The 56,833-nt window shown below is 66.8% G+C and carries 49 protein-coding genes (2 of these 49 only partly in view); 17 read left to right on the top strand and 32 right to left on the bottom strand.

Annotated features, from left to right (window positions below):
* Positions 1-1,735, bottom strand: partial view of a hypothetical protein gene (locus tag KBW98_RS00500; protein ID WP_211518113.1) — the 5' portion only. Its footprint begins 230 nt before the window's first position; 1,735 of the gene's 1,965 nt are visible here — the first part of the coding sequence; the start codon lies at positions 1,733-1,735; the stop codon falls past the left edge of the window.
* Between the two features lie 246 nt (positions 1,736-1,981).
* Between KBW98_RS00500 and KBW98_RS00495 the strand changes: the two genes are divergently transcribed.
* Positions 1,982-3,559, top strand: a complete 1,578-nt coding sequence (locus tag KBW98_RS00495; protein ID WP_211518112.1) for an aldehyde dehydrogenase (NADP(+)) — start codon at positions 1,982-1,984, stop codon at positions 3,557-3,559.
* A gap of 164 nt (positions 3,560-3,723) precedes the next feature.
* On the opposite strand, the gene KBW98_RS00490 is transcribed toward KBW98_RS00495, so the two are convergent.
* The 8 genes from KBW98_RS00490 to KBW98_RS00455 all read right to left on the bottom strand — a co-directional run bounded on the left by KBW98_RS00490 (position 3,724) and on the right by KBW98_RS00455 (position 14,184).
* The gene (locus KBW98_RS00490) at positions 3,724-4,920 is read right to left on the bottom strand and encodes a sugar ABC transporter permease (RefSeq protein WP_229428889.1); all 1,197 of its coding nucleotides are present in this window, start codon (positions 4,918-4,920) and stop codon (positions 3,724-3,726) included.
* A gap of 19 nt (positions 4,921-4,939) precedes the next feature.
* Positions 4,940-6,481, bottom strand: a complete 1,542-nt coding sequence (xylG, locus tag KBW98_RS00485; protein ID WP_211518111.1) for a D-xylose ABC transporter ATP-binding protein — start codon at positions 6,479-6,481, stop codon at positions 4,940-4,942.
* A gap of 117 nt (positions 6,482-6,598) precedes the next feature.
* Positions 6,599-7,603: a D-xylose ABC transporter substrate-binding protein gene (gene xylF, locus KBW98_RS00480; protein ID WP_211518110.1), complete on the bottom strand. Its 1,005-nt coding sequence runs from the start codon at positions 7,601-7,603 to the stop codon at positions 6,599-6,601.
* Between the two features lie 274 nt (positions 7,604-7,877).
* The gene (locus KBW98_RS00475) at positions 7,878-9,671 is read right to left on the bottom strand and encodes an IlvD/Edd family dehydratase (protein ID WP_211518109.1); all 1,794 of its coding nucleotides are present in this window, start codon (positions 9,669-9,671) and stop codon (positions 7,878-7,880) included.
* A gap of 7 nt (positions 9,672-9,678) precedes the next feature.
* A complete protein-coding gene (locus KBW98_RS00470; RefSeq protein ID WP_229428888.1) occupies positions 9,679-10,575 on the bottom strand; it encodes an SMP-30/gluconolactonase/LRE family protein in 897 nt (298 codons plus the stop codon).
* On the bottom strand, positions 10,572-11,366 hold the full coding sequence (locus KBW98_RS00465) for an SDR family NAD(P)-dependent oxidoreductase (RefSeq protein ID WP_211518108.1): 795 nt from the start codon (positions 11,364-11,366) through the stop codon (positions 10,572-10,574). Before KBW98_RS00465 ends, KBW98_RS00470 begins: the two co-directional genes overlap by 4 nt.
* A 32-nt stretch (positions 11,367-11,398) precedes the next feature.
* Positions 11,399-12,598 (bottom strand): fumarylacetoacetate hydrolase family protein, encoded by a 1,200-nt coding sequence (locus KBW98_RS00460; protein ID WP_211518107.1) that lies wholly within the window; start codon positions 12,596-12,598, stop codon positions 11,399-11,401.
* Between the two features lie 470 nt (positions 12,599-13,068).
* Positions 13,069-14,184 (bottom strand): LacI family DNA-binding transcriptional regulator, encoded by a 1,116-nt coding sequence (locus tag KBW98_RS00455; protein ID WP_211518106.1) that lies wholly within the window; start codon positions 14,182-14,184, stop codon positions 13,069-13,071.
* A gap of 373 nt (positions 14,185-14,557) precedes the next feature.
* On the opposite strand from KBW98_RS00455, the gene KBW98_RS00450 reads away from it, so the two are divergent.
* Together KBW98_RS00450 and KBW98_RS00445 are read left to right on the top strand one after the other, a co-directional pair.
* The gene (locus KBW98_RS00450; RefSeq protein ID WP_211518105.1) at positions 14,558-17,380 is read left to right on the top strand and encodes a winged helix-turn-helix domain-containing protein; all 2,823 of its coding nucleotides are present in this window, start codon (positions 14,558-14,560) and stop codon (positions 17,378-17,380) included.
* Between the two features lie 66 nt (positions 17,381-17,446).
* Positions 17,447-19,417, top strand: a complete 1,971-nt coding sequence (locus KBW98_RS00445; protein ID WP_211518104.1) for a U32 family peptidase — start codon at positions 17,447-17,449, stop codon at positions 19,415-19,417.
* A gap of 109 nt (positions 19,418-19,526) precedes the next feature.
* Here KBW98_RS00445 and KBW98_RS00440 read toward each other — a convergent pair whose 3' ends face one another.
* From KBW98_RS00440 to mltG, 15 genes are all read right to left on the bottom strand, one after another.
* A complete protein-coding gene (locus KBW98_RS00440; protein WP_211518103.1) occupies positions 19,527-20,225 on the bottom strand; it encodes a glutathione binding-like protein in 699 nt (232 codons plus the stop codon).
* A 92-nt stretch (positions 20,226-20,317) separates the two neighbouring features.
* Positions 20,318-20,917 carry an NAD(P)H:quinone oxidoreductase gene (gene wrbA / locus KBW98_RS00435; protein ID WP_211518102.1) on the bottom strand — a complete coding sequence of 200 codons (600 nt, stop codon included), beginning with the start codon at positions 20,915-20,917 and terminating at the stop codon, positions 20,318-20,320.
* Between the two features lie 123 nt (positions 20,918-21,040).
* Positions 21,041-21,178: a hypothetical protein gene (locus KBW98_RS00430; RefSeq protein WP_211518101.1), complete on the bottom strand. Its 138-nt coding sequence runs from the start codon at positions 21,176-21,178 to the stop codon at positions 21,041-21,043.
* 312 nt (positions 21,179-21,490) lie between these two features.
* Entirely contained in the window at positions 21,491-25,819 is a 4,329-nt protein-coding gene (locus KBW98_RS00425; RefSeq protein WP_211518100.1) for a calcium-binding protein, read from the bottom strand.
* Positions 25,820-26,082: 263 nt separating this feature from the next.
* Positions 26,083-26,982: a lipid A hydroxylase LpxO gene (gene lpxO / locus KBW98_RS00420; RefSeq protein WP_211518099.1), complete on the bottom strand. Its 900-nt coding sequence runs from the start codon at positions 26,980-26,982 to the stop codon at positions 26,083-26,085.
* 187 nt (positions 26,983-27,169) lie between these two features.
* Positions 27,170-27,397, bottom strand: a complete 228-nt coding sequence (locus KBW98_RS00415) for a DUF6139 family protein (RefSeq protein WP_211518098.1) — start codon at positions 27,395-27,397, stop codon at positions 27,170-27,172.
* A gap of 110 nt (positions 27,398-27,507) precedes the next feature.
* Complete coding sequence (locus KBW98_RS00410; RefSeq protein ID WP_211518097.1) at positions 27,508-27,708, bottom strand: hypothetical protein; 201 nt, start codon at positions 27,706-27,708, stop codon at positions 27,508-27,510.
* A 305-nt stretch (positions 27,709-28,013) separates the two neighbouring features.
* The gene (locus KBW98_RS00405; RefSeq protein ID WP_211518096.1) at positions 28,014-28,928 is read right to left on the bottom strand and encodes a methyltransferase domain-containing protein; all 915 of its coding nucleotides are present in this window, start codon (positions 28,926-28,928) and stop codon (positions 28,014-28,016) included.
* A gap of 129 nt (positions 28,929-29,057) precedes the next feature.
* Positions 29,058-29,726: an ankyrin repeat domain-containing protein gene (locus KBW98_RS00400; RefSeq protein ID WP_211518095.1), complete on the bottom strand. Its 669-nt coding sequence runs from the start codon at positions 29,724-29,726 to the stop codon at positions 29,058-29,060.
* Positions 29,727-29,729: 3 nt separating this feature from the next.
* Entirely contained in the window at positions 29,730-30,512 is a 783-nt protein-coding gene (locus KBW98_RS00395) for a TatD family hydrolase (RefSeq protein WP_211518094.1), read from the bottom strand.
* Positions 30,513-30,573: 61 nt separating this feature from the next.
* Positions 30,574-31,092, bottom strand: a complete 519-nt coding sequence (locus tag KBW98_RS00390) for a GNAT family N-acetyltransferase (RefSeq protein WP_211518093.1) — start codon at positions 31,090-31,092, stop codon at positions 30,574-30,576.
* Between the two features lie 34 nt (positions 31,093-31,126).
* Positions 31,127-31,504 carry a PilZ domain-containing protein gene (locus KBW98_RS00385; RefSeq protein WP_211518092.1) on the bottom strand — a complete coding sequence of 126 codons (378 nt, stop codon included), beginning with the start codon at positions 31,502-31,504 and terminating at the stop codon, positions 31,127-31,129.
* A 22-nt stretch (positions 31,505-31,526) separates the two neighbouring features.
* Entirely contained in the window at positions 31,527-32,540 is a 1,014-nt protein-coding gene (locus tag KBW98_RS00380; RefSeq protein ID WP_229428896.1) for a DNA polymerase III subunit delta', read from the bottom strand.
* A 2-nt stretch (positions 32,541-32,542) separates the two neighbouring features.
* Positions 32,543-33,169, bottom strand: coding sequence for a dTMP kinase (gene tmk, locus KBW98_RS00375; RefSeq protein ID WP_211518091.1), 627 nt, complete (start codon positions 33,167-33,169; stop codon positions 32,543-32,545).
* Entirely contained in the window at positions 33,166-34,164 is a 999-nt protein-coding gene (mltG, locus tag KBW98_RS00370) for an endolytic transglycosylase MltG (RefSeq protein WP_211518090.1), read from the bottom strand. Before mltG ends, tmk begins: the two co-directional genes overlap by 4 nt.
* 101 nt (positions 34,165-34,265) lie before the next feature.
* Between mltG and KBW98_RS00365 the strand changes: the two genes are divergently transcribed.
* The 3 genes from KBW98_RS00365 to KBW98_RS00355 are packed head-to-tail and all read left to right on the top strand — an operon-like array spanning position 34,266 to position 36,372.
* Positions 34,266-35,336 (top strand): folate-binding protein YgfZ, encoded by a 1,071-nt coding sequence (locus KBW98_RS00365; protein ID WP_211518089.1) that lies wholly within the window; start codon positions 34,266-34,268, stop codon positions 35,334-35,336.
* Positions 35,337-35,338: 2 nt separating this feature from the next.
* Complete coding sequence (locus tag KBW98_RS00360; protein WP_211518088.1) at positions 35,339-35,629, top strand: DUF4936 family protein; 291 nt, start codon at positions 35,339-35,341, stop codon at positions 35,627-35,629.
* Positions 35,620-36,372 (top strand): NRDE family protein, encoded by a 753-nt coding sequence (locus KBW98_RS00355; protein WP_211518087.1) that lies wholly within the window; start codon positions 35,620-35,622, stop codon positions 36,370-36,372. The genes KBW98_RS00360 and KBW98_RS00355 overlap by 10 nt, the downstream gene beginning before the upstream one ends.
* A 7-nt stretch (positions 36,373-36,379) precedes the next feature.
* Here KBW98_RS00355 and KBW98_RS00350 read toward each other — a convergent pair whose 3' ends face one another.
* Complete coding sequence (locus KBW98_RS00350) at positions 36,380-37,417, bottom strand: serine hydrolase (RefSeq protein WP_211518086.1); 1,038 nt, start codon at positions 37,415-37,417, stop codon at positions 36,380-36,382.
* Between the two features lie 300 nt (positions 37,418-37,717).
* Between KBW98_RS00350 and KBW98_RS00345 the strand changes: the two genes are divergently transcribed.
* The 5 genes from KBW98_RS00345 (at position 37,718) to KBW98_RS00325 (ending at position 42,091) form a co-directional block, all read left to right on the top strand.
* Complete coding sequence (locus KBW98_RS00345; RefSeq protein WP_211518085.1) at positions 37,718-39,568, top strand: cellulose binding domain-containing protein; 1,851 nt, start codon at positions 37,718-37,720, stop codon at positions 39,566-39,568.
* Between the two features lie 90 nt (positions 39,569-39,658).
* Positions 39,659-40,555 (top strand): TonB family protein, encoded by an 897-nt coding sequence (locus KBW98_RS00340; protein ID WP_211518084.1) that lies wholly within the window; start codon positions 39,659-39,661, stop codon positions 40,553-40,555.
* Positions 40,556-40,661: 106 nt separating this feature from the next.
* The gene (locus KBW98_RS00335) at positions 40,662-40,928 is read left to right on the top strand and encodes a hypothetical protein (protein WP_211518083.1); all 267 of its coding nucleotides are present in this window, start codon (positions 40,662-40,664) and stop codon (positions 40,926-40,928) included.
* Between the two features lie 22 nt (positions 40,929-40,950).
* Entirely contained in the window at positions 40,951-41,715 is a 765-nt protein-coding gene (locus tag KBW98_RS00330) for an alpha/beta family hydrolase (RefSeq protein WP_211518082.1), read from the top strand.
* 28 nt (positions 41,716-41,743) lie between these two features.
* Positions 41,744-42,091, top strand: coding sequence for a GFA family protein (locus KBW98_RS00325; protein WP_211518081.1), 348 nt, complete (start codon positions 41,744-41,746; stop codon positions 42,089-42,091).
* Here the strand turns inward: KBW98_RS00325 and KBW98_RS00320 are convergent.
* The 4 genes from KBW98_RS00320 to KBW98_RS00305 all read right to left on the bottom strand — a co-directional run bounded on the left by KBW98_RS00320 (position 42,088) and on the right by KBW98_RS00305 (position 45,419).
* Positions 42,088-42,996: an SDR family oxidoreductase gene (locus tag KBW98_RS00320; protein ID WP_211518080.1), complete on the bottom strand. Its 909-nt coding sequence runs from the start codon at positions 42,994-42,996 to the stop codon at positions 42,088-42,090. The genes KBW98_RS00325 and KBW98_RS00320 overlap by 4 nt on opposite strands.
* Before the next feature lie 22 nt (positions 42,997-43,018).
* Positions 43,019-43,801 (bottom strand): SDR family oxidoreductase, encoded by a 783-nt coding sequence (locus tag KBW98_RS00315; protein ID WP_211518079.1) that lies wholly within the window; start codon positions 43,799-43,801, stop codon positions 43,019-43,021.
* A 117-nt stretch (positions 43,802-43,918) separates the two neighbouring features.
* Positions 43,919-44,221: a Dabb family protein gene (locus tag KBW98_RS00310; protein WP_211518078.1), complete on the bottom strand. Its 303-nt coding sequence runs from the start codon at positions 44,219-44,221 to the stop codon at positions 43,919-43,921.
* A gap of 19 nt (positions 44,222-44,240) precedes the next feature.
* The gene (locus KBW98_RS00305; protein ID WP_211518077.1) at positions 44,241-45,419 is read right to left on the bottom strand and encodes an acetyl-CoA C-acyltransferase; all 1,179 of its coding nucleotides are present in this window, start codon (positions 45,417-45,419) and stop codon (positions 44,241-44,243) included.
* A 344-nt stretch (positions 45,420-45,763) separates the two neighbouring features.
* Here KBW98_RS00305 and KBW98_RS00300 point away from each other — a divergent pair, with 344 nt between their 5' ends.
* Complete coding sequence (locus KBW98_RS00300; RefSeq protein WP_229428887.1) at positions 45,764-47,464, top strand: MFS transporter; 1,701 nt, start codon at positions 45,764-45,766, stop codon at positions 47,462-47,464.
* 238 nt (positions 47,465-47,702) lie between these two features.
* Here KBW98_RS00300 and KBW98_RS00295 read toward each other — a convergent pair whose 3' ends face one another.
* A complete protein-coding gene (locus KBW98_RS00295; protein ID WP_211518076.1) occupies positions 47,703-49,793 on the bottom strand; it encodes a 3-hydroxyacyl-CoA dehydrogenase NAD-binding domain-containing protein in 2,091 nt (696 codons plus the stop codon).
* 276 nt (positions 49,794-50,069) lie between these two features.
* Between KBW98_RS00295 and KBW98_RS00290 the strand changes: the two genes are divergently transcribed.
* Both KBW98_RS00290 and KBW98_RS00285 read left to right on the top strand, forming a co-directional pair.
* Positions 50,070-50,651 carry a hypothetical protein gene (locus KBW98_RS00290; protein ID WP_211518075.1) on the top strand — a complete coding sequence of 194 codons (582 nt, stop codon included), beginning with the start codon at positions 50,070-50,072 and terminating at the stop codon, positions 50,649-50,651.
* Positions 50,652-50,689: 38 nt separating this feature from the next.
* Positions 50,690-51,193 carry a hypothetical protein gene (locus KBW98_RS00285; RefSeq protein ID WP_211518074.1) on the top strand — a complete coding sequence of 168 codons (504 nt, stop codon included), beginning with the start codon at positions 50,690-50,692 and terminating at the stop codon, positions 51,191-51,193.
* Between the two features lie 4 nt (positions 51,194-51,197).
* Here KBW98_RS00285 and KBW98_RS00280 read toward each other — a convergent pair whose 3' ends face one another.
* Together KBW98_RS00280 and KBW98_RS00275 are read right to left on the bottom strand one after the other, a co-directional pair.
* Positions 51,198-52,340, bottom strand: coding sequence for a DUF3616 domain-containing protein (locus tag KBW98_RS00280; RefSeq protein ID WP_211518073.1), 1,143 nt, complete (start codon positions 52,338-52,340; stop codon positions 51,198-51,200).
* A 69-nt stretch (positions 52,341-52,409) separates the two neighbouring features.
* Positions 52,410-54,062 carry a 3-(methylthio)propionyl-CoA ligase gene (locus tag KBW98_RS00275; protein WP_307727564.1) on the bottom strand — a complete coding sequence of 551 codons (1,653 nt, stop codon included), beginning with the start codon at positions 54,060-54,062 and terminating at the stop codon, positions 52,410-52,412.
* A gap of 407 nt (positions 54,063-54,469) precedes the next feature.
* Between KBW98_RS00275 and KBW98_RS00270 the strand changes: the two genes are divergently transcribed.
* The 3 genes in view from KBW98_RS00270 to KBW98_RS00260 are tightly spaced (at most 23 nt apart) and all read left to right on the top strand, a layout consistent with a single transcriptional unit that may run on beyond the window.
* Positions 54,470-55,912 (top strand): YdiU family protein, encoded by a 1,443-nt coding sequence (locus tag KBW98_RS00270; protein WP_267876122.1) that lies wholly within the window; start codon positions 54,470-54,472, stop codon positions 55,910-55,912.
* Between the two features lie 17 nt (positions 55,913-55,929).
* Positions 55,930-56,325: a peptide-methionine (R)-S-oxide reductase MsrB gene (gene msrB / locus KBW98_RS00265; protein ID WP_211518072.1), complete on the top strand. Its 396-nt coding sequence runs from the start codon at positions 55,930-55,932 to the stop codon at positions 56,323-56,325.
* 23 nt (positions 56,326-56,348) lie between these two features.
* Positions 56,349-56,833 carry the 5' portion of a septation protein A gene (locus KBW98_RS00260; protein ID WP_211518071.1) on the top strand. Its footprint extends 145 nt past the window's final position, so only the first 485 of its 630 coding nucleotides appear in the window; the start codon lies at positions 56,349-56,351; its stop codon lies off the right edge, out of view.

Here is a 56,833-nt window from a genome sequence, read left to right as displayed (position 1 = left end):
GGTCGGCCATCATGTACTTGCTCACGTTGTGCATTACGCCCGGCGGCATGCTGTACAGGTCACCGATATTGCTCGGGATGGTCAGCACGTAGAGCAGGCCCTTCGAATAGCGGTTCATCAAGAGGATTGGGAAGCCGCGCGCGCCCGACACGCCGCGGATGATCGGCCAGGCGTCGTTGGTGTAGTAATGCAGCTCCGGGAAGATCACGTCCTTTGGCGCCGCCTTCGGGTCCTCGCGCAGCGATTCGCCGTTGCCGGCCCCATAGCCGTTGTAGTAGTCGTTCAGCGCAACCTGGCTGCCGGTGGCGTAGACCTCGAGCAGGTCCTGGAAGCCGCCGTCCTTGCGTTTGCTGCCCTGGGTGGCTTTCACGAAGCCGGAGGTGACGAACACTGTCTTCCCAGCCTGCAGCTGGCCCTTGATCTTGCCGATGATCCCAGGGTCGGTGGCGGCCGCCTCGGTCAGCAGGATGGTGCTGGCGCCGGTCGGGAATTTGGCCGTCATGGCGATCGGGATACCGACGTTGCCGAGGTAGTTGTGCAGGAAGTCCTCGCCCGAGGAGTGCGGCGGCTTGTAGCTCGGCACCCCGGTCGGTTCGCCCAGCTGGCCCAGTACTGCGTCGACCTGGCGCAGCGCCGCCCCGGCGGCCAGGCCCCAGCCCGGCGGCGCCTTGGCTTCCGGATTGGCGGTTTTCCACTCGGCGGCGATCTTGTTCCAGTTGAAGCTGGTGTCCTGGTCGGCCCAGGGGCGCTCACCCGCCACGGCCGCCATGTCCTGGGCCATCGGGTGCCAGTTGAACAGGGTGATCTCTGGCGTCTTGGCCAGCATGGTGTCCCACAGCTGCTCGGCGAAGCGGTCGAGGTAGCGGATCGAATAGGTGTCGACCCAGCCGCCGCCGTTCTTGCCGTCCTTGCGCAGGGTGCTGTAGTAGCGGATCACGCTATAGGATTCGTACTGCTGCAGCAGCTGGTCGGTGATGACCGGATCGCGCGTCTCGGTACCGGCGTAGATCCCGTCGAACATCTCGGGCTGCTTCTCGAGGTCGAAGCCCAGGCCCTGGAAGTGCTCGTACCAGTTCGGGTACTTAACGATCACCTTGACGTTCGGGTTGGCCGCCTTGGCCGGCCCGATCACCAGGTCTTTCGATACCTTGCGCATGGTGTCGAGGCGGTACCGGGTCCAGGAACGCTTGCCCTTGGCCTTGATATCGGCGTCCGACTTGGAGGTATAGAAGAAGAAGTCGTCCAGGATCACCGTGTCGAAGTGGCGCGCCGCCTGCTCCATGGCCTGCTTCGCCATCTTGCGGTGCTCCGGCAGCTCGTAGTCGAATGTCATGAACTGGCCATTGAAGCCGCCCGCCGCCAGGGTAACGCCGCCGGCCACTTCCACGCCCTTGGCCTGGAACTGGCGCTTCACGCTGTCGATCTCGGCGTCGCTGGCGAAATGCAGGTCGCGGTAGGTCTCGATATAGACCTTGTCGAAGGGGACCTGGCTCATGGCGCGCGCATACTGGTGCTCGAACACCTTCGGGTCCGCCAGCTCCTTCGTGACGTTCACCGGAATATAGATGGCGGCCTTGAAATGCTTGTAGTGGCCGGCCTTGGGCGCCGGCGCCGCGGCCTGCGCGGCCGCGTGGGCGGGATGAACGGTCAAGGAAGCAAGGCTGGCTACGGTGACTGCGGCAACGGTGGCCGCAACCGCGCCCGCACCGGCGAGGCGGGTGATCGAGGTGCGCATATGTCTCCTGGTTTTTCGTTGTTATTTGGCTTACTGAAATCAATCCTAAACCAATCCCAAACCAGCATGCAAGGAAAATGTTCGCGCTAACAGAAGATTTACGGACGCATCGCCGCATGCGCGGCGGATTTTACCTTTCCAGCCGGCGTGGCTGAAGCGGTCCCAGCGAGCTTGGCCTCGGTTTGATATGATAGCGTATAACAATCAACGAACATTTCGACCCACCCGATCACATCAGGAGCACCCATGACGATTAACGGAGACATGATCCTCGGCCGCCGCACGGAGCGCGGCGGCGCCGGCGAAGTACGCAGTGCCGACCCTGCGCGCGGCGCCGCGCTGGAACCCGGCTTCGGCACGGCCACTCCGGAGCAGCTGGCCGCCGCCTGCGAATTGGCCGAGCAAGCCTTCGACGCCTACCGCGCCGTGAGCCTCGAACCGCGCGCCCGCTTCCTCGAAGCCATCGCCGACCGCATCCTCGACATCGGCCCGGCCCTGATCGAGCGCGCCAGCCAGGAAAGCGGCCTGCCATTGGCTCGCCTCGAGGGAGAACGTGGGCGCACCATGAACCAGCTGCGCCTGTTCGCGAAGGTGGTCCGCGACGGCCACTTCCTCGAAGCGACCCTGGATTCCGCCCTGCCCCAGCGCACGCCGCCGCGTCCTGACCTGCGCATGCGCAAGATCCCGCTCGGCCCGGTGGCCGTGTTCGGGGCCAGCAACTTCCCGCTCGCTTTCTCGGTGGCGGGCGGCGACACGGCTTCCGCCCTGGCCGCCGGTTGCCCGGTGGTGGTGAAGGCGCACAACGCCCACCTCGGCACGTCCGAACTGGTGGCGAAGGCGGTGCAGCAGGCCGCGATCGAATGCGGCATGCCGGATGGCGTGTTCTCGATGGTGATCGGCGAAGGCAACCAGATCGGCCAGGACCTGGTCGGCCATCCGGCCATCCAGGCGGTCGGCTTCACCGGCTCGCGCCAGGGCGGCCTGGCCCTGGTGCGCATCGCGAACAGCCGTCCGATCCCGATCCCGGTGTATGCGGAGATGAGCAGCATCAATCCGGTATTCCTGCTGCCCGGCGCGCTCGCCGCGGGCGGCGCCAAGCTGGCGTCCGGCTTCATCGATTCGCTCACCCTGGGCGTGGGCCAGTTCTGCACCAATCCCGGCCTCGTGGTCGCGCTGGCCGGCCCGCAGCTGAACGCCTTCCGCGCCGCCGCCGTGGATGCCCTGCAAGCCAAGACGGCGGGCACCATGCTGACCGCCGGCATCCACCAAGCCTATGTGCACGCCATCGGGCGCCGTTCCGGCCTGGAGGGCGTCGAGCTGGTGGCGCAGGGCAGCGCCGAGGGCGCCGGCTGCGCCGCGCGGGCCGCCCTGTACCAGTGCGACGCGGCCACCTACCTGGCCGATCCGGCGCTGGAAGAAGAGATCTTCGGGCCGACCTCGGTGATCATCGCCTGCCGCGACGAGGCCGAGATGCTGGCCGTGACGCGCCACCTGGAAGGCCAGCTGACCGCCACCGTGCATGCGACCGACGCCGACCACGGTACCGCCGCCTCCCTGTTGCCGCTGCTGGAGCGCAAAGTCGGCCGCATCCTGTTCAACGGCTTCCCGACCGGGGTCGAGGTGGCGCACGCCATGGTGCATGGCGGCCCCTTCCCGGCCACCTCGGACAGCCGCTCGACCTCGGTCGGCGCCACCGCGATCGAGCGCTTCCTGCGGCCGGTGTGCTACCAGGACGTGCCGGCCGGGCTGCTGCCGGAGGCGCTGCGTGATGGGAATCCGCTGGGTCTGGCGCGTGTGGTGGATGGAACGCTGACCGTCCGATAGCCCGTAGGGTGGACGGGTCTCCCGTCCACGCGTTCAACCAGCCTTGAATCGGCCGCGCAAGCGTGCGTTGAACGCGTGGACGGCGGAGCCGTCCACCCTACAGCCAGCGCATCGATAAAAAAAGCCGGCCACTGGCCGGCTTCCTCGATGGAGCAGTCCGAATACTAGCGCCGCCCGCTGCGCGTCACCACATCCATCCACACAGCCAAGGTCAGGATCAGCCCCTTGACGATCATCTGCCAGTAGGTGTCGACGTCGAGCATCGACATCCCGTTGTCCAGGCTCGCCATTACCAGCGCGCCCACCAGCGCGCCATGCACGGTGCCGGCGCCGCCGCGCATCGAGGTGCCGCCGATGAAGCAGGCCGCGATCACGTCCAGTTCGCCCGACACCCCGGCCGAAGGGGAGCCTGCCGCCAGACGCGCCGTGTTGATCAGGCCCGCCAGCGCGCACATCAGGCCCATCAGGCCGAAGATCCACAGCTTGACGGCCTTGACGTTGATGCCCGACAGCCGGGTGGCTTCCATATTGCTGCCCACCGCATAGATACGGCGGCCGAACACGGTCTGCCTGGCGATGTAGCTGAACACGCCCAGCAGCACCAGCAGGATCAGCACCGGCAGCGGAATGCCTTCATAGCTGTTGAAGGTCGAGATCAATCCCGCCAGGACCAGGCCGACCAGGGCCACGCGGAACACCGAGCGCCACAGCGCGATCACCGGCAGGTTGTGCCTGGCCTGGCTGGCGCGCTGGCGCCATGCAAGCACGCCGGCCAGTACAAACAGGCCCACGCCCAGGGCGATGCCGAGGCTGGGCGGCAGGTAGGCCTGGCCCAGCTGCTCCATCTGCGGCGACACCGGCGCCACCGTGGCGCCGTCGGTCAGGCCCAGCACCACGCCGCGGTAGGCCAGCATCCCTCCCAGGCCGACAATGAAGGACGGTATGCCCGCATAGGCCGTGAGGAAGCCGTTCAGGAAGCCCAGCATCAGGCCGGCGCCGAGCACCACGGCGATCGACAGCGGCAAGGGCATGCCATGGGTGACGTCGAGCACGGCCGCGAGCCCGCCGAGCAGCCCTAGCAGCGAGCCGACCGACAGATCGATCTCGCCCGCGATGATGACGAACACCATGCCGCAGGCCAGGATGCCGGTGATCGACATCTGGCGCATCAGGTTCGACAGGTTGCGCGCGGAGGTGAATCCGCCGTCGGTCTTCCAGCTGAAGAAGGCCCAGATCAGGGCGATGGCGACCAGCAGGGCCAGGATCTTGTACTGGGTGAAGATCTGCTTGAAGCTGATGCCCGGCGCTGCGGCGGACTGCCGGGGCGCCTGGACGGGCGCGGGGATGGAATCGATTTTCATGATCGTTCGATAAAAAAGGTTAAACGAGGGCGGCCGGTGCGGACTGGCCAAGCGCGGCGGCAAGCACCATTTCCTGGGTCAGTCCCTGGTTGACGAAGTCGCCGCGCAGCTTGCCTTCGCCCATGACCAGCACGCGGTCCGAGACACCCAGCACTTCAGCCAGCTCGGACGAGACCATGATAATGGCGATGCCCTGCGCGGCCAGCTCCAGCATCAGCTTGTAGATCTCGAACTTGGCGCCGACGTCGACGCCACGGGTCGGTTCGTCCAGGATCAGCACCTTGGGATTGGTCAGCAGCATCTTGGCCAGCACGGCCTTCTGCTGGTTGCCGCCGGAGAGCGCCGTGATCGGCAGGGCCGGGCTGGCCGTCTTGAGCGCCAGGCGGCGGATCTGGTCGGCGATCTCGCGCGATTCCAGGTTGTCGTCGATGCGGCTCAGCTGCGAATAGCGCCCCAGGACCGAGAGCGTGATGTTCTCGCCCACCGACAGGTCGCGTACGATGCCATGGTGCTTGCGGTCTTCAGGCACCAGGGCGAAACCGGCGCGTATCGCCTTCAAGGGCTCGGACGTGTCCACGCGCTCGCCTTCGAGCCAGACCTCGCCCGCGTACTCGCCCGGGTAGGAACCGAACAGGGCGGTCACCAGCTCCGTGCGCCCTGCCCCGACGATGCCCGCAATGCCCAGGATCTCGCCACGGCGCAGCTGGAAGGAAACGTTGTCGACCTTCTTGCGCTGCGGCTGGTCCGGGTCCCAGCAGGTGATGTGGCGGGCTTCCATGACCACCTCGCCGACGGGGTGCGGCAGCGAGGGGTAGAGCTGGTTCAGCTCGCGGCCGCACATCTGGGCGATGATGCGGTCGACGCTCATCTCGGGCATCGGGGTGGTGGCGATGTGCTTGCCGTCGCGGATGACCACGATGGTGTCGCAGATCGCGGCCACTTCCTCGAGCTTGTGCGAGATGTAGACGCAGGCCACGCCCTTGGCCTTGAGGTCGCGGATGATCTCGAGCAGCACTTCGATTTCGCTGGCCGTCAGGGAAGCCGAAGGCTCGTCCAGGATCAGCAGGCGGGCGTTCTTGTTCAGAGCCTTGCCGATCTCGATCAGCTGCTGGTGGCCGCCGCCGTAGTTCTTCACCGGCAGCACCACATTGACGTCGGGAAGCTTCAGCTCGCGCAGGATCTCCTCGGCGCGCCGGTTCATGGCCGGATAGTTCAGGCGCCCGCCAGGCAGGGTCGGTTCGTTCCCCAGGAAGATGTTCTCGGCCACCGACAGCTCGGGCACGAGCATCAGCTCCTGGTGGATGATGATGATGCCGGCGTCCTCGGTCTCGCGCACCGAGCGCGCACGCAGCGGCTGGCCGTCGAACAGGATCTCGCCGTCCCAGCTGCCGTGCGGGTAGACCGCCGACAGCACCTTCATCAGGGTGGATTTGCCGGCGCCGTTCTCGCCGCACAGGCCGATGCATTCGCCCGGGCGAATCGCCAGGTCGATCCCGTCGAGCGCGGGCACACCGTCGAATCGCTTGGCGATTCCCTTCATTTCAAGCAGATAGGCGGACATTCGGGCACTTTTGTTCGCTACGTTGGAATTGTCGGGCGCGGCAAGGGCCGGACAGTGGCTGTGGGCCCCCGCCTGGCACTCGCCCGCCCCACGCCCGCCCGGAGGCAGGCCGCATGCTTACTTCCCGGCCAGCTGAGACTGGGTGTAGAAGCCGTCCTTGACCAAGAGGTCGACGTTGGCCTTGTTCAGCAGGACCGGCTTGAGCAGGATGGTGTCGACCTGCTTGACGCCGTTGGCCAGCTTGGCGTTGTAGGCCGGCTTCTCGTTGCGCGCCAGCTGCACCGACAAGCGCGCGGCTTGCGAGGCGATCTCCTTGAGCGGCTTGTAGACGGTCATCGACTGGGTGCCCGCCATCACGCGGCGCACCGCGGCCAGGTCCGCGTCCTGGCCGGAGACGGCCACCTTGCCGGCCAGCTTCTGCGAAGCCAGCGCCTGGATCGCGCCGCCGGCGGTGGCGTCGTTGGAGGCGACCACGGCGTCGATCTTGTTGCCGTTGGCGGTCAGCGCGTTCTCGACGATGGCCATGGCCTCGGACGGGCTCCAGTCCTTGACCCACTGCTGGCCGACCACCTTGATGTCGCCCTTGTCGATCAGGGGTTTCAGGACCTTGAGCTGGCCCTCGCGCAGCATCTTGGCGTTGTTGTCGGTCGGCGCGCCGCCCAGCAGGTAGTAGTTGCCCTTCGGCTTGAGCTGGACCAGCGACTGGGCCTGGAGCTCGCCCACGGTCTTGTTGTCGAACGAGATGTAGGCGTCGATATCGGCGTTCAGGATCAGGCGGTCATAGGACAGCACCTTGATCTTGGCCTTCTTGGCTTCGCGAATGGCGTTGTTCAGCACCGTCGCGTTGTAGGGAACGATCACCAGCACGTCGACGCCGCGCGAGATCAGGTTCTCGATCTGGGCGATCTGGCGCTGCTCGCTGGCGTCGGCGGATTGTACGTACACCTTGGCGCCGAGCTTTTCGGCGGCCTGGGTGAAGTAGTCGCGGTCGCGCGTCCAGCGCTCCAGCCGCAGGTCGTCGATCGAGAAGCCGATTTTCGGGTTCTTGGCGTCCGCGTGGGCGGCGCCGGCGGAAAACAGCATCGCGCAGGCGAGGCCGACGGCCGTGATCATTTTGTTCATTTACGTCTCCTGTTGGTTCTCGTTGTCGCCGCGGCGGTCCAGCCTCGCCGCAGCCTTGCTATTCTGCTCAAAAAACCGTGATAACGCTACCTCAACGAGGTTTTGCCCATTGAGGAAGCACTGATTTATTCTGGCGTGCAGGAATCGGTCACGAAAAATGTGCCCGGCAAGGCGCAAACCGGAGCGATACCCCGTGGTATCGCGAGGATTTGCAACGCCGCTGGGCGCATTTTCTCGTGGCCGAGGCCGCCGCCATGAATAAATCAGTGCTTCCTTAATGGTTATGGCGCGGCATGTCGTGGCCAACGCCGCGGTACTCCAGGGCCAGTTCCATGCAGGCGCCGGTGTGCAGCTGGCCCACCGTGGCCCGGTAGATCTGCTGCCAGGGCGTCTGGTTGGGCGGAATCGGGGGCGGCGCGTCCTGGCGGCGGCGCGCCAGCTCCTCGTCCGCCAGCAGCACGTCGCAGCGCCCAAGGTTCAGGTCGACCCGCACCACGTCGCCGGTACGCAACAGCGCCAAGTTGCCGCCCGCTGCGCTCTCGGGCGAGGCATTCAGGATCGAGGGGCTGTCCGAGGTGCCCGACTGCCGCCCGTCCCCCAGGGTCGGCAGCGCCTTGATGCCCTTCTTGATCAGCGCGTCGGGCGGCTGCATGTTGACCACCTCGGCCGAGCCGGGCCAGCCGACCGGGCCGGAACCACGTATCACCAGCATGGTACGCTCGTCGATCTCCAGGGCCGGATCGTTGATGCGGTGGTGGTAGTCGTCCGAACCGTCGAACACGACGACACGGCATTCGAAGGCGTTTTCGCTGCCCGGCTCCGACAGGTAGCGTGCGCGGAAGGCTTCCGAGATCACGCTGGTCTTCATGATGGCGAAATCGAACAGGTTCCCCTTCAGGACCATGAAGCCGGCGTTGTGCTTGAGCGGCGCGGCGAAAGGCTTGATCATCTCGCGGTCCGCGCTTTCGCGCCCCTCGAGGTTGGCCTTCATGCTGGCGCCGGTCACGGTGGGACGGCTGGAGCGCAGCAGGCCCGCCCCCTCCAGCTCCCACATCACGGCCGGCACGCCGCCCGCGCGCTGGAAACGTTCGCCCAGGTACTGGCCCGCAGGCTGCATGTTGAGCAGCAGCGGGACCTCGTAGCCGTAGCGCATCCAGTCCTCCGGCGTGATCTCGACCCCGGCGTGGCGCGCCATCGCCACGATGTGCGGCTGGGCGTTGCTGGAGCCGCCGATGGCGGCGTTGACCACGATCGCATCCAGGAAGGCGTCGCGGGTCAGGATAGCCGAGGGACGCAGGTCCTCATGGGCCATGCCGACGATGCGCCGGCCGGTCTCGTAGGCCATCTGCCCGCGTTCGCGGTAAGGCGCCGGAATCGCCGAGCAACCGGTGAGCGACATGCCGAGCGCCTCGGCGACCGCGTTCATGGTCGAGGCGGTGCCCATGGTGTTGCAATGGCCGGCGGACGGCGCGGAAGCGGTGGCGATTTTCAGGAACTTGTCCTCGTCGATCTCGCCCGCGGCCAGTAGCCGGCGGCCCTTCCAGATCGCCGCGCCCGAACCCACCAGTTCGCCCTCGAACCAGCCGTCCAGCATCGGTCCGCCGGACAGCACGATGGCCGGGATGTCGACGGTGGCGGCGGCCATCAGCTGGGCCGGGGTGGTCTTGTCGCAGCCGGTGGTCAGGACCACTGCGTCGATCGGGTAGCCGTGCAGGATTTCGACCAGGCCGAGGTAGGCCAGGTTGCGGTCCAGGGCCGCGGTCGGGCGGCGGCAGTTCTCGAAGATCGGATGCAGCGGGAACTCCATCGGGATGCCGCCGGCGTCGCGGATGCCGTCGCGCACCCGCTTGGCCAGCTCCAGGTGGATGCGGTTGCAGGGCGAGATGTCGCTGCCGCTCTGGGCGATGCCGATGATCGGTTTGCCCGAGCGCAGCTCCTCGGGCGTGATCCCGTAGTTCATGAAGCGCTCGAGATAGAGCGCGGTCATGTCGATGCGTTCCGGGTTGTCGAACCAGTCCTGGGACCGGAAGCGGCGCTTGTCGTTGGTCGAAGCGTTGATCGAATTCATGATGTCCTTACTCCTGCAGGCGCAGCGTATGCTGCGGCAGTCCCGGCGCGTCGGCGCGGAAGGTGAACAGGCTGCCCGCCAGCGGCTGGGCCGCCAGCTCCGCGGGCGACAGGCCCTTGCGCGCGCTGGTGGCGTACACGGTGCGCAGGTCCTCGCCGCCGAAGGCCAGCTTGGTGATGTTCGCGCAGGGGAAGCGTACTTCGCCCAGCTTGCGCCCTTGCGGGTCGTAGCGCTCGATGCGCCAGCCGCCGAAAGTGGCGATCCAGACGGCGCCCTCGCTGTCGACCGCCATGCCATCCGGGTAGCCGCCGCCCGCCAGCTCGACGAAGACGCGCTTGCGCGCCAGGCCGCCGTCCTCCAGCACGTCGAAGGCGTAAACCCGCTTGTCCAGGGTGTCCGTGTGGTACAAGGTGCGTCCGTCCGGGCTCAAGGCCGGGCCGTTGGTGATGACATAGCCCTCGTCCATGGCGGAGACCTGGGCGCCGTCGAAGCGGTACAGCGCGCCGGTCGGCGCTTCCTCGGCGTCGTCCATCGACCCGAACCACAAACGGCCTGCGGCGTCGACGTGGCCGTCGTTGAAGCGGTTGCCGGGGACGTCGGCTTCGACGCTCACCAGCGGCGCGAAAGCGCCGGTTTCCTCGATGAAGAGATACAGGCCGTCCTCGAGCGAACAGACCATCGCGCCATCCTCGGCCGGCACGATGAAGCTGACCTGGCCGGGCGCATCCCAGCTGCGGCGATCGCCGCCATCGGCGTCGCAGCGGTGGATGCGGCGCCCCTTGATGTCGACGAACCAGACCAGGCCGCGCGCGGCATCCCACAGCACGCCTTCGCCCAGCACGGCCCCGGCTTCCCACAGGCAGCGCGGGCTGGCGTCCAGTACCGCGTTCATCGTGAGATTCATGCGCCGTACCAGCCCGCGTCGACGAAGTATTCGCGGCCGCTGCAGCGGCGCGCGTTGTTCGAGGCCAGGAACAGCGACAGCGCCGCCACGTCCTGCATCTCGACCCGCTCGCGCAGGCACTGGCCGGCCAGGATGCGCGCTTCTTCTTCCGGCGTATGCCACAGCGCCTGCTGGCGCGGCGTCCGAACCGCGCCCGGGATGACCGAGTTGACGCGAATGTCGTCGCCGCCCAGGTCGCGCGCCATGCCGCGGCTCAAGCCTTCGATGGCCGCCTTGGCGGTCATGTAGAGCGAGAGCTGCGAGGAGGCCAGGTGCCAGGAGATCGAGCCGAAGTTCAGGATCACGCCGCCCTTGCCGTTCTTGCGCATCATGCGTACCGCCGACTGGGCGCAGAAGAACTGGTGGCGCAGGTTGACCGCCATCCGGTTTTCCCAATACTCCGGGGTCACGTCGTCGATCTCGTGGCGATCGTCGTTGGCCGCATTATTGAGCAGGATATCGACCCCGCCGGCCTCGCTTTCGATGCCGGCGAAGGCCGCGGCCAGCGCGCCCAGGTCGGTCAGGTCGCAGTGGACGAAGCGCGGCGGGTGAATGGCGCCCGCCAGCGACTCGGCCAGCGCGCGCGAGGCCTCGGCGGCGATGTCGAGGAACCAGACCCGCGCGCCCTGCCCGGCAAACGCGGTCACGAGCTCGCTGCCGATGCCGGTGCCGCCGCCGGTGATGACGACGCGCTTGCCGGCCAGATCAGGGTAGCTCGCGTAGACGAAGGGTTCTTGTTGTGTGTGAGGCATGTTGGACTCGCTAGTCTTGATGGTTTGCGCGATCAGGCGCCAAGGCCGGCGGCCGAAAGGCCGCGCCGCGCCAGGTTGCGGTACAGGGCGCGCACGCCGAAGGTCCAGGGCGCGATCTCGTCGCTGCGGCCCACGGTGTTCACCAGTGCGCCGAGCGAGGGGGTGGAAATGCTGACGCGGTCGCCCGCGTGATGGGTGAAGCCGCCGCCCTCCGCATCGCGGTCCTTGATCGGCGAGAACATCGTGCCCAGGAAGAGCATGAAGCCGTCCGGATACTGGTGGTGGGCGCCGCAGGTCTGGGCGACCAGGTCGAGCGGATCGCGGCTGATCTCGCGCATGCGGCTGCGCCCTTCGAGCTCGAAGCCGTCGTCGGCGCCCTCGATCAGCATGCGCACCTCGAGCTCGCGCACCGTGTCGATGCCGAAATCGCCGTCGAACAGGCGGATGAAGGGGCCGATCGCGCAGGAGGCATTGTTGTCCTTGGCCTTGCCCAGCAGGAGCGCGCTGCGGCCCTCGATGTCGCGCAGGTTGACGTCGTTGCCGAGGGTCGCGCCGAGCGCTTCGGCACGGCTGTTCACGGCCAGCACGATTTCCGGCTCGGGATTGTTCCAGCGCGAGCTTGGATGCAGGCCGACCTGGGCGCCATGGCCGACCGCCGACATCGGCTGCGACTTGGTGAAGACTTCGGCGTCCGGGCCGATGCCCACTTCCATGTACTGCGACCACAGGCCGCGCCCGGCCAGCTCGGCCTTCAGGCGCATCGCGGCCTCGGAGCCGGGAACGATCTCCGACAGGTCGGTGCCGATGGCGTCGCGCAGCTGCTGGCGCAGCGCGCCGGCGCGGCCCGGATCGCCCTTGGCCTGCTCTTCGATCACGCGTTCGAGCAGGCTGACGGCGAAGGTCACGCCGCAGGCCTTGATCGCCTGCAGGTCGCAGGGTGCGAGCAGGCGCAGTCCGCCCGGACCGGCCTCGCCGCGCATGGCGGCCTCGAGCAGGTCCTGGGCCGGGCCCAGGTCCTCGCCCTCGGCGCTGCGCACCAGGGCCAGCAGGCCGGAGCGGCCCAGCTCGAACAAGTCGGCCACCGTCGCCGCGTGGGTCGTGATGTCGATCAGGCGGCCGCCGCGCACGGCGACCACGGCCGGGCCGTCGACCGGCGCCGGGCGCCACACGCGGCCGACCAGCAGCGCACGCTCGGCGTCATCGGGCAACAGGTTGGCTTGGAAAGCTGTCATGGGTTCTCTCGTTGTGGGTTGCCGCCAGGACGGCCCAAGGCGGGGCCGGCCTGCCTGGACGATGGCTTTATTCGGGAATGAAGACCTGCATCACCGGCGCAGGCCGATCAGGGCGGGCGCGCGAGCGCGGGCGGCCGTGGTGAAGCATGCTTGTCTCCTTCGTTATTCGTTATGCGTTGCGACCGAAACATTCGATTAACCTAAAATGTTACCGCAACCATTGCAGTCTACATACCGGGTGCGAGGATTGTCAATCGATTATTCGAGGCTAGCTGTCACGCGGGGGCGACGCGGTGGAAATCCGGCTTGCGCGGGAGTGGGGATGACGGCGTGAGCAATCCATGGTCGGCACCGCTGGTGTGCCACGAACTTGGACACCGGCCTTCGCCGGCGCGGCGGTTCTTAGTTAGAGGTGCCGAGTCAGCCGGAGCAAGGCAGGCTGCCGCCCTTGGCGGCGGGACCTTGGGTCTTCAGCTGGCGTAGCTGCGCTTGGAAGCCGACTGCGGCAGACGCGCAGGCGGACGGGTGCGCGGGGCGGCGTCGGACTGGCGGCGCACCAGCTCCGAATCCATGGTGATCTGTTCGGGCGCGGCGTCCTCGCCCTCGCGCAGGGCGCGCACGCGCCGCACCAGCGACTGCACCGCTTCGCGCGCCATGCCCGCGATGGGCTGGCGCACGGTGGTCAGTTCGGGCCAGATGGTGGTGGCCAGCGCGGTATCGTCGAAACCGGTCACGGTCAGGTCGCCCGGCACGTCCAGGCCCAGGCGGTGCGCCACGGCGACGGTGGCCGCGGCCATGTCGTCGTTGCTGGCGAAGATCGCGGTCGGGCGCTCGGCCAGGGACAGCAGGGTTTCGGCCGCGTCCAGCCCGGAGCGGTAGGTGAACATGCCCGGCACTACCAGCTCCTCGCCCGCGTCGGCGCCCTTCTCCGCGATGGCCGCGCGGTAGCCGGCCAGGCGGCGCGCGCTGGCGGTCTGGTTCGGGTGGCCCAGGATGAAGCCGATGCGCTGGTGGCCCAGGGTGATCAGGTGGCGCGTCATGCGGTAGGCGGCGTCGTAGTCGTCGATGCTGACCGCGCCCACCTGCGCGTCCGGAAGGCCGCAGGCCACCACCACGGCCGGAATGCCGGCGTCGTTAATGCAGCGCAGGACCGAAACGCTGTCGCACAGGGGCGGCGGCAGGATGATGCCGTCCAGGCCATTCTCGATCAGGCGCTGGGTCTGCTCGGCTTCCTGGGCCCCGGCCTCGCATTTTTCCACGAACAGCTGGACGTTGTTCAGGCCCGACTGGGTCAGCAAGCCGACCAGGAACTCGCTCAGGTAGGCGGCGCTCGGGTTGCTGTACAAGAAACCGACGCGAATAGGCTTGGACCCGGCCAGGTTGCGCGCTTCCTGGTTGGGCGTGTAGTTCAGCGCCGCGACAGCCTCGGCGACCTTGCGGCGCGTGCTTTCGCGCACCAGGCCCTTGCCGTTCATGACCCGCGATACCGTCATCGCCGACACCCCAGCCAGCTTGGCGACGTCGACCATGGTCGGTTTGCCGCCTTCCATGGCTTCCCGGATGGCTTCGAGTTTGGATTTGGTCATGGCTGGCGGATTTCCCTGGTCTTGGTGTTTGCGGTATGTTAGCACAGTTGCAGCCTGCCAAACACTCGTGACCACTCGGCCGGCCGCTGCACGGGCGTGCGCTGAGAAATCGATTTCTTGAGGCTGAGGTTTGCGCTAACATAGTGAGGTCAACAGCTTTGCCCGGCTGTTTTCATGCGTGGCGGATGAAAATTGTTGAGGCTTGAAAGGTTCGTGAAAGAATTTTCAATAACAATGCGTGCAAGATCCCGTATTGACGTTGTATGAAATGCACAGCAAGCACCCGCGCTTGCGCTAAACTGTTGCAAGTTCATAAAGGCCATGACACGAAAGCCCTGCCCGTGCCCACCCAGCCCTGCATGACAGACACCGCATGAACCCCGCCCCTTCCGCGTTCACGTTCGGGCCGTTCGAGCTGCATCCGGTACGCCGGCTGCTGCTGAGGAATGGCGAGCCGGTCCAGATCGGCAGCCGGGCGTTCGACGTCCTGACCCTGCTGCTCGAGCGCGCCGGCGCCATCGTCGGCAAGGAAGAACTGATGGCGCGCGCCTGGCCGCGCACCTGCGTCGAGGAGTCGAACCTGCGGGTCCATATCAGTGCGCTGCGCAAGGTCCTGGAGAAGGACGGCGACGGCGTGCGCTACATCGACAATGTTGCCGGACGCGGCTACAGCTTCGTCGGCCCCGTCGCCACCGGCGGCGCGGCACCTGCGCGCGTCACTCCTCTTTCCGCGCCCGCCCGGCTCGAATCCCGCCTGGGTTCGCGCCTGGTCGGCCGTGAAGACGCTCTGGCGGCGGTGTGCGCCGGACTGGCCGAAGTCCGCCTGCTGAGCGTCGTCGGCCCGGGCGGCGTGGGCAAGACGGCGCTTGCAGTCGCCGCCGCGCGCCAGTTGGCGCCGCACTTCCCGGATGGCGCCTGCCTGGTCGAACTAGGGGCCGTCACCAGTCCCGCGCTCGTCGCCGACGCCCTGGCGGCGGCCCTGCAATTGCCGGCCCAGCCCCCTTATGACGCCATCCTGGCCCAGCTGCGCGGACGCCGCCTGCTGCTGATCCTCGACAGCTGCGAACACCTGGGCGTCGCGCCGGCGCGCCTGGCCGAAGGCTTGTGCGCGGCGGCGCCCGGCCTGAAGATCCTCGTCACCAGCCGCGAAGCCCTCGGCGTGGCGGGCGAACGGGTGCACTCGCTGGGGCCGCTCGCGCTGCCGGCGCCGGATGCGCCGCTCGGGCCCGATGCTCTCCAGGCCTATGGCGCGCTCGCGCTGTTCGCCCAGTGCGCGGCCGGCGCCCTCGATCCTGCCCGCCTCGGCGGCCAGGAACTGAGCCTGATGGCCGAGATCTGCCGCCGCCTGGACGGCCTGCCGCTGGCGATCGAACTGGCAGCGGCGCGGGTGCCGATGCTGGGCCTGCACGGCGTCGCCTCCGGATTGGGCGATTCGCTCGCCCTGCTGTCGCGCAGCCGACCCGGCGGCGAAGCGCGCCACCAGTCGATGCGCGAGGTGCTGGACTGGAGCTGGGCCCTGCTGGCGCCGCCGGACCAGCGCCTCTTGCGCCGCCTGTCGGTCTATCGCGGCGCCTTCACGGCCGACTGCGCGCGCGCCCTGTGGCAGGATGCCGACGGCGCCTTCGAGCCGGCCATCCTGTACAACCTGGCCGCGCGTTCGCTGCTGGTGTGCGACTACGACGGCGCCGATGTCGGCTACCGCATGCTCGAGACCACCCGCCTGCATGCCGCCGGGCTGCTGGCCCGCGAGTCCGAATTGTCCAGCGTCAAGCAAGCCCATGCGGCGCGCTGCCTGGCGCTGATGACCGAAGCGCGCGTGGCGCGCCAGACACTCGACGCGGCGCGCTGGCTGGCGCGCTACGGCGGCCGCCTGGCCGATGTGCGGGCGGCGCTCGACTGGTGCTTCGGCCCTGGCGGCGACAGCGGCCTGGGCGTGCGCCTGGCCGCCGCCGCGACCCTGCTGTGGAGCGAGTCCTCGATGCTGGACGAGCAGCGCGTCCAGATCCTGCGCGCCCTTCCGCACGCCCGCGACCCGGCCACCGAGCTGGCGCTCCAGGCCAGCCTGGGCGGCGCCCTGGTCCATCTCGACCGCCCATCCGAGCAGGTGGCCGCCGCGTTCTCGCGCGCCTACGTCCTGGCGCGCGAACACGGCGACAGCGGTCAGCGCGCCCGCACTTTCAGCGGCCTGTGCCTGAATCACCTGCTGCAGGGCGAGTATCCGCAGGCGATCGCCCTCGGCCACGCCTTCGCCCCCTACCGCAAGCGCGAGCAGGATCCCGAGGCCCACTACATCCACGACCGCATCATGGCGGCCACCCTGCACTTCCACGGCGACCAGCGCCAGGCGCGCTTCCATGCCGAACGCGTCTACCGCCTGCCGCGCGTGCCCCAGCAGGGCCCCAGCGGCAGCGCGATCCAGTTCGACGGCCAGGCCGCCGCCAGCGCCATCCTGGCGCGCATCCGCTGGCTGGCCGGCCATTCTGAGGAAGCGGCCGCGCTGGCCTCGGAAGCCGTCGATCGCGCCCAGGAAATCGACCATCCGGCCTCGATCTGCATGGCCCTCGCCGTGGCGGCCGTGCCGATTGCCTTCTGGAATGGGGATGCGAGGGCTGCCGCCTACTTCACCGGCGTGCTGTGTGAGCGCTCGCAACTGCATGGCTTGAAGCATTGGCAATCCTGGGCCGCGCATTACCGTGCACTCAGCGCCGGCCAATGTCCCAGCGGCAGCACCGGTATCCTGCAGCCCGGCCCGCAGGCGGAAACCATCTTTACCATCCTGCCCGGCCTGGCCGGCCCACCGGATTTCGCCCGCGTCGGCCAGGGACTGGCCGGCTGGGCCGCAGCCGAACTGTCGCGCCAGAAGGCGGTGTGGATGCGCACCGCCGGCCGTCCCGCAGCCCAGGCCGAGGCCGCACTGCTGCAGGCGGCGGCGATCGCCGAATCGCAGGGCGCCCTGGCCTGGCTGCTGCGCGTGGCCCTGACCCGGGCCCAGTGGGCCCTCGGCACGCCCCAGACGGGCCCGGCGCTGGCCCAGCTGGGCGCCATCCTGCGCCGCTTCCCCCAGGGCTTCCCCAGCCGCGACCAGCGCGAGGCCCAGGGCCTGCTCGACGGCACCAGCTGGGGCGACAATCCTTTCCTGACGGACACCCGCAACCGGCTGCGCGCCGGGGAACGGCTACAGGCGACAACACGCTGACACCCCGGGCATGACGGCGGGCGGCGATCCGACTATAATTTCGGCCTTCGCCCCACAGGAATTTTCATGTCCCTCCTCGACCACCAGCTCGAACTGCTCTCGCCCGCCAAGACCGCCGAGATCGGCCGCGAAGCCATCCTCCACGGCGCCGACGCGGTCTACATCGGCGGCCCGGCGTTCGGCGCCCGCCACAACGCCAGCAATCCGCTCGAGGACATCGCGGCACTGGTCGAGTTCGCGCACCGCTACCGTTCGCGCATCTTCGTGACCATGAACACCATCATGCACGACGCGGAGCTGGAACTGGCGCGCAAGCAGATCTGGCAGCTGTACGAGGCCGGCGTGGACGCCCTGATCATCCAGGACATGGGCCTGCTCGAACTCGACCTGCCGCCGATCCAGCTGCACGCCAGCACCCAGTGCGACATCCGCACCGTGGAAAAGGCAAAATTCCTGGGCGACGTGGGCTTCTCGCAGCTGGTGCTGGCGCGCGAGCTCACGGTCGAACAGATCCGCAAGATCCGCGCCGAAGTCGACACCCCGCTCGAATACTTCATCCACGGCGCCCTGTGCGTGGCCTTCTCGGGACAGTGCTACATCTCGCATGCCGACACCGGCCGCAGCGCCAACCGCGGCGACTGCTCGCAGGCTTGCCGCCTGCCCTATACGCTGTCCGACGGCCAGGGCCGCGTGGTGGCCTATGAAAAACACCTGCTGTCGATGAAGGACAACGACCAAAGCGCCAACCTGGAAGCCCTGGTCGACGCCGGCATCCGCTCGTTCAAGATCGAAGGCCGCTACAAGGACATGGGCTATGTGAAGAACATCACCGCCCACTACCGCTTGCTGCTGGACCAGCTGCTCGAGCGCCGCACCGAGTTCACGCGCGCCTCCAGCGGCCAGACCCGGGTGATGTTCACGCCCGACGTCGACAAGAACTTCCACCGCGGCCACACCGACTACTTCGCCCAAGGCCGCCAGGACGACATCGGCGCCTTCGACTCGCCCAAGTACGTGGGCGTGCAGCTGGGCACGGTGACCCGCATCGGCGCCGACCATTTCGACCTGCTGACCGACGCGCCGATGGCGAACGGCGACGGCCTGAACTACATGCACAAGCGCGAGACCGCCGGCATCCAGGCCAACCGCGCCGAAAAGCTGGGCGAGGACGCGGAAGGCCAGCGCTGGCGCGTGTTCCCGAACGAGCTCATGGCGACCCTGGCGGGCCTGAAGGTCGGCACGGTGATCCACCGTAACCGCGACCACCAGTGGGAAGCAGCGCTGAACAAGAAATCCTCGGAGCGCAAGGTGCGCGTCGACCTGGCCTTGTCGGAAGTTCCGGGCGGCCTGCGCCTGGCAATCACCGACGAGGACGGCATCGCCAGCGAAGCCGTGGCGTCGATCGGGCTCGAGCCGGCCCAGCAGGCGGCCCAGGCCGAGGCCGGCCTGCGCACCAGCCTGGCCAAGCTCGGCAATACGATGTTCGAAGCCGGCCAGGTGGACCTGCAGCTGAGCCAGCCGTGGTTCGTGCCCTCGAGCGCGATCAACGCGCTGCGCCGCGACGCCGTCGCCGCCCACGAGGCCGCCCGCCTGGCGGCCTGGGATCGCCCGCCGCGCAAGGCCCCGCTCGAACCGCGCGCCACCTATCCCGAAACCCAGCTGAGCTACCTGGCCAACGTCTACAACGAGAAAGCGCGCGCCTTCTACCAGAAGCACGGCGTGCAGCTGATCGACGCCGCCTACGAGGCGCACGAAGAGCCGGGCGAGGTGTCGCTGATGATCACCAAGCACTGCCTGCGCTTCTCGTTCAACCTGTGCCCGAAGCAGGCCAAGGGCGTGCAAGGGGTCCAGGGCCAGGTGCGTGCCGAGCCGATGACCCTGGTCAGCGGCGGCGAGCGCTATACCCTGCGCTTCGACTGCAAGCCCTGCGAGATGCACGTCGTGGGCGCGATGAAGCCCGGCATCCTGAAGTCGCCGCCGCCGTCGGCGGTGCCGTACAGCCCGCTGGTGTTCCACCGACAGCGACCACGCGCTTGACTTGTAGGGTGGGCGGGTTTCCCGCCCACGCGTTCAAGCAGTGTCCGCCGGCCCGTGCGCGATCACGGAGCCGCCAACGATCACCGCGTGGACGGCGAAGCCGTCCACCCTACGCGGGGATCTTCAAGCCCTTGATCACCGCCGGCCGCTCCCGGAACCGCTCCAGCGCCGCCTGCACGCGCGGGAAATCCTTGAAGCCCACCAGCTCGCCCGCATCGTAGAAGCCGACCAGGTTGTTTACCCACGGAAAAGTCGCGATATCCGCGATCGTGTACTCCTCCCCCGCGATCCAGGCATGCTTCGCCAGCTGCGCCTCGAGCACGCCCAGCAGGCGCTTTGATTCGCTGACGTAGCGGTCGCGCGGGCGCTTGTCCTCGTACTCACGGCCGGCGAACTTGTGGAAGAAGCCCAGCTGCCCGAACATCGGCCCCACGCCGCCCATCTGGAACATCACCCACTGGATCGCCTGGTAGCGCGCGGCGGGATCGGCGGGCAGGAACTTGCCGGTCTTCTCCGCCAGGTAGATCAGGATGGCGCCCGATTCGAACAAGGGCAGCGGCTTGCCGCCCGGACCGTCAGGGTCGATGATGGCCGGGATCTTGTTGTTCGGATTCAGCGATAGAAAGGCCGGCGAGAGCTGGTCGTTGGTCTCGAAGCTGACCTTGTGCGGTTCATACGGCAACCCGGTCTCTTCCAGCATGATCGAGACCTTGACGCCATTGGGCGTCGGCAGCGAGTACAGCTGGAGGCGTTCGGGGTGCTGTGCCGGCCACTTGGCGGCAATCGGGAAGGCGGAAAGATCGGTCATGGTCGTCGCACGCTGGGAGGAAATGATGAGACGTCGACAATACCAAACTTCGCCCGGCCTTGCCGGACCGGGCTCGATTCCGCTGCCCGCCCTCAGCCGAACAGCTTGATCGCCGTGCGCGCGATCAGTTCGCCCTGGTGGCGCGCGCCGCCGAGGTCGATCTCGCTGGGCTGGCGTTCGCCCTTGCCGCCAGCGATGGTGGTGGCGCCGTAGGGGCTGCCGCCGACGATCTCGTCGAGCGACATCTGGCCCTGGTAGCTGTATGGCAGGCCGACGATGGTCATGCCGAAGTGCAGCAGGTTGGTGATGATCGAGAACAGGGTCGCCTCCTGGCCGCCGTGCTGGGTGGCGGTGGAGGTGAAGGCGCCGCCGACCTTGCCGTTGAGCGCGCCGCGCGCCCACAGGCTGCCGGTCTGGTCAAGGAAGGCCGCCATCTGGCTGACCATGCGGCCATAGCGGGTCGGCGCGCCGACGATGATGGCGTCGTAGTGCTCGAGCTCGGCCACAGTGGCGATCGGGGCCGGCTGGTTCAGCTTGAAATGGGCCTTGGCCGCGATATCGTCGGGGACCGTTTCGGGCACACGCTTGACGTCGACCGTCGCGCCCGCAGCACGGGCGCCCTCGGCGACCGCGTTGGCCATCGTTTCAATGTGACCGTAGGTCGAGTAATACAGTACCAGTACCTTTGCCATTGTCCTGCCTCCGTTCGGTTGGATGAGTCGGTCGTGCCAGAACGGATAGCATACGGCCAATGTTGAACAAACGACAGCACGTTTGCCCTGCGCACCGATCCACCATCGGAGGGAGGATGGCGCTTACCCGAAGCTCGGGCGGGACGGCTTGGCGGGGGCCGTGCACTGCTCCAACGGCTGCGGCTTGTAGTCGTCGTCCTTGCGGATATGGCACTCGTCGAACACCGAGCAATAGCAGGCCGAATAGGTGATGTTCTTCATCTCCTTGTGCGGCAGCGCAAACTTCGGGTCCGGCGTGCCGGCTGGGACCAGCTGAACATGACGAGCGAGCCGCCGGGCCGAACCAGGGAACTGGCGATGCCGCCGCGCGAATTCATGCCCGAGAATTCGCCCGGCTCGGCGTCGCAGCGAGCCGCGCCCAGTTCGGCCAGGTTCGCAACCGGCTTGCCCTTGTAGGACAGCTCGACCCACTCGACCCGCGCCGGCCGTGCGGATGATGGTGGTGATGGCTTTCGTGTTCCAAGACGGCTCCTGCAGATGAACGATGTTAAGTGAGACCGGGATGCGGGCGGTTTACAACGAGAACATGAAGTCCGCCACCGTGGCCGCCGGCGTCCCGACCAGGCGCGCCACCTCGCTCAGCTCGCCCGCCGACACGAGGGCGTCCGCACCGTCCGACCTGAACAGGAACACCGTGCTCTGGCTGCCGTTGTCCACCACGAACAGCGCCTGGGCGCCGTCGGCGTAGGCCGAGCTCGCCGAACCGATGGCCTGGGCCGCGGCCTCCGCCGTCAGTTCGCCCACGATATTCGCCGTGAAGATCACCAGCTCGGCTTTCGCGCCGAAGCCGCCCGGCACGGCGCGCACCAGCGCGCCTTCGGGCACCGCGTCGCCGTCGCCGATCCGGTAGGCGCTTTGGGCGATGCGGATCTTGTCCGAATTGCTGGCGAAATCGGTCACCACGTCGACGCCGGTCGCGCTGTCGAACACGAAGATGTCCTTGCCCGCGCCGCCGCTCAGGATGTCGCCGTCGGCGCCGCCGTTCACGGTGTCGTTGCCCAGGCCGCCGAACAGCTCGTCGGCGCCGGCGCCGCCCAGCAGGATGTTGGCCGCCGCGTTGCCGGTCAGGGTATTGGCCAGGGCGTTGCCGGTCAGGTTGACGGCCAGGGTCGCCGCGGCGGTGACGCGCGCATCCTCGACGTTCGACGGCAGCACGTAGGCGCCCTTGGCGGTATAGGCCACTTCGACCCGGTCCAGGCCCTGGTCTTGCTCCTCGACCACGGTGTCGCCTGCAACGTTGACGATATAGGTGTCGTCGCCCTGCCCCCCGCTCATGCGGTCGTTGCCGGCGCCGCCGTCGAGCACGTCCTCGCCATCGGTGCCGCTCAGGATGTCGTTGCCGCCCGTGCCGCGGTCCGCCAGCAGCTGCGCCACGGAGCGCTCGCCGTCGTCGAAGACGACGAACTCCACGCCGCGCAGCGTGATGCTTTCGCTGGTGGCGCGGTTGCTCAGCACCAGGTCGGTGGCGTTCGGGCGCAGGCGCACGTAGTCGGCCAGCTTGCCCTGGACCAGCAGCCGGTCCTCGCCGGCGCCGCCGTCGACGGTGTCCGATCCGGTTCCGGCGTCGAGCAGGTCGTCGCCATCGCCGCCGAGCAGGCTGTCGTTGCCTGCGCCGCCTTCGAGCAGGTCGTCGCCCAGGCCGCCGGACAGCTTGTCGCTACCCACGCCGCCGGTGATGCGATTGTCTGCGCTGTTGCCGGTGCCGGCGAAAGCCTTGGTGCCCAGGTACTTCAGCGCTTCCAGCTGCGCGCCCAGCGTGTAGGCGGCGAGGGAAGTGTGCACGCTATCGTAGCCAGCGCCGTCGAGCTCGGTCACGACGTCGCTCGCAATGTCGACCACATAGGTGTCGTCCCCCAGGCCGCCGATCATGACGTCCTTGCCGGCGCCGCCATCGAGGATGTCGTCGCCCAGGCCGCCGTCCAGGGTGTTGGCGGCAGCGTTGCCGGTGAGCTTGTTGTCGAGGGCGTTGCCGGTCAGGTGCACCAGGGTGGAGGCGGCGATCACGGCCGCGTGCTCGATGTTCGCGCCCAGGACATAGGTGCCTGGCGCCTTGAACGCGATCTGCACGGTATCGATGCCGGCGTCTTCCTCCTCGGTGACCTTGTCGGTCGCGACGTCCAGCACGTAGCGGTCGTCGCCGGCGCCGCCCTTCATGTCGTCGCTGCCGGCGCCGCCATCCATCACATCGTCGCCGCTGGTGCCGGTCAACGCATCGTTGCCGGCGCTGGCGAGATTGTCGTGAAGTTCGTCCAGCGTCCACTCGCCTTCCGAGGAAAGGATGCGTTCGATATTGCGCAGGGTGATCTGGACGCCGGTCGCCTTGTTGACGAGGACCGTGTCGGTCAGGCTTGGCCGCTGGCGCAGGTAGTCCTCCAGGTTGCCTTCGATCAGCAGGGTATCCATGCCGGCGCCGCCGTCGACCACGTCGATGCCGGTGCCGGCGTCGAGGTCGTCATGGCCGTCGCCGCCGAGCAGGGTGTCGTTGCCGGCGCCGCCGACCAGTACGTCGTCGCCCAGGCCGCCGCTCAGCTTGTCGGCGCCGATGCCGCCTTCGATCCGGTTGTTCTCGGCATTGCCGGTGCCGGTGAAGGCCTTGTTGCCGGTGTAGACCAGGTCGTCGAGGTGCTGGCCCAGGGTGTAGGACGTCAGCACGGTTTCCACCGTATCGCGACCGCCGCCGGCCGTCTCGTTCACCAGGTCGGTCGCCAGGTCGACCACATAGACGTCGTCGCCCTCACCGCCAGTCATGCTGTCCTTGCCGGCGCCGCCGTTGAGGCGGTCGTCACCCGCGCCGCCGATCAGGATGTTCGCCGCGGCATTGCCCACGAGCGTGTTCGCCAGGCCGTTGCCGGTCAGGTTGACGGCGATCTTGCTGCTTGCGGTCACGGTCGCGTGCTCGACGTGGTCGCCAAGGACATAGGTGCCCGCGCTGGCGAAAGCGACGTCGACGCGGTCGATGCCGGCGTCTTCCTGTTCGGTAACGGTATCGCCCACGACATCGAGCACGTAGCGATCATCCCCCAGCCCGCCCGACATCGCGTCCGCTCCCTGCCCACCGTCGAGCAGGTCGTCACCGTCGGTTCCGGTCAGGACGTCATTGCCGCTACTGGCGACATTGTCCCTCAAGGCATCGATGGTCTTGGTGGTGTCGTTAAAGATCACGTGCTCGACATTGCGCACCGTGAGAGTTTCTTTAGTGAGCTTATGGACCAGCACCATGTCACCGGCGCTTGGCCGGCTACGGGTGTAATCCGTGAATGCGCCGGTCACGAGCAGGGTGTCCTCGCCCGAGCCGCCGTCGGCCACATCGCTGCCGCCGCCTGCGATCAGTTCGTCGTTGCCGTCGCCGCCCAGCAGGGTATCATTGCCCGACCCGCCCTGCAGCACGTCATTGCCAGCACCACCATCGAGGCTGTCGTCACCTTTGCCTCCCCTCAGGACGTCAGCCCCTGCCAGCCCAGCCAATTTATCGCCGCCATCGCTGCCGGCGATGTCATTGGCCTCGCCATTTCCGGTGCCGGTGAAGGCCTTGTCGCCGACATAGCGCAGGTTCTCCACGTTGGCAGTCAGCGCGTAGCTGACCGATGTCGTCTCTACAGTGTCGATACCTTGGTTTTCATCTTCGATCACGGTATCCGCAGCCAGGTCCGTCACGTAGAGATCGTTACCGGCGCCGCCCGCGAGCGTGTCCTTGCCGCCCTTCCCGTCAAGAAAGTCATCGCCGGCCCCGCCGGTCAGGGTGTTGACGGCGCCGTTACCGAGCATGCGGTTGTCCAGCGCGTTGCCGATCACGTTCACCACATGGTTCCCGACAGCGACGATCGTGGTGTTTTCGACGTGCGGCGCCAGGATGTAGGTCCCGGCGGAGGCGAAGTCGACGTCGGCATGGTCGATACCTTCGCCCTCGTTCTCGACGATCGCGTCCTCCGCATGATTGACCCGGTAATGGTCGTCGCCTGCGCCTCCCGCCAGACGGTCCGCGCCGGAAGTGCCGTTTATTGTGTTATTCCCGGGCCCGATGGTATCGCTGGCGAGAACGGTCGTGTAACCGCGAGCGTCGGTCATGGTCATCTGGACGCTGATGTCATAGCCTGCAAGCAAATGATCAATGTACAAGGTCCAACCCTGTGCCCCCGGAATCGCATTGCCGTTGGCGAACCATTGGAAGCTGAGCGCACCGCCACCATCGATGTCGTGGTGCGTGCTGTAGGAATACATCATCTTCCCCAGCTCCGGGGTGCCGTATAGGGAAATCGAAGCGCTTGGCGGCGTGTCCGGACGGATCGCGAGCAGACTCTTCACGGTCGAGCCCACCGTCGCGAGCGCTTTCGCCAGCGAGGCGGCATCCGTAACACGCGAGAGATACGCCTTGCCAAGGTCAAGCGCTTCCCAGCCGGCATACGCCTTTTTCTCGGGCGCCGTGTCGATGGCGGCCGAGAACGCCTCCGCGGCCGCGACTTTATTCGACAGGACCGCGGCGTCGGTCCCAGTCGCTCCGGCGCTCAGTTCGCTGATCAGGTTCCCAAGCCAGTAGACGGTGTCGAGGCGTTCAATGCAATAGGCAGTCTCCTGAGCGCTAGGCGCGCGGCCGAACATGGTGTGGTAGATCTTGTCCACGTCCTGCGCGTCGCCCCCGAGCATGGAGCCGTACATCCGGGCAAACTCGGGCGACTTCCATACCTCGTACGCCACCATGCCGGCAGTCGATTCCTCGCCCCATTCCTCATAAAGAGCCAGACCAGCCGCCAGTCCGGCGGCATCGACCGGACGGCCCAGCAGCTCGACGTAGATTTTTCCGATGGTTTTAGTGTAAGAAATCCGCTGCTGTTCCGTAAGCGACATGGGAAGATTGTGGTGAGACGGTAAAGGGGATGGTGTGGCGGACCGGCACGCAATAGGAGCTCGGCCACCCATATTGCATTAATGCTAACTCTGCTTCCGGATGGTAACACTGACATGAGGAAGGCAGCAAGGACCTGTGCCGAAACGACAACAGAGATGTAGCGCGAATAGCTTCAGCTATTCACCGTATGAAGGACTGCACAGGACACGAAAAAGCGGGCCGCGGTCATGTCGCCGCGGCCCGCTTTCAAGCGCTGAAAGGCTCAGATCCAGTAGATGAATGCGGCCAGGGCGACGACGAGGGCGATACGGGTCAGGTTGTATGCGGTCTTGTTCCATGCCTTGTAGCGGCGGCGGTACTGGCCGGCGTAGAAGGAAATGCGGAACAGCTTGCTGACCAGGCCGACCTGGTCGCCTGTCTCATTGGGCGAGGCGGCGGCAGTCATCAGGGTGCGGCCGAGCCAGCGGTTGACGGCGCCCATCCAGCGGAAGCGCATCGGGCGCTCGACGTCGCAGAACAGGATCACGCGGTCGCTCTCGCTGCCGTTGATCGCCCAGTGGATATAGGTTTCGTCGAAGACGACGCCCTGGCCGTCGCGCCAGCTGTGACGCTCGCCGTCGACCTCGATAAAGCAGCGGTCGTCGTTCGGCGTCGCCAAGCCCAGGTGATAGCGCATCGACCCGGCGAAGGGGTCGCGGTGGGGATTCAGCTTGCCGCCCGGCGGCAGTTCGGCGAACATCGCCGCCTTCACCGAGGGAATCGACTGCAGCAGGGCATAGGTCTGCGGGCACAGGCGTTCGGCCGACGGGTGGCTGGCGTCGTACCATTTCAGGTAGAAGCGCTTCCAGCCGTTCTTGAAGAAGGAATTGAAGCCGGCGTCGTCGTTCTGCTCGGCCGCCTTGATCTTCTTGAGGGCGAGCAGGTTCTCGGCCTCGGCGCGGATCACCTGCCAGTTATCCTGCAGCTTTTGCAGCTCGGGGAACTCGCTCACGGGGATATAGGGCGTGGCCGGTACCCGCGAGAATTTATGCATGAAGATATTGATGGGCGCCATGAACGACGAGTGGTCGAAGATCTGGCGGCGGAACGGCAGACGAACCCGTCCACGGAAATGGATGTGCAGGATCGAGAGGAAATAAAAACCCACCACTGCCCACTTCATCACGTCCTCCATCTCAGCCGGATTGCGGCTGGCTTGCTTGATCAAGGACGCAGGATACCATAACGGCCCACTGACCGTGAGGGCCAGGCCGTGTCTCTGGGGCAACATACCACGCCGGAATCCGGACAATTCGCGGGCTCCGGCGTGCTGTCTTGGCCCGGCGGGCCGGGCGCGGAGTGCGCTAGGTTTAGTGCAGCACCGACGTCATCGCATAACCTTTTTCGGCGATCTGGCCGCTCAGGTTGTCGATGTCGAAGTCCGGCAACTGGCTGGCGCCATCATCGACTTCGAACGCGCGGGTTTCGATCTCCCAGTCGGTGTTGGTGGCTTCTTCAGGAATATTCTTGGCTTCGGGTACTGCCAGGTACGAGTACTTGCCGTCTCGTTCTGCTCTGCGGTAAATATCCAGGCGCATAGTCTTGTCCTCTTGTCAAAACCCGCTTTCCGGATGAAAGCGGGCGGTTCCACAGTAGAAGATCGAAGCCGGGCCGTCTGTTAATTGGCCCACACTCAACAGGGTGCCGCTCAGCGGCCCGGCGAATAGCCGAGCACCCTGGCGGGCAGCAGCACGATGGCGCGCAGCAGTTCGAACACGGCTTCCACGCCGACGCCGAGCAGGCGGAAAGGCAGCAGCACGAGCCACACCAGCGGATACATCACCAGGGCCAGCAGCGCGATCGGCCAGCACAGGAACAGCAGCATCAGCCACACCAGGAAACTCAGCATTGTACGCTCCATGTCGAAAGAAGACGGCATGGATAGAGTATGTACTGAGGGTGCGCAGCTCAACGTGCTTGCGATAAGGGGTCGAAAAGGCGGGGTGAGTGGTGGAATTGCAAGGGTAATCGGTATGACGGGGAGTTGGCGGTTTGCCAAAAACTTGGGTCCCGGCCTTCGCCGGGACGGCGTGCTGGAGCTCACGCAGAGTAATACTAAGCGTTGACTCTCGAACGTCGGCCCGGCGCAGGCCGGGACCCAAGTCCGCCGCACACCAGACAGCTGGCTTCAGCTACGCGGCGTGCAAGGAGTGATCAGGCAAACGCCGCCACCCGCTCCGTCGCCTCGCTGTTCACCACCTGCGTCTCGATCGACGCCTGCAGCGAGGGAATCGACCCGCCCGCACGGTAATGGAAGGACACCCGGAGCAAGTCGCCCGCCTGCACCTGCATCGGCTTGGCCAGCGGCAGGGTCATGTAGTGGTTCAGCCAGTCGATCGTGGTCGACTGCTCCTGCACCACCGCCAGCACGTTCTTGGTGATGAAGCGCATCGCGTTCAGGGTGCCGCTCTTCTCGACCAGCATCGAACCCTCGAAGCCGATGTGGGTGTCGACCGGGGTCTGGAAGTCGATGATGCTGTACACGGCCGGCTGGGCCAGCTCGACGGTGCCCGGATAGACCACGTTGGTTTCCTGGAACTGTACGATGGGCGCGTGGAAGCCTTCGAAATCGTATTCCTGCTGGACCGGCTGGGCCGCCATGATCACGGCCTCGGGCAGGAAGACCGGCAGCGGGCCGCCGAAGCGCGCCAGGTAGCGGCGCTTGAAGGATTCGATCACCTCGACCTGCTTCTCGCGCAGCATGCCCACGTGGATCATCTCGCAGATCACGACGTCGACGGGCTCGGGCGGCAGGTAGTCGAAGGCGTCGGCGTGGACCACCTCGACCTTGTGGCCGTTCGGGTTGATCGCCAGGAATTTGCGCGCTTCGCGCACCATGTCCGGATTGTATTCGACGCAATAAACCTTGCTCGCCTGCTGGGCCGCGAAGAAGGAGAGCACGCCGGTGCCGCCGCCCAGTTCCAGCACGCGGGCGCCGGGGAAGACCGCGTAGTGGATGGCGGACTTGAAGCTGTGCATGCGGTTCTGGTCCATCAGCATGTTGTGATGGTAGTGCACGGGAATGAACTGCCCCAGGTAGCAGCTCTCGATTTCGCGTTCGTTCAGCATAATTATCCTTTGGTACGGAGGTGGACCGTGAGCACATTATGGATAAGGATGCATGCGGCCGAAGGGCCGAGCTGCGGGGTGTTTACCGTCTAGTTCCCGGCGGAAACGGCAGCGGCGCCTGGACGCTGCTCAGGATGTGGCGCCCGAGAGCGCCCGTACCACGTCGGTTCGGCCTGCCCGTTCGGCGATCTGGGCGGCGGTCAAGCCCTCGTTATTCTTCAGTTTTGCCTTGGCGCCACGCTTGAGCAGCAGCATGGCGGTCGAGGCATGCCCTTCACGCGCGGCCATCATCAGCGGTGTGTAGCCCCCGCTCTGGCGCGGCGACACGGCGTCGACCCTGGCCCCGCGCCCGATCAGCAGCTCCGCGATATCGTCGTCACCGGCCGCCGCGGCATAGTGCAGCGCCGTCCAGCCCGGCCGGTTCAGCTTGGCGCCCTTGTCCAGCAGCGCCTCGACCGCGTTCTTGTTGCGCTTGAAGGCGGCCATCATCAGGGCCGTGTTGCCGTTGGCCGCCGTGGCCTCGAGGTCGGTGCCCGGATGCGCCAGCAGCGCACTGAACACCCTGGGCGCGTCTTCGCGCAGCGCCAGCACCAGCGCCGTATCGCCGCCGACAGGATTGCGCTCGTTGGCATTGACCACGGCGCCCACCATGCGCTCCACCGTCTTCAGGTCGTCAAGCTGGACCGCGCGGAAGAAGGCCGCCACTTCCTCCGGCGTCGGCGGCCGCACCGCCTGCGCGCTGGACACGACACCTGCGAGCAGGCCGGCAAGGACGAAGGCGCGGCGGGAGAATGGCATGGCTCAGGCCTTCGCGGTCTGGAACAGGTTAAAGAAGTTTTCGGTGGTCTGCCCGGCCACGTCGCGCAGCGAGACGCCCTTGAGGGTGGCGATGAACTCGGCCACGTGGGCGACATAGCCCGGCTCGTTCATCTTGCCGCGGTAAGGCACCGGGGCCAGGTAAGGCGAATCGGTCTCGATCAGCATGCGTTCGAGCGGCACGGCGCGCGCCACTTCCTGCAGCTCCTTGGCGCTCTTGAAGGTGACGATGCCCGAGAACGAAATATAGAAGCCCTGGGCCATGGCGGCCTGGGCGACTTCCAGCGACTCCGTAAAGCAGTGCATCACGCCGGCTACGCCGCCCTGGTCGGTGCCGGCGCCCTCTTCCTGCATGATGCGGATGGTGTCGGCGCTGGCGGCGCGGGTGTGGATGATCAGCGGCTTGCGGGTCTCGCGCGAAGCCCGGATGTGGGTGCGGAAGCGCTCGCGCTGCCACTCCAGGTCGCCTTCCAGGCGATAGTAGTCGAGGCCGGTTTCGCCGATGGCGACGATCTTCGGGTGATTGGCGAGCTCGACCAGCTGCTGAACGCTGGGTTCGGGCGTGTCCTCGTAGTCGGGATGGACGCCGACCGAGGCATAGATATGCGGATATTGCTCGGCCAGGGCGAGCACCTGGGGGAAATCCGGCAGGTCGACCGAGACGCACAGGGCGTGCGTGACCTTGTTCTCGGCCATCTTGGCCAGGATCTCCGGCATCCGGGCAGCCAGCTCCGGGAAATTGATGTGGCAGTGGGAATCGATAAACATCCCGCCATTTTAATCGAGATGCGGCGGGAAGCTCATCCCGCGCCCGGCTCGCGCCTCCGGATCAGGCGACCCGCTTGCCCAGGATGATCAGGTCGCGCTCGATCCCGTCCAGGTTCGCCACGCGCGGGAAATTTGCCCAGGTATCGAAGCCGTACTTGCGGAACAGTGCCAGGCTGGGCGCATTGTGGCCGAAGATAAAGCCGAGCAAGGTATGCACCTTGACCTCGGGCGCGAAGGCCATCGCCAGCTCCAGGCAGTATTTGCCGATGCCCTTGCCGCGGGCCTGCTCGGCGATATAGATCGACACCTCGGCCGTGCCCGAATAGGCCGGGCGGCCATAGAAATTCGAATAGGAGAGCCAGCCCAGCACTTCCGGTTGCGCGCGCGTGTCGTCGGCGGCGTGGATCACCCACAGCGGCCGGCGGTCCGGCGTATGGTCGGCGAACCATTGCTCGCGCGATTGCACGGTGATCGGCTCGGTATCGGCGGTGACTTCGCGCGAGGCGATGGTGGAGTTATAAATCTCGACGATGGCGGGCAGGTCGTCGCGGGTAGCCAGGCGGTGGACGTAGGACGGCATACGGCGTAAGTGCTTTATTGGAAAGGTCAGGGAATTACAGGGTATGGGTGGCGCGCGAGGAGCGCAGCGCCGCCCCGAGGATTTCCTCGATGCGCAGCTTGGCGCGCTGCCCGGCTTCGTCGGCCGGGAAATGCACGCCGATGCCCTGCGCCTTGTTGTTGTTCGCGCCCGCCGGGGTGATCCAGGCCACCTTGCCGGCGATCGGGTACTTGTTCGGGTCGTCCATCAGCGACAGGATCAGGTAGATCTCGTCGCCGATCTTGTAGGGCTTGTTGGTCGGCACGAACATGCCGCCATTCTTGAGGAAAGGCATGTAGGCGGCGTATAGCGCCGCCTTTTCCTTGATGGCCAGCGACAGCACGGACGGCCGCGGTGCTTGCGGTACGTTCGGGTCAGTCGGGGTGGCGCTCATCGGTGTCCTTTCATCAACCTCTTCAGGTGCAGCACGAAGTGTACTCAAGCAACATGTCTTCGACAAACAATTTTGCCGACAGCGGGTGCTCGGCCACGGCGCGGCGCTCGTTGGTGGCCTTGATGGCCCGCATCAGGCTTGCAGTGTGCACCTTGCCCGCCAGCGCGGCAAGTTCGCGTCCGTAGCGCGGATAGTAGCGGACCTTGCCGGACATCTTGTACGAAAACACATCGTACAGCCAGCGCTGCAGCCACGCCACCAGGGCCGGCAACTCGCCCTTGGCCAGGCGCTCGGCGGTGCGCAGGGCGCCGTCCTTCGAAGGCTGAGCCAGGAAGTGCAGCAGCGCGTCCATCTCTTCGCGCCCGCCCCCTTCGCTCGCGGCCAGCGCGGCCAGCGGCGCGCCGCCCTGCTCGCGCAGCCAGCTGTCGGCATCGGCCAGGCCCTGGGCCTTGAGCCAGGCCAGCGCCTCCTCGTGCGACGGCATGGGCAGGGCGAACTTGCGGCAGCGCGACAGGATGGTCGGCAGCAGGCGGTCCAGGCTGTTGGAAGCCAGCAGGAAGACGGTGCCCGGCGGCGGCTCTTCCAGGGTTTTCAGCAAGGCGTTCGACGCCGGCATGTTGAGCGCCTCGGCCGGGTACAGCACCACCACCCGCAAGCCCTGGCGGTGAGTCGAGATATTCATGAAGTCCGCCAGCGAACGGATCTGCTCGATCTTGATTTCCTTGGAGGGCTTGCTGGCCTTGGCCTTGCGCTCGCCCTCGCCGCCCTCCTCGCCTTCGGACGGCTCGTCTTCCAGCGCTTCCGGACGCACGCGCCGGTAGTCCGGATGGTTGTGCTGGGCGAACCAGCCGCAGGACGCGCATGCCTCGCATGCGTGGCCGTCCGGCTTCACGTTTTCACACAAGAGGGCCTGGGCAAAAGTTTCCAGGAAATCGGCCTTGCCGGTGCCCGCCGGGCCATGGAACAGGATGGCGTGCGGCATGCGCGCGCGCATCTGCTGCAGCTGCGTCCACGCGGCTTCCTGCCACGGATACATCGTCACAACAATTTCTCCAGTACTTCAGACAAATGCGCCTGAATCGCCTCGATCGAACGGGTCGAATCGATGACCACGATCCGCTGCGGGAACTCGGCTGCCCGGCGCAGGTATTCACCGCGGCACTTCTCGAAAAAGTCCGCCTGCTCGCGCTCGAATTTGTCGAGGGTGCGGGTGGCGTCGAGGCGTTCGCGCGCTACCTCGAGGGGGACGTCGAACAGCAGCGTCAGGTCGGGCTGCAGGCCCGGGTGCACCCAGTGTTCCAGGGTTTCCATCTTGTCGCGCGCCAGGCCGCGGCCGCCGCTCTGGTAGGCGAAGCTGGCGTCGGTAAAGCGGTCCGACAGTACCCAGTTGCCGAGCGCCAGATTCGGTGCGATCACCTGGGCGATATGCTCGCGCCGGCTGGCGAACATCAGCAGGGCCTCGGTCTCCAGGTGCATCTTCTCGTGCAGCAGCAGCTCGCGCAGCTTCTCGCCCAGCGGGGTGCCGCCCGGCTCGCGCGTGGACACCACGGCCTTGCCGCGCGCGGCCAGCCAGCCGGCCACGAAGCCGATGTGGGTGGATTTGCCGGCGCCGTCGATGCCTTCGAAGCTGATGAATTTCCCTTGCACGGTACCGCCTTCGGTCATCGGGTGATCTTTCGCTGGTACTGGTTCACGGCGCGGTTGTGGTCCAGCAGGTTGTCCGAGAACTGGCTGGTGCCGTCGCCGCGCGAGACGAAGTACAGGGCCGGGGTCTTTTCCGGCGCCAGGGCCGCGTTCAGCGACTGGATACCCGGCAGCGCGATCGGCGTGGGCGGCAGGCCGCCGCGCGTGTAGGTATTGTAGGGCGTGTCGGTTTCCAGGTCCTTCTTGCGGATCTGGCCGGCGAAGCGCTCGCCCATGCCGTAGATGACGGTCGGGTCGGTCTGCAGCAGCATGCCGGTGCGCAGGCGGTTGACGAACACGCCGGCGATCATGCCGCGCTCGCTCTTCTGGCCGGTTTCCTTCTCGACGATCGAGGCCATGATCAAGGCCTCGTAGGGGGTCTTGTAGGGCAGGCTCTGGTCGCGCTGTTCCCAGGCCGTCTTCAGGTGGCTCAGCATGGCCTGGTGCGCCTTCTTGTAGATGTCCAGCTCGGACGAGCCCTTGGCGAACAAGTAGGTATCGGGGAAGAACAGGCCCTCCGGGTCCTTGTACTCGGTCGAGATCTTGGCCATCAGCTCCTGGTCGGACAGCTTGACCGTGTCGTGCTTCAGGCGCTCGTGCGCGCCCAAGGCCTGGCGCATCTGGCGGAAGGTCCAGCCTTCGATGATGGTGATCGCTTCCTGCGCGAATTCGCCGCGCACCAGTTGCGACAGCAGCTGGCGCGGCGAGGTGTTCGGTTTCAGTTCATAGCTGCCGGCCTTGATCTTCGCGGCCTGGCCGGTCACCCGCGCCAGCAGCGCGAACAGGTAGCCGTTGAGCGGCACGCCCGCGCTGGCGATCTGCTGGGCGGCGGCGGCCGCGCCGCTGCCGGGATTGACCGTGAATTCGATCGCGGGCTCCGCCGTGGTCAAGGGGTTCTTGGCCCACCACGAGAAAGCGCCGACCGCGCCGATGGATACGACGACGGTCGCGACGATGAGTTTTTTGAGGAGTGCCATGTGCGTTTGCTTGGTATTGCGCCGCGTTCGGCGCGATTTTCCCGACATCTTTATAATGAGCCCGTAATGATAAAGCCTAATTGCAAGATCATATTCGATTTATGACCCACTGGACTGAACAACTTTCCGCGCTCGGCGCCCGTTTCCACGTCGACGAGGCGAACCAGGTCGAGGATTTCGGCCATGTATTGACAGCCCAAGAGCTGGCCGCCGGCTTCGTCGCCACCGTCACCGACCTGGGCCTGATCGCCGTCGCCGGCGACGATGCCGCCTCCTTCCTGCACGGCCAGCTCACCAGCGACGTCGAGCATCTCGGCCCGATTGAAGCTCGCCTGGCCGGCTACTGCACGCCCAAGGGCCGCCTGCAGGCCACCTTCCTGATGTGGCGCGACAGCGAAGCCGTCTACCTGCAGCTGCCGCGCGCCATCCAGGCGCCGCTGCAAAAGCGCCTCGGCATGTTCGTCCTGCGCTCCAAGGCCAAGCTGCGCGACGCCACCGACGAGGCCCCGTTCCAGGCGGTGCTCGGCCTGGGCGGCGCCAAGGCCGAGGCGGCCCTGAGCCGCCATGCCGGCACGCTGCCGGCCGCGCCCATGTCGAAAGCCGACGGCGCCTTCGGCACCGTGATCCGCCTGCACGACGCCGCCTTCGAAGGAACCCAGGCGCCGCGTTACCTGTGGCTGACCAGCGCCGAGAACGGCCTGGCCGCCCTGTCCGCGCTCAAGGACGAGCTGGCCCTGGGCGGCAACCAGGCTTGGCAGCTGGCCGCGATCCACGCCGGCGCGCCCCAGGTGACCGCCGCCACGCAGGAGCAGTTCGTACCGCAGATGGTGAATCTCGAGCTGCTGGGCGGCGTCAATTTCAAGAAAGGCTGCTACCCCGGCCAGGAGATCGTCGCACGCACCAAGTATCTTGGCAAGATCAAGCGCCGCGCCGCCCTGGCCAGCGTGGACAACGCCGCCGCCCGCCCCGGCGACGAGGTGTTCTCCAGCACCGACCCGGACCAGCCTTGCGGCATGGTGGTCAACGCCGCGCCGAACGGCCTGGGCGGGGCCGACGTCCTGGTCGAGATCAAGCTGGCCGCGCTGGACGACGCCGTGCACCTGGGTTCGAGCGCGGGGCCGCGCCTGGCCTTCGCGCCCATGCCCTACAGCCTCGATCCCGTCGACGACTGACGATGGTCGACCTGTACGTCTATTACAAGGTGCGTGAACACGACGCCGCGCGCCTCGGCCCGCTGGTGCGGGCGATGCAGCAGCGCCTCGCCCGCGGCGATGGCGTGCCGGTGCAGCTCAAGCGCCGCCCCGGAGCGAAGGATGGCCTGCAGACCTGGATGGAAGTCTATCCGGGGGTGGACGAGGGTTTCGCGCAACAGCTGGAAAACGCCGCGCAGGCCGCCGGCCTGCACGCCTATATCGACGGCCCGCGCCGGGCGGAAGTTTTCACGGATCTAGCCCCATGTGCCTGATTGTCTTTGCATGGCATGTCGTCCCCGGCGTGCCGGTGATCGCGGTGGCCAACCGCGACGAGTTCTACGACCGCCCCGCCACCCCGGCGGCGCCCTGGCCCGAGCACCCTCACGTAATCGCGGGCCGCGACCTGCAGGGCGGCGGCAGCTGGATGGGCGTGTCGCTGCGCGGCCCCAACGGCCCGCGCTTCGCGGCCTTGACCAATATCCGCGCTCCCGCCGAGCGGCGCGAGGACGCGCCCACCCGCGGCGCGCTGGTGGCCGACTTCCTGAAGGACGAGATCAGCGCCGCCGACTACGTGGCGGCGCTGGCGGCGCGCCCGGACGACTACAACGGCTACAACCTGGTGCTGGGCGACCGCGAGTCGCTGTACTGGTACTCGAACCGGGGGCATGCCGACCCGCGCAACGGCCAGCCGCTGGAGCCCGGCCGCATCTACGGCATCTCGAACAGCCTGCTGGATGCGCCCTGGCCCAAGGTGCTGCGCACCAAGGCGCAATTCGCCAGTCTGCTGTGCCAGGGCGCGCCGGAAGACGCCTACTTCGAGATGCTCGCCGATACGACGCGCGCGCCGGACCTCAGGCTGCCCGAAACCGGCGTGCCGATCGAGGTCGAGCGCATGCTGTCGCCGGTCTGCATCGAGTCCGAAAGCTACGGCACCCGCACCTCCACCGTGGTCAAGCTGTACCGCGAGGGCGAGCCGGAACTCCACGAGCGCGTGCTGCAACCCCAGAACGGGTGACGCGTTCTCAGCGATCGACGGCGGCGGCGATCTGCTGGAACATCCGGTTCACCTTCGCCACGCCCGCGTCCTCGTTGTACATCCCCGCGGTGATCACCACCACCAGGTCCAGCCCCGGCGCCACGAACAGGCGCTGGCCGCCATTGCCGTAGGCGGCCGCCCAGCGCTGCTCGCCGCCCAAGGGCGGGGTCGCGCCCAGCCACCACTGGTAGCCGTACTGGCGCCCGTCGCCGATCTCGGCATGCGGACGCAGCGCGTCGTCGATCCACGCCGCCGGCACCAGCTGGCGGCCGTTCCACTCCCCGCGCTGCAGCACCAGCTGGCCGATCCTGGCCAGGTCGCGCGGCCGCATGCGCAGTCCCGCGAAGGCCAGCGGCCGGCCGCGCAGATCCTGCATCCATTCCCAGTCGGTGATGCCCAGCGGCGCGAACAGGCGCGTGCGCGCATACTCGGGCAGCGGCATCCCGACGCCGCGTTCGAGCAGCCGGGCCAGCACCGCGGTGGCCCCGCCGCTGTACTGGAAGCGGGCGCCGGGCGGGTGCAGCATGGGGCGCGACAGTACGGCCTTTTCCTGGGAGGCGCGCCAGTACAGCGCCAGTTCGTCGTTGCCGAGCCCGTACTGGTAGGGCTCCTTCCATTCAAGCCCGCTGCTCATGCTGAGCAAATGGCCGACCGTGATCGCCTCGCGTCCGTCGCGCCTGAGCTCCGCCAGTTCGGGGAACAGGTCGAGCACGCGCGCGTCGAGCGGCGGCGTCTTGTGCTCGGCCTGGGCGATGCCCCACAACAGGCTGGTCACGGACTTGCTGACCGAGCGCAGGTCGTGGCGGGTATGCGCGTCGAAATCGACGCTGCGCGCGAACAGGGAATACACCGAGCGGTCCTTGCCGGAGCGGTAGCGTTCCGCCACCAGCTCGCCATGGCGCTGGATCACCAGTCCATGCAGATTGGCTTCGCCGGCCTGGAAATCGCGCAGCACTTGGCACAGGCGGTCGGCATCGAAGCCCTGGGCCGCGATGCCCGCGCGCTCCACCGAATGGCAGGCCATCGCGCCCGCGGACCAGCACCAGCAAAGGACGGCTGCCGCGCGCAGCAGCCAGGAGACAAACGGGGACGGGAGCGGAGCTGCGTTCAACGGATCGGTCCAATGCAATGACGAGGCGGCGAAGTGTGCCATGGATTCAGGCCGGCGCCCCGCTTCTCGCGCGCCGGGGCCCGAAACTATTCTCCCCGCATGGAAGCTCGCGCGGCTCCCCCCAGCCGTGGGGGTCTTACATTTCGATGACATCTTTACGCGCCCCGGGGCTGCTAGCATGTTTCCTTACAGTAACTACGAAAGGAAACCGACATGAAAACGAACCTGACCCGCCTGGCCGCGATGTCCATGCTCTCGCTGGCGATGAGCGCACCCTGGCACGCATTCGGGGCCGAGCATCCGGACGCCAAATGGGTGACGGGCTACTACGGCGGCTACTTCTGGGACAACAGCGACTACCAGGCGCCGCAGCACGTCGACATGACGGCCATGACCCACTTCGTCTTCGCGCGCATCGGCCCGGGCGGCGGCGCCAAGGGCAAGCCGGGCGAGGTCGTCCTCGGCGCCGGCACCGCCCACGACCGCCGCGACCTGGGACCGGGCGCCCCCTACGACATGACGGTCGAGGAATACATGGTCAAGCGCGCCCACCACGTGGGCATCAAGGCCCTGGTCATGCTGGGTGGCGAAGGCGACAACGCCGGCTTCATCGCCTCCTCGCGTCCCGCGGTGCGCGCGACCTTCGTGAAGAACCTGGTCGACTACATGGTGGCCAAGGACTACGACGGCATCGATGTCGACTGGGAAGGCATCAAGGACGACGCGCTCGAGGAGCAGGCCTTGCTGGAAGCCCTGATCGCCGACCTGCGCAAGGAAGCCAACGCACGCCCGCGCTACCAGGACAGGCCGGTCATCATCACCTTCCCGGCCGGCATGCTGAACATGAACATCGACCAGGTCAGCGCCCACCAGCTGCGCGTGGCCGGGATGGTCGACCAGTACAACTTCATGAGCTACGGCATGGGCTGGTTCGGCCAGGGCTGGAACAGCACCACCTTCGCGCCGCTCACGGGCCATTCCCCGGCGCGGCCGATGTCGATCGCCGGCACCATCCAGAAGTACGTCGACGCGGGCGTGCCGCGCGCCAGGCTGGGCATGGGCCTGGGCTTCTACGGCATGCACTACGCGCCGCCCTACACGGGCCCGGACCAGGCGACCGACGGCGACCTGGCCAACTGGTCGGTCTACGACGTGCGCTGGAACTACCGCCAGCTGCACAAGCACGGCTACCTCGACAAAGGCATCTACGCCTGGGACCACGCCACCCAGACCAGCTACCGGACCTACCCTGGCGGCTACACCCCGGCCAGCCGTCCGGAATGGACCACCGGCTACCTGAGCTACGAAGAACCGGCGACCATCGCCGCCAAGGGCGCCTGGGCGCAGTCGACGCGCGAAGGCGAAGGCGCGGGCGGCACCATCATCTGGCTGGTCAACTACGGCACCACCGACGGTGTCAACAACCCGCTCCTGACCGCGGTGAAGAAGGCCTTCATCGATCCGAATGCGACCGAGCCGGGCCCGAACCCGAACCCGCTGCCGCCGCCACCGCCGCCGGTCGTCGAGAGCACCCTGGCCGCCACCAACGACTGGGGCACGGGCTACTGCGGGACCCTCACAGTGCGCAACGTCGGCACGACCGCCGGCGAGTGGACGGTGGAGCGCGCCTTCGCCGACACCGTCACCTCGCTCTGGAACGGCAGCTATGCCCTGGCCGGCCAGGTCCTCAGCGTGAAAGGCGCGAACTGGAACAAGATGCTGCGACCCGGCGAGTCGACCGAGATCGGCCTGTGCGCCACCCGTCCGGCCAAGCCCGTGGAACAGCCGCCCGAACTGCCGGCCGGCGCGCTCACGGCCAGCCTCAGGATCACGGCCGACTGGACCAGCGGCTACTGCGCGTCGGTGTCGGTGACCAACACGAGTGCGGTCAGGGCCGTGGGCTGGAGCGTGCAGGTGCCGAACGTCCAGGGCACGGTGACCTCGTTCTGGAACGGCACGCACAGCATGGATGGTTCGACCATGATCCTGTCGGGGCCGGATTGGAACCGTGACCTGGCGGCGGGCGCGACCAACGGCGACGCAGGCTTCTGCGCGGCCCGCTGAGCGCACAGGCGGGCGCCGTGGATTTGGGAGAGATTCGGACGTGCCCATAGGCGCTATACTCCGGCCTCTTCAAGGCCACACTACACGCCTATGCCTATGCCATCCCTGCCCGCTTCATCCAGGCTCACGCGCCTCCTGGGCGCCGTGTTGTCCGGTTTTTTCCTGACTGCGGCCCTGCCCCCGGCCGCCTTGGCCTGCGACACGGCCGAGCACTGCGTGCGCGGCATCATGGCGGCGGCGCGGGCCGGCGATGAGGTCGCGCAGCTGCCGCTGATCGTCCGGCTACGGCACATCGGCGGCCCGCCGCCAGGGCGCGCCGGCAGCTATACGGCGGCGGCCGAGGAACAAGAGAAGCTGGCGGTGGCGCACATGCAGGCTGGAAGGCACCGCGAAGCGGAACAGCTGCTGGTCAAGGCGCTGGCCTCGCTGCCGACCCACGCCAACTTCTGGAGCCACCTGGCGGTCGCACTGCAGGTGCAGGGCAAGCATGACGACGCGGTATCGGCGCTGGTCACGGCGCATGCCTGGAGCCATGACCCGGCCGAAGTCGCGCGCGGTTTCGAACGCGTGGCGGAGGAAACGGCCTTCGGCGGATCCATCTATCGCGCGGCTGCGGACGCGATCGCCGCGAATGCCGCGGCCCGGTCCAGGCGCGAGGCGAGCCTGCCGCCGGTACCGGCCCGCGAACTGGGCGAGCCCGGCGGACCGGACAGCACCCTGGCCTATATCGACCTGGACAGCTGCCGGCGCCCGGACTACCCCTGGCTGGCGCGTGACAACGAAGCGCAAGGCAAGGTCGGACTGCTGTTCTACGTCGGCGCCGACGGCAAGCCCCTCTACGTGAAGCACACCCTCTCCAGCGGCATCGCCGCCCTCGACAACGAAACCGTCGTCGCGCTGGGCGTCTGCCGCTTCCGTCCGGCACGCAAGGATGGCGCCGCGACAGCGGGCTGGTCGAAGCTCGAATATGTCTGGCAGATCGAGTAGCGCGTTCTACGGGGCGGTTGCCTTGTTCGGGATCGCTCCGTCCCCGGCGGTGACGCAGGCCCGCTTAGGGAGTAGAATCCGGCTCCAATAGTAGAAAAGGCGAGCGATGAAGAAAACCGACCTGGCAAAGAGCGACGCGAAGAAATTGATGAACAAGATGGGCGCAAAGAACGCCGCTTTCGGCGCCGCCGCCGGTTCAACCGCGCCGGATCGCCGCGAACAGCGCGAGCGTGAGCGCGCGCTGGGGCTGGTGCCTTTTGCCGTCAAGCTGAATGGCGACCTGGTACAGCAATTGCGCCGCCTGAGCGAGGAGCGCGGCGTCGACCTGGGCCAGCTGGTGACCGAACTGCTGCAAAAAGGCTTGTCCGACTGATTCCTCGCCTCCGGCCAGCATCGTGAACAGGATCCTCGGACTCGTCCTGTGCGTGGCCCTCGCCGGCTACCTCGGCGTGTGCGTCCTGCTGTTCCTGAAACAGCGATCGTTCATCTACTTCCCTCCCCAAGGAGCCGCGCTGCAGGCGCCGCAGGTGGCGACACTGGCGGTGCCGGGCGCGCTGCTGCGCGTCTCGCAGCGACCCGCGCCCGGCCGGAAAGCCCTGATTTACTTTGGAGGCAATGCGGAAGACGTCTCGGCCAGCTTGCCCCAGCTGGCGCAGGCTTTCCCCGAACGCTCCCTCTTCCTGCTGCATTACCGCGGCTATGCGGGCAGCTCGGGCAGCCCGTCCGAGGCGGCGCTGGTGGCCGATGCGCTGGCCTTGTTCGACAAGGTCGCGGCGGACCATGAGGATGTGGCGCTCGTCGGGCGCAGCCTGGGCAGCGGCGTCGCGGTACAGGTGGCGGCGGCGCGCCCGGTCGGCAAGCTGGTCCTGGTCACTCCCTACGACAGCCTGGCCGGCCTGGCCGCTTCCCACTTTCCGTATTTCCCCGTGCACTGGCTGCTGCGCGACAGGTACGAATCCTGGCGCCATGCCCCCAGGGTGAGCGCTCCCGTCCTGATCGTGGCCGCCGAGGACGATGAGATCATCCCGCGCAAGAGCACGGAACTGCTGGCGACGCGCTTTGCCCCGGAGCGCGTGAGCCTGCGCGTCATCGAAGGAACGGGGCACAATACGATTTCCGGGAGCGCGGCCTATGTGGCGGCGCTGCAATGGGCACGATAATCATCCGGCCACCAACAGGAGACAAAGCATGCACTACCAAGGAAGCTGCCACTGCGGCGCCGTCGCTTTCGACGTCGAAGGCGAGATCGACAGCGCGCTGGCCTGCAACTGTTCGATCTGCGCGCGCAAGGGCTCCCTGCTCTGGTTCGTGGCGCGCGACAAGCTGCGCCTGAAGACCCCGGAAGAAGCCGCGAGCACCTACATGTTCAACAAGCACGTGATCAAGCACTGCTTCTGCCCGACCTGCGGCATCCATCCCTACGGCGAAGGTGTCGACCCCAAGGGCAATGCCATGGCCGCGGTCAACCTGCGCTGTGTCGAGAACCTCGACCTGGACAGCATCCCGGTGCACCACTACGACGGCCGCTCGCACTAGTGTGAGCGGCGCACCCCGGCCTTCAGCATGTCCCTGACCTGGGGCGTGGCTGCATACGGATCGGCCGGCGCCCCGCCCTTGACGATCGCCTCGAAGCGCTCGGCCGCCGCGCCCAGCGCCTGCGGATGCGAATAGAGATAGAAGCGGCCTTCGCGGATGCCCTCGAAAGTCAGGCGCGCCACGTCCCCGGCCGACACCTTGCCGGAACCGACCGCCTTCTCGGTCAGGGCCTGGGCGGCCATCTGGCTGGCGGTCACGCCTTCCTGGCTGTGCAGCTCTGCGGGCCGGTTGCGGTGCGAGTGGGCGATGGCGGTCGGCACGAAGTAGGGGCACAGCACCGAGGCGCCGATCGGCGCATCGACCAGCCGCAGGTCGTGGTAAAGCGTTTCGGTCAGGGCCACCACCGCATGCTTGGAGACGTTGTACACGCCCAGGGCGGGCGCCGTGAGCAGCCCCGCCATCGACGCGGTATTGACGATGTGTCCCTCGAAGCCGGGATGCTTCTGGGCACACTCGAGCATGACGCGGGTGAACACGCGCACCCCGTGGATCACGCCCCACAGGTTCACGCCCAGCACCCATTCCCAGTCCTGTTCCGAGTTTTCCCACACCAGGCCGCCCGAACCGACGCCGGCATTGTTGAACACCAGGTGCACGGCGCCGAAGCGCGCGATGGCGGAATCCGCCAGTTCCTGGACGTGGGCGCCCTTGCTGACGTCGCACACCATGGCCAGCACCTCGGCGCCCCCGCGCAGCAGCTCGTCGGCGGCGTGCTCGAGCGCCTTGGCCTGGACGTCGGCCAGCACCAGCTTCATGCCCAGCCCGGCCGCCACGTTGGCGAACTCGCGCCCCAGGCCGCTGGCCGCGCCGGTGATGACGGCGACCTTGCCGTGAAACTCCTTCATCTCTCCCTCCCCCTGCCCGGGATCAGACTGCCGACACGCCCCCATCGACGGCCAGCGTCTGCCCTGTGATGTGCTTGCCGGCGTCGGAGGCGAACAGCACCACCGCGCCCTTCAGGTCCTCGTCGTCGCCGAGGCGGTTCAGCGGCGCATCCTTGGCCAGGGTATCCTCGCCGAAGGTCGCCAGCACCCCCTTGGTCATCTTGGACGGGAAGAAGCCCGGCGCGATCGAGTTGACCGTGATGCCGTGGCGACCCCACTCGCCCGCGAGGGTACGGGTGAAATTTACCACCGCGCCCTTGGACGTGTTGTACGCGAGGGTTTGCATGGTGCCGGGCGGATTCCCGGCCAGGCCGGCGATCGACGAGATGTTGACGATGCGCCCATAGCGGCGCGGGATCATGGACAGCTTGCCGACCCGCTGCGACACCAGGAACATGGCGCGCACGTTCAGGTTCATCACCTTGTCCCAGGCTTCGAGCGGATAGTCCTCGGCCGGGGCGCCCCAGCTGGCGCCGGCATTGTTGACCAGGATGTCGACGTGGCCGAGGAGGCGCAGCGCCTCGTCCACGAAGGCGTGGGCCTGGGCTTCGTCCGAGAGGTCGACCGCGATGCTGGAAGCCTCGATGCCGCGCGCCTTCAGATGGGCGACGGCTTCGTCGAGCTCCTCCTGCTTGCGCGAGGAGATCACCAGGCGCGCGCCCTGCTCGCCGAGCGCTTCGGCCATCTGCAGGCCGAGCCCGCGCGAGCCGCCGGTGACAATGGCGGTCTTGCCCTTCAGTGAAAACAGTTCGTGGGTGCTGCGCATGGGTGTCTCCTTTGTTATTTTATGCGTAGGCCGCTTGAACGCGTCGGCGGCGCAGCCGCCAACCCTGGGTAGGGTCGGCGGATTTCCCGCCGACGCGTTCAACCGGCGCGTGCCGGATCAAACCTCGTAATCCATGCATTGGCGCGCTTCGCGGATCGCACCGATAAAAGGCACCAGCGCCTTGTGGGTCGGATGCGTGGCGTAGGCCTCGAGCGCCGCCTTGTCCTCGAACTCCGAGTACAGCACCACGTCGTAGGTCGCTTCCAGTCCCGGCTGGGCGATCACCACCTCGAATGTGAGAATGCCGGGGACGATATGGGCGCATTCGTCCAGCCGGCGCTTCATCTCGCGCGCATTGGCGGCGCGGTCGGCGCCTTCGGCCTGGTCCTTCAGCTTCCACATCACGATATGCTTGATCATTCCTTCTCCTGGTATCGATTCACACGACTTCGAACAGTCCGGCCGCGCCCTGGCCGCCGCCGACGCACATGGTGGCCACCACATACTTGGCACCGCGGCGCTTGCCTTCGATCAGCGCATGCCCCACCATGCGCGCTCCGGACACCCCATACGGATGGCCGACCGCGATCGCGCCGCCGTTCACGTTGAGGCGGTCCATGGGGATGCCGAGGCGGTCGGCGCAATACAGCACCTGCACGGCGAAGGCTTCGTTCAGTTCCCACAGGCCAATGTCTTCCACCGTCAGCCCGGCCTTTTCCAGCAGCCTGGGGATGGCGAACACGGGGCCGATACCCATTTCGTCCGGCTCGCAGCCGGCCACCGCGTAGCCGCGGAAGATGCCGAGCGGCTGCAGGCCCCGGGCTTGCGCCAGGCGCCCGCTCATGACGATCGTGGCCGCGGCGCCGTCCGAGAACTGGCTGGCGTTGCCGGCGCTGATCACGCCGCCCGGCAGCGCGGGACGAATCTTCGCCACGCCCTCCAGCGTCGTATCGGCGCGGATGCCTTCGTCGGCGGCGATGGTGACTTCTCGGGTGAGCAGCATGCCGGACGCCTTGTCGGCCACGCCCATCACCGTGGTCATGGGGACGATCTCGGCGTCGAACAGGCCCGCTGCCTGGGCGGCGGCCGCGCGCTGCTGGCTGCGCACACCGTATTCGTCCTGGCGCTCGCGCGGGATCGCGTAGCGGCGCGCCACCGTCTCGGCGGTCTGCAGCATCGGCCAGTACAGTTCCGGCTTGTGCTTCTTGAGCCAGGTCTCGTACAGCATGTGGCGGTTCATCTCCTGCTGCACGCAGGAAATCGATTCGACGCCGCCGGCGGCGAAGATCTCGCCTTCTCCGGCAAGGATGCGCTGGGCCGCCAGGGCGATGGTCTGCAGGCCGGAGGAACAGAAGCGGTTGACCGTCATGCCCGGCACCGTCACCGGGCAACCGGCCCGCAGTGCAACCTGGCGCGCGATGTTGACGCCGGTGGCGCCCTCGGGGTTGGCGCAGCCCATGATGACGTCCTCGACCTCGCCCGCTTCGATGCCGGCGCGCGCTATGGCCGCCTCCAGCACGTGGCCGCCGAGGGTGGCGCCGTGGGTCATGTTGAAGGCGCCCTTCCACGATTTGGCCAGGGCGGTGCGGGCGGTCGAAACGATGACGGCGTCTTGCATGCGGAGTCTCCTCTTGGTGTTCGCGCGGCTGGGACCGGACGAGCATAGCATATTACGAACGGTCGTTCGTGATCAAACCTGCAAGTCATCCCTGCCGGCCCGGAATGCCGTCCGACGCGGGGACAGCGGGACGTCCGACACCGGCGCAGGCCGCACGGCCGTGCTTCTGTAAGCTTTGCGTAAGCTTGGTGCAAGAATCGTGTAAGGTTTGCGGAACACACTCGCTCCCAGCTGATGAAGAATTGGCAATGCGAACGTTCTGGCCGATGAGCTGGTCAAACCGCAGCGCAGTCAGCAAACCGCCAAGCAGCAATCCGAAAGACAATTACTATACGGAGACACACATGGCTATCACACCCGGTATGACCGCCGGAGGCAAGGCAACAGCCCCCTCCTCTGGTCTGACCAAGGAAGAACGCAAGGTCATCGTCGCTTCTTCCCTCGGTACCGTTTTTGAATGGTACGACTTCTACCTCTACGGTTCCCTTGCGACCATCATCGCCAAGCAGTTCTTCATCGGCGACCCCACCACCACCTTCATCTTCGCGCTCCTGGCCTTCGCCGCCGGCTTCATCGTGCGCCCCTTCGGCGCGCTGGTGTTCGGCCGCCTGGGCGACATGATCGGCCGCAAGTACACCTTCCTGGTCACGATCCTGATCATGGGCGCCTCGACCTTCCTGGTCGGCCTGCTGCCCAGCCATGCGCAGATCGGCATCGCGGCCCCGATCATCCTGGTCACCCTGCGCATCCTGCAGGGCCTGGCCCTGGGCGGCGAATACGGCGGCGCCGCCACCTATGTGGCGGAACACGCGCCGCACGGCAAGCGCGGCCTGTTCACCTCCTTCATCCAGACCACCGCCACCATCGGCCTGTTCATGTCGCTGCTGGTCATCCTCGGCACCCGCACCGCGATGGGCGAAGAGGAGTTCCAGGCCTGGGGCTGGCGCATTCCCTTCCTGATCTCGGTGGTCCTGCTGGGAATTTCGGTGTGGATCCGGATGTCGATGGCCGAGTCGCCCGCCTTCGCCAAGATGAAGGCCGAGGGCAAGACCTCGAAGGCCCCGCTGTCGGAAGCCTTCCTGAACTGGAAGAACGGCAAGATCGCCCTGCTGGCCCTGGTCGGCCTGACCATGGGCCAGGCGGTGGTGTGGTACACCGGCCAGTTCTACGCCCTGTTCTTCCTGACCAAGACCCTGAAGATCGACGAGCCGACCTCGAACATCCTGATCGCGATCTCGCTGCTGCTCGCGACCCCGTTCTTCATCTTCTTCGGCTCGCTGTCAGACAAGATCGGCCGCAAGAAGATCATCCTGGGCGGCTGCCTGATCGCCGCGGTGACCTATTTCCCGATCTTCAAGGCGATCACCCACTACGGCAACCCGGCGCTGGAAAACGCGATCAACACCTCGCCGGTGGTGGTCGTGGCCGACCCGAACACCTGCAGCTTCCAGGTCGACGCCACCGGCACCAAGAAATTCCCGTCCTCCTGCGACATCGCCACCCGCATGCTGACCGCGGCCTCGGTCAGCTATACCCGCCAGGACGCCCCGGCCGGCACCGTCGCCTCGGTGAAGGTGGGCGAGAACGTGTTCCAGTCGTTTAACGCGGTCATGACTCCGGACAACCTGAACTTCGACGCCGCCAGCAAGGAACGCGAAGCCGCGCTGAAGAAGGAAGTCACGGGCGCCCTGAAGGCGGCCGGCTACCCGGACAAGGCCGACCCGGCCGCGGTGAACAAGCCGATGCTGGTGCTGCTGCTGTTCATCCTGGTGATCTACGTGACCATGGTGTACGGCCCGATCGCGGCAATGCTGGTCGAGATGTTCCCGACCCGCATCCGCTACACCTCGATGTCCCTGCCCTACCACATCGGCAACGGCTGGTTCGGCGGCCTGCTGCCGACCACCACCTTCGCGCTGGTGGCCTTCAAGGGCGACATCTACTACGGCTTGTGGTATCCGATCATCATCGCCCTGATCACCGTCGTGGTGGGGGCGCTGTTCATTCGCGAGACCAAGGACAACGATATCTACGCGCATGACTGATCTGCGGATCGGTTAACGGAAAATGCCGCTGGGGACAGCGGCATTTTTTTTGGCTGGCGGTCTGCGAACAAACTTGGGTCCCCGCCTTCGCGGGGAGTCATTGCCGCCAGTGGCGGCAATGACGTTCATAAGCAGCAGGCCACAACAGCTTCGTACGACCAGGCGCTCTCGAACGTCATCCCCGCGCAGGCGGGGACCCAAGTTCCGCGGCGTTCCATCTGCGCACCACGCAGCCGCGTCAGCTATTGAACCCCTTCCCCTCCGCCGCCAGCTTCACCATCAGCGGCGCCGCCTTCCACGCCTCCCCATGCCGCCCGCGCGCATACTTTTCCATCGCGCCCAGCACGTTCGGCAGCCCCACGCTGTCCGCGTAGAACATCGGTCCGCCGCGGTGCAGCGGGAAGCCGTAGCCCGTCAGGTAGACCATGTCGATATCCGATGCCCGCAGCGCGATGCCCTCTTCCAGGATCTTCGCGCCCTCGTTCGCCAGCGCAAACACCAGGCGCTCGACGATCTCCGCGTCCGGGATCGCGCGGCGCGTCACGCCGATGTCGGCCGAGTGGCGCACGATCATGTCGTTGACCTGGTCCGATGCATAGGCCTTGCGGTCGCCGGGCTTGTAGTCGTACCAGCCGGCGCCGGTCTTCTGGCCGAAGCGGCCCTGCTCGCACAGCAGGTCCGCGGTCTTCGAGTACGCGATCTCGGGCGACTCGATGGCGCGGCGCTTGCGGATGTACCAGCCGACGTCGTTGCCGGCCAGGTCGCTCATGCGGAACGGGCCCATGGCGAAACCGAAGCCCTCGATGGCCGCATCGATCTGCTCGGGCAGCGCGCCTTCGTCCAGCATGAAGTAGGCCTGGCGCAGGTACTGCTCCAGCATGCGGTTGCCGATGAAGCCGTCGCACACGCCCGACACCACGCCGGTCTTCTTGATTTTTTTCGCCAGCGCCATCGCGGTCGCCAGCACGTCCTTGCCGGTCGCCTTGCCGCGCACGATCTCGAGCAGCTTCATGACATTGGCCGGGCTGAAGAAGTGCAGGCCGATCACGTCCTGCGGGCGCTCGGTGAAGCCGGCGATGCGGTCCAGGTCCAGGGTCGAGGTGTTCGAGGCTAGGATCGCACCCGGCTTCATCACCCGGTCCAGCTCGCGGAACACGCTCTCCTTGACGCCCATGTCCTCGAATACCGCCTCGATCACGATGTCGGCCTGGGCGATGTCCTGGTAGTCCAGGGTGGTGCGGATCAGGTTCATGCGCTGCTCGAGCCTTTCGGCCGTCAGCTTGCCCTTCTTGACGCTGCTCTCGTAATTCTTGCGGATCGTCGCCAGGCCGCGCTCGAGGGCCTCCTGCTGCGTTTCGAGGATGGTGACGGGAATGCCGGCGTTGGCGAAGTTCATGGCGATGCCGCCGCCCATGGTGCCCGCGCCCACCACCGCCGCGCTGGCGATGGCGCGCACCGGCGTGTCGGACGGCACGTCGGGGATCTTGCCGACGGCGCGCTCGGCGAAGAAGGAGTGGCGCAGCGCCTTCGATTCCGGGGTCTGGGTCAGGTGCAGGAAGCGTTCGCGCTCGAACTTCAGGCCGGCCTCGAAATCCTTGCTGGTCACCGAGGCGGCAACGGCCTCGACGCACTCCAGCGGCGCCGGGAAGGGACCGGCCATGGCTTTCACGGTGTTGCGCGAAAACTGCAGGAAGGCTTCGTGGTTCGGGTAGTCGACCTTGCGGTCACGCACTTTCGGCAGCGGACGCACGTCGGCCACCTTCTGCGCAAAGGCGATGGCGGCGCCGAGCAGGTCGGTTCCCGCCGGGAAGACCTCGTCGAACAGCGCGGTCTGGGCCAGCTTCTCGGATGCCACCGGGGTGCCGGAGACCACCATGTTGAGGGCCATTTCCAGGCCTAGCAGGCGTGGCAGGCGCTGGGTGCCGCCGGCGCCCGGCAGCAGGCCGAGCTTGACTTCGGGCAGGGCGATCTGGGCGCCCGGCAATGCCACCCGGTAGTTGCAGCCGAGGGCCAGTTCCAGGCCGCCGCCCATGCACACCGTGTGGATCGCGGCCACCACCGGCTTGGAGGCGTTCTCGACCACGCGGATCAGGGAATGCAGGGTCGGCTCGGTGAGCGCCTTGGGCGAATTGAACTCGCGGATGTCCGCGCCGCCCGAGAATGCCTTGCCGGCGCCCGTGATCACGATCGCCTGCACCGCCTCGTCGGCCTCGGCGCGCCGCACGCCTTCGACGGCGGCGCTGCGGGTGGCCAATCCGAGGCCGTTGACCGGCGGATTGTTCAAGGTGATGACGGCAACATTGCCATGAACCTGGTAATCGGCGCTCATGTCTCTTCTTCTCCTTATCGGTTGAAAACTATCCGGCAACTATAACCGAATTAATAGAACGTTCGTATTATTTCGGCAATCTATGCGGTCTCGATGACCGATTGATGACAGGCTATCGGCCCGTTGTAAAACGACCAAAAGTCGAAAATATCCTGCTTACCGAACGCAACAATTCGCCTGTGCTCGCGCCCGCTGGAGCACAATACTCGCTCGCGTGCCAATAAGACAATAAACAGGCTTGGCTTCCATCAAGCCGGCCTGATGGGGAGAGAGAGAATGCGCAGCAAGTTCACGTTCCGGGTGACGCTCGCCGTCGCCCTCGTACTCGGTGTCCAGTACCTGACCGACGGCGTGTCGGTCCATTATCCGTTTGGCGAAGAGGAGCTGCCCGCGCTGTCCAACTGGTGGGGATTGATCCTGCTGCCGGCCGTCACCTGGCTGGCGCTGGGCCGGGTGCGTCCCGGCTACGAGGGCGAAGCCCTGCTCAAGGACTTCGTTGGCGCGCTACTGTTCGGCGGCGCCCTCGGCTTTTTCTACGAGCACGGGCGGCCGGACTTGTCCGATTTCCTTGGCGAGGGCCTGGTCTTCCTGATGCTGTCCTATCCGATCTACCGCGCCGGATGCGTGCTCGGCTTCGTGTTCGGGGCGTCCTACGCCTTCGGACCGGTGGTGCCGGTGCTGGCCGCCTGCTTCCTGGCCCCGGCCGCCTACCTGGGGCACCACGGGCTGCGGCTGGCTTGGGAACTGGTTGCCGCGCTGTTCCGCACGGCGCCGGACACGCCGGCCGCTTCGCGCGCCCAGCCCGCCCAGCGCGCCGAGCCGCAGAACATGCAGCACGCATTGCATTCCGCCGAATAACTGCCACAATCCTCTTGTCCAGTTAACGAGGAGTCAGCATGCGCGGCCAACTCACTGTCGCCGTGGCCTTCGCCACGGCGTTCATCCTGGCCTGGCAACACGCCGGCACCGGGGTTCCGGCGCACCACCTGCTGGCGCGTGAAGACATGCCCGCGATCTCCAACTGGTGGGGCCTGCTGCTCCTGCCGCTGCTGACCTGGATCGCCGCCAGCCGTATCGAGCACCGTTTCAAGGGCGCCGCCCTGGCCGCCGGCGCCGCACCCGGATTCTGCGCCGGCCTGCTGTTCGGCGCCGCCATCGCTTTCTTCTTCAGCAGCGGACGCGCCGACCTGTGCGAGTACCTGATGCAGGGCTTGCTGCTGCTGGCGCTGTTCGTGCCGATCTACCGCGCCGAGGCCGTGCTCGGCTTCGTGTTCGGCCTGACTTTTGCCTTCGGTCCGGTGCTGCCAGTGCTGGTTGCCAGTGTGCTGGCCGTCATCGGCTACGTGCTGTACCACGCGCCGCGCCTGCTGTGGTCGGCGGTCGGCGCACTGCGGCGCTAGCGCATCATTTGCGCCGCCTGGCGGGGCGCGGCAGCGGGAAGACATCCGCCACGATGATGCTGTCGCCGATCTGCCGGCTGGCCGAGGCCGAGTCGTACACGACCATCAGGCCCTCGTCCCCGTCCTGGCCGGGGAACAGGGTCATGCCCTCAGGATGGTCGACGCCTTCGCCGTAGGGCAGCGCCAGCATGCGCTCCAGCTCGTCGTGAGGCACCACCCCCTCCTTGTCCGGCGCCGCGCCGCCGGGCCAGCGGTAGACGTAGACGGGGCCGTCCAGGTCCATGGTCGGCCCGGCCAGGATGAGGAGGTCCTTCCCCTGCACGCAGAGGTCGCGGATGCCCAGGCCGTGCAGGTCGACGAAATGCTTGCGGTACGGCTGTCCCTCGCCGTCGACCGGTCCCAGGCGTAGCCGGCCGGGCTGGTCGTCGTCGACCGGGCAGACTTCGACGATCGCCGCCCAGCCGCGCAGCACCGGGCCGCGCAGGCCCAGCAGCAGATGCTTGCCGGCGACCGCGATGCCCTCGATATCGAAACCGTTGTCCTTGCCGGGAATCGCGAGGAAGGGCCCGAAGTGCTCGTCCTGCTTGAGCAGCGCGGTGAGTTCGTTGCCGTGCTCGTCGCCGCGCAGCACGGCCGCGCTGCGGCGCTTGCCCTTGTGCTCGACCTCCTTCGCCAGGGTCTTGGCGTCGCCCTCGTCCATCATGGGAATACGGGCCAGCAGGTAGCGGTTGCCGTCGGCGCCCACCGAGCACAGGCGCTTGTGCGCCTTCTTCGCGCCGTCACCAGGCTTGGGCTGCTTGCGGCGCAGGCTGTGCGAGCCGACCAGCCACAGGTATTTGTCGTCGCAGGCGAGGCCCTCGATGTCGGCTTCGTTGATGTCGTCCTTGCTCTCGCCATGTGGCGGCAGGGGCAGGTCGAGGAAGTCGTGCAGGGCGTACTGCTTGTGGTCGCGCGTGAAGCTGCTTTTTCCCGAGCTGTCGCTGTCCGCCAGGGTCAGGCGCTCCAGGCTGACCGATTCGTCATTCGCCAGCCAGAGCGTCTTCCCCATGCGCAGGGCGACTGACAAGCCGTCGCGCAGCTCCTTGTCGTGGGTAAGGTTGTCCTGCTCGGGATGGAATTCGAGCAGGACGATATTCGATGGATGCATGCGCCGTCTCCGTGCGGTTCACGATACGGCAGAGCATACCGCCAAGCCGGCGGATGCGGCGCAGCCAAGTCAGGCGGTCGGCAGGTGGTACTCCCCGTAGGCCTCGCGCAGCTTGTTCTTCTGTATCTTGCCGGTGCCGCCGACCGGCAGGCTGTCGGCGAACACCACGTCGTCCGGGATCCACCACTTGGCGACCTTCCCTTCGAAGAAGGCGAGCAGCTCCTCGCGCGCCACGTCCATGCCCGGACGGCGCACCACCACCAGCAGCGGCCTTTCGCTCCACTTCGGGTGCGGAACCCCGATGCAGGCCGCCTGCAGCACGGCAGGATGGGCCATCGCGACGTTCTCCAGGTCGATCGAGCCGATCCACTCGCCGCCCGACTTGATCACGTCCTTGCTGCGGTCCGTGATCGCCAGGTAGCCATCCTGGTCGATGGTGGCCACGTCGCCGGTCGGGAACCAGCCGTCCTGCAGCACGCCGCCGCCTTCGTCGCGGTAGTAGCCGGACACCACCCACGGCCCCTTGACCAGCAGGTGGCCATAAGTGACGCCGTCCCAGGGCAGCTCGCTGCCGTCGTCGTCGACGATCTTCATGTCGACGCCATAGATCGCGTGACCCTGCTTGCGCAGCACGGCGCGCTGCTCCTCGATCGGCTGCTTCATGTGCTTGCCCATCAGGGTGCAGGCGGTGCCGAGCGGCGACATCTCGGTCATGCCCCAGGCGTGGATCACCTGCACGCGCAGGCGGTCGATCAGGGTGTCCATCATCGCCGGCGGGCAGGCCGAGCCGCCGATCACGGTGCGCCGGAAGGTCGAGAAGCGCAGGTCGTTCTGCATCACGTAGTTGATCAGGCCCAGCCAGACGGTCGGCACGCCGGCCGAGAAGGTGACGCCCTCCTGCTCGAACAGTTCGTACAGCGACTTGCCGTCCAGGGCCGCGCCCGGATAGACCATCTTGGCGCCCGACAGCAGTACCGAGTACGGCAGTCCCCAGGCGTTCACGTGGAACATCGGCACCACGGGCAGCACCACGTCGGCCGAGGACACGTTGAGCGCGTTCGGCATCGCCGAGGCGTAGGCGTGCAGCACGGTCGAGCGGTGCGAGTACAGGGCGCCCTTGGGGTTGCCGGTGGTGCCCGAGGTATAGCACAGGGCGGCGGCGCTGCGCTCGTCGAACTGCGGCCAGCGGTAGTCGCCGGGGGCGGCCGCCACCAGCTCCTCGTAGCACAGCAGCATGGGGATGTCGGTCTTGGCCGGCATGTGCTCGCGGCCGCACATGGCGACGTAGCCCTTCACCGTCTTGCAGGTGCGCGCCATGGCCTCGATGGCCGGGAGGAAAGTCAGGTCGAAGAACAGGAACTGGTCTTCCGCGTGGTTGATGATGTAGGCGATCTGCTCGGGGTGCAGGCGCGGGTTGATCGTGTGCAGCACGGCGCCGGAGCCGGACACCCCGTAGTAGAGCTCCATGTGGCGGTAGCCGTTCCAGGCCAGGGTGGCGACGCGCTCGCCCATCTTGACGCCCAGGCCCGCCAGCGCATGGGCCAGCTTGCGCGAGCGCTGTTCGCACTCGCGGTAGGTATAGCGGTGGATGTCGCCTTCGACCCGGCGCGACACGATCTCGCTGTCGCCATAGTGGCGGGCGGCGAACTCGATAATGCTCGAGACCAGCAGCGGCTGGTCCATCATCTGGCCCATCAGCGGGCTCATCGGGTAGTCGGTCATCGGCGTCTCCATATTCATTTAACAACTTCAGGAAAGTTGTAACGTGCGAATAGCACGGGCGTCAATGCAATTCGATGATGCGTTGCAGCAGTTATTCGGTGCGCATGGCGGCGGGTGCTCACGAGGCTGTCTTCCATTGTTGTCACGTCGTACGCGCCACTGGCGCCTGCGACTTCCGGCGTAGGCCGGAACCCAAGTTTTACGCATATTCATGGTGAGCGGCGGAGTGACGCATGCAAACCTGGATTCCGGCCTTCGCCGGAATGACCTTGACTGAGGAGCGGGGGATCTCACAGCCCGGTTCCTGATACTCCTCCTGTGCGCCTCCACATTCGCCGCGGTACGGTAGAATCCCGACATCACCGTCCACCGATACTGGAACCGCCATTACTGCCGACGAACTCCCCCTGAATAACTCCTTCGCCGAGCTGCCGCCGGCCTTCTACACGCGCCTGATGCCGACCCCGCTGCCCTCGCCCCATTTCATCGCGGCGAGCGCTCCGGCGGCCGCGCTGGTGGGCCTGGATGCGGCCGAGCTGGCGCGCGAGGACTTCGTTGCCGTGTTCACGGGCAACAAGATCGCCGTGCGCTCGCAGCCCCTCGCGGCGGTGTACTCGGGCCACCAGTTCGGCGTCTGGGCCGGACAGCTGGGCGACGGCCGCGCCATCACCCTGGGCGACATCGCCACCCCGAACGGGCCGATGGAGCTCCAGCTCAAGGGCGCAGGCATGACGCCCTACTCCCGCATGGGCGACGGGCGCGCCGTGCTGCGCTCGTCGATCCGCGAATTCCTGTGCTCGGAAGCGATGGCCGCCCTCGGCATCCCGACGACACGCGCGCTGATGGTTACCGGCTCGCACCAGCAGGTCGTGCGCGAATCGGTCGAGACCGCTGCCGTGGTCACCCGCATGGCGCCCTCCTTCGTGCGCTGCGGTTCCTTCGAACACTGGTACCACCGCGGCCGGCAGGACGAATTGCGCACGCTGGCCGACTACGTGATCAAGACCTTCTACCCGGAGTTCACCGGCGCCGCCAATCCCTACAAGGAACTGCTGGCCGAAGTCACCCGCCGCACCGCGCGCATGATCGCGCACTGGCAGGCGGTCGGCTTCATGCACGGCGTGATGAACACCGACAATATGTCGATCCTGGGCCTGACCCTGGACTACGGTCCCTTCGGCTTCATGGAAGCCTTCGACGCCCAGCACATCTGCAATCACACCGACCAGGGCGGCCGCTATTCCTACGCCAACCAGGTACCGGTGGGACACTGGAACTGCTATGCCCTGGGCAACGCCCTGCTGCCGCTGATCGGGACGCCGGAAGAAGCCGAGGAGGCGCTCGACGTCTACCGCCCGGCCTTCGGCGCCCAGCTCGACGAGCTGCTGCACGCCAAGCTCGGCCTGCGCGACGTGCGCGACGAGGACGGCGCCCTGTTCGACGCCATGTTCCAGCTGCTGCAGGACAATCACGCCGATTTCACCCTGTTCTTCCGCCGCCTGGGCGGGCTGCAGGCCGACGACCCGGCGGCGGACAGTCCACTGCGCGACCTGTTCATCGACCGCGCGGCCTTCGACACGTGGGCGAATGCCTACCGCGCCCGCCTGCGCGCCGAGGGCAGCAATGATGCGCTGCGCCGCGCGGCGATGGACCGCGTCAATCCGAAGTACGTGCTGCGCAACTATCTGGCCCAGGTGGCGATCGAACAGGCACAGAATGGCGACTTCGGCGGCGTGCGCAGGCTGCTCGCCGTGCTCGAGCGCCCCTACGACGAACAGCCCGAGAACGCATCCTATGCGGCCCTGCCGCCGGATTGGGCGGCCCATCTTGAAGTAAGCTGCTCTTCCTGAACCAGCGAAAGACCATCATGACCGATAAAGTGACCAAGACCGACGCCGAATGGCGCGCCCAGCTCGACGCGATGCAATACCAGGTGACCCGCCACGCCGCCACCGAACGCGCCTTCACCGGCAAGTTCTGGGACCATCACGAGCACGGCATCTACCACTGCGTCTGCTGCGATACCCCGCTGTTCGAATCCGACGCCAAGTTCGATTCGGGCTGCGGCTGGCCCAGCTACTTCCGCGCTCTTGATCCGGACAATGTGATCGAGAAGGAAGACCGCACGCATGGCATGCTGCGTACCGAGATCATCTGCGCCGTCTGCGATGCCCACCTGGGCCACGTCTTCCCCGACGGCCCGCCGCCCACCGGCCTGCGCTACTGCATCAACTCGGCCTCGCTGCGCTTCGAACCTGTTTAACTTCTCCTGAGGACCACCCCGCAATGAAATTCCTGTTCGACCTGTTCCCGGTCATCCTGTTCTTCGGCGTCTATAAATACGGCGAGAACCACCAGGACTGGGCCCATGGCCTGGCCACCCAGTATCTCGGCGGCCTGATCGCGGGCGGCGCCGTGCCGCCCAGCCAGTCGGCGATCCTGCTGGCGACCGCGGTGGCGATCGTCGCCACCTTCCTCCAGATCGGTTACCTCCTGGTGCGCGGGCGCAAGGTCGACAACATGCTGTGGCTGTCGCTGGGCGTGATCGTGGTGGCCGGCGGCGCCACTATCTACTTCCACGACGATACCTTCATCAAATGGAAGCCGACCATCCTGTACTGGGCCTTCGCCGCGGCCCTGCTGGTGGCCCAGGTGTTCTACCGCAAGAACCTGATGCGCTCGGTGATGGAAGCCCAGGTCAAGCTGCCCGATCCCGTGTGGAACCGGGTCGGCTATGCCTGGATCGTCTTCTTCTTCGCGATGGGCCTGCT

Source organism: Massilia sp. ST3, assembly GCF_018119405.1.
In the GTDB taxonomy this organism is placed as follows: Bacteria; Pseudomonadota; Gammaproteobacteria; order Burkholderiales; family Burkholderiaceae_D; genus Telluria.
This window is presented reverse-complemented; position numbering and strand designations above follow the sequence as displayed.

Excerpts from the sequence above, each read along its gene's own strand:
- KBW98_RS00470 (WP_229428888.1), bottom strand. The coding sequence starts at position 10,575 with ATGAATCTCACGATGAACGCGGTACTGGACGCCAGCCCGCGCTGCCTG.
- KBW98_RS00320 (WP_211518080.1), bottom strand. The coding sequence starts at position 42,996 with ATGAAGGAGTTTCACGGCAAGGTCGCCGTCATCACCGGCGCGGCCAGC.
- KBW98_RS00405 (WP_211518096.1), bottom strand. The coding sequence starts at position 28,928 with ATGCTGAACGAACGCGAAATCGAGAGCTGCTACCTGGGGCAGTTCATT.
- KBW98_RS00305 (WP_211518077.1), bottom strand. The coding sequence starts at position 45,419 with ATGCAAGACGCCGTCATCGTTTCGACCGCCCGCACCGCCCTGGCCAAA.
- KBW98_RS00340 (WP_211518084.1), top strand. The coding sequence starts at position 39,659 with ATGCCTATGCCATCCCTGCCCGCTTCATCCAGGCTCACGCGCCTCCTG.
- KBW98_RS00335 (WP_211518083.1), top strand. The coding sequence starts at position 40,662 with ATGAAGAAAACCGACCTGGCAAAGAGCGACGCGAAGAAATTGATGAAC.
- KBW98_RS00380 (WP_229428896.1), bottom strand. The coding sequence starts at position 32,540 with ATGTATCCGTGGCAGGAAGCCGCGTGGACGCAGCTGCAGCAGATGCGC.
- KBW98_RS00455 (WP_211518106.1), bottom strand. The coding sequence starts at position 14,184 with ATGACCAAATCCAAACTCGAAGCCATCCGGGAAGCCATGGAAGGCGGC.
- KBW98_RS00415 (WP_211518098.1), bottom strand. The coding sequence starts at position 27,397 with ATGCGCCTGGATATTTACCGCAGAGCAGAACGAGACGGCAAGTACTCG.
- xylG (WP_211518111.1), bottom strand. The coding sequence starts at position 6,481 with ATGTCCGCCTATCTGCTTGAAATGAAGGGAATCGCCAAGCGATTCGAC.
- mltG (WP_211518090.1), bottom strand. The coding sequence starts at position 34,164 with ATGGCACTCCTCAAAAAACTCATCGTCGCGACCGTCGTCGTATCCATC.
- KBW98_RS00280 (WP_211518073.1), bottom strand. The coding sequence starts at position 52,340 with ATGCATCCATCGAATATCGTCCTGCTCGAATTCCATCCCGAGCAGGAC.
- KBW98_RS00285 (WP_211518074.1), top strand. The coding sequence starts at position 50,690 with ATGCGCGGCCAACTCACTGTCGCCGTGGCCTTCGCCACGGCGTTCATC.
- KBW98_RS00450 (WP_211518105.1), top strand. The coding sequence starts at position 14,558 with ATGAACCCCGCCCCTTCCGCGTTCACGTTCGGGCCGTTCGAGCTGCAT.
- KBW98_RS00300 (WP_229428887.1), top strand. The coding sequence starts at position 45,764 with ATGGCTATCACACCCGGTATGACCGCCGGAGGCAAGGCAACAGCCCCC.
- KBW98_RS00400 (WP_211518095.1), bottom strand. The coding sequence starts at position 29,726 with ATGCCATTCTCCCGCCGCGCCTTCGTCCTTGCCGGCCTGCTCGCAGGT.
- KBW98_RS00315 (WP_211518079.1), bottom strand. The coding sequence starts at position 43,801 with ATGCGCAGCACCCACGAACTGTTTTCACTGAAGGGCAAGACCGCCATT.
- KBW98_RS00290 (WP_211518075.1), top strand. The coding sequence starts at position 50,070 with ATGCGCAGCAAGTTCACGTTCCGGGTGACGCTCGCCGTCGCCCTCGTA.
- xylF (WP_211518110.1), bottom strand. The coding sequence starts at position 7,603 with ATGAACAAAATGATCACGGCCGTCGGCCTCGCCTGCGCGATGCTGTTT.
- KBW98_RS00325 (WP_211518081.1), top strand. The coding sequence starts at position 41,744 with ATGCACTACCAAGGAAGCTGCCACTGCGGCGCCGTCGCTTTCGACGTC.
- KBW98_RS00425 (WP_211518100.1), bottom strand. The coding sequence starts at position 25,819 with ATGTCGCTTACGGAACAGCAGCGGATTTCTTACACTAAAACCATCGGA.
- KBW98_RS00445 (WP_211518104.1), top strand. The coding sequence starts at position 17,447 with ATGTCCCTCCTCGACCACCAGCTCGAACTGCTCTCGCCCGCCAAGACC.
- KBW98_RS00490 (WP_229428889.1), bottom strand. The coding sequence starts at position 4,920 with ATGAAAATCGATTCCATCCCCGCGCCCGTCCAGGCGCCCCGGCAGTCC.
- msrB (WP_211518072.1), top strand. The coding sequence starts at position 55,930 with ATGACCGATAAAGTGACCAAGACCGACGCCGAATGGCGCGCCCAGCTC.
- KBW98_RS00475 (WP_211518109.1), bottom strand. The coding sequence starts at position 9,671 with ATGAATTCGATCAACGCTTCGACCAACGACAAGCGCCGCTTCCGGTCC.
- KBW98_RS00360 (WP_211518088.1), top strand. The coding sequence starts at position 35,339 with ATGGTCGACCTGTACGTCTATTACAAGGTGCGTGAACACGACGCCGCG.
- KBW98_RS00465 (WP_211518108.1), bottom strand. The coding sequence starts at position 11,366 with ATGCCTCACACACAACAAGAACCCTTCGTCTACGCGAGCTACCCTGAT.
- KBW98_RS00495 (WP_211518112.1), top strand. The coding sequence starts at position 1,982 with ATGACGATTAACGGAGACATGATCCTCGGCCGCCGCACGGAGCGCGGC.
- KBW98_RS00410 (WP_211518097.1), bottom strand. The coding sequence starts at position 27,708 with ATGCTGAGTTTCCTGGTGTGGCTGATGCTGCTGTTCCTGTGCTGGCCG.
- lpxO (WP_211518099.1), bottom strand. The coding sequence starts at position 26,982 with ATGAAGTGGGCAGTGGTGGGTTTTTATTTCCTCTCGATCCTGCACATC.
- KBW98_RS00430 (WP_211518101.1), bottom strand. The coding sequence starts at position 21,178 with ATGAAGAACATCACCTATTCGGCCTGCTATTGCTCGGTGTTCGACGAG.
- KBW98_RS00275 (WP_307727564.1), bottom strand. The coding sequence starts at position 54,062 with ATGACCGACTACCCGATGAGCCCGCTGATGGGCCAGATGATGGACCAG.
- KBW98_RS00460 (WP_211518107.1), bottom strand. The coding sequence starts at position 12,598 with ATGACAGCTTTCCAAGCCAACCTGTTGCCCGATGACGCCGAGCGTGCG.
- KBW98_RS00355 (WP_211518087.1), top strand. The coding sequence starts at position 35,620 with ATGTGCCTGATTGTCTTTGCATGGCATGTCGTCCCCGGCGTGCCGGTG.
- KBW98_RS00310 (WP_211518078.1), bottom strand. The coding sequence starts at position 44,221 with ATGATCAAGCATATCGTGATGTGGAAGCTGAAGGACCAGGCCGAAGGC.
- KBW98_RS00390 (WP_211518093.1), bottom strand. The coding sequence starts at position 31,092 with ATGCCGTCCTACGTCCACCGCCTGGCTACCCGCGACGACCTGCCCGCC.
- KBW98_RS00365 (WP_211518089.1), top strand. The coding sequence starts at position 34,266 with ATGACCCACTGGACTGAACAACTTTCCGCGCTCGGCGCCCGTTTCCAC.
- KBW98_RS00350 (WP_211518086.1), bottom strand. The coding sequence starts at position 37,417 with ATGGCCTGCCATTCGGTGGAGCGCGCGGGCATCGCGGCCCAGGGCTTC.
- KBW98_RS00295 (WP_211518076.1), bottom strand. The coding sequence starts at position 49,793 with ATGAGCGCCGATTACCAGGTTCATGGCAATGTTGCCGTCATCACCTTG.
- tmk (WP_211518091.1), bottom strand. The coding sequence starts at position 33,169 with ATGACCGAAGGCGGTACCGTGCAAGGGAAATTCATCAGCTTCGAAGGC.
- KBW98_RS00440 (WP_211518103.1), bottom strand. The coding sequence starts at position 20,225 with ATGACCGATCTTTCCGCCTTCCCGATTGCCGCCAAGTGGCCGGCACAG.
- wrbA (WP_211518102.1), bottom strand. The coding sequence starts at position 20,917 with ATGGCAAAGGTACTGGTACTGTATTACTCGACCTACGGTCACATTGAA.
- KBW98_RS00395 (WP_211518094.1), bottom strand. The coding sequence starts at position 30,512 with ATGTTTATCGATTCCCACTGCCACATCAATTTCCCGGAGCTGGCTGCC.
- KBW98_RS00345 (WP_211518085.1), top strand. The coding sequence starts at position 37,718 with ATGAAAACGAACCTGACCCGCCTGGCCGCGATGTCCATGCTCTCGCTG.
- KBW98_RS00385 (WP_211518092.1), bottom strand. The coding sequence starts at position 31,504 with ATGAGCGCCACCCCGACTGACCCGAACGTACCGCAAGCACCGCGGCCG.